Raw genomic sequence first — 57,671 nt, 5'->3', positions numbered from 1 at the left:
TTTACCATCCAGATAAAGAAATTTTTCTTGTTTTGGAGTTAGGTTTCCTTCCAGTACATTAAAGAAGATTAAAATACCGTTTAAATTGTATTTAAACTGCCATATATCGCCCGACTGCATTTTGACGGTGTAGGTTCTAACAAGGCTCATTTTTATATAATTTCTTCTAAATTGTAGTAGATCTGAATACCCATTTCTTTAGCTGTTTTAAGCTCTATTTTTGCTCCTTTGCTTTCAATATAACACGGCAGCATAAAAATAGCATCACAAGATTCTAAAGCTTGCAAACACATTTCCATAGCAGTGTGCCAATTCTCATTAACATTATTCACTACTTCTATTGGATTCACAACATCGAAACCTTTTCCTTCTAGTTCGATTTGCTTTTTTTTAAATTTATCTGTTGTTGGTTCTGGCAACTCTCCGGTTACTTTTCCGGCAATGTATATGGTTTGATTCATTATGCTAATTTTTGATTTATTAAGTCAATTGTGTTTTGAATTTGAAGCCTTATATATTTATCTTCAACATATTTAATCTGATCCAGTAATATGATTTCTAACATATCGGCTTCGTGATGTTTGAATGTTATTTTTAATTTCTTTTTACTATCAAACAAGGTGGATTGTTTTTTAAGAAATCCTGTTTTTGAATCCATTTTATTAGTAATATCTAAAGCAATTGAAAACATTGATTTCTCCCTTCTTGTTATAGGTTTGGTGCTGTAAACAGGCTGTAGGGTTGCCGCTATTATTGCAAATGTTTCTGGTAGAAGTTTTAGATCTATTTGCATTTTAGCATTCGGTTTTAGGTTCTGTTAATTCTTTTTCGCAATCACAGCAAACAATTACTGTTGTTTCGCAGCCGCATACAGCATCTAATACTTTGATTTTCTTTTCTCTGTGAGAACAATTTATTTGCTGAATATCCATTTTACTGCTTGGTTAAGTGCGTGAATAACTTTACTGGTTTCTTCGTAGTTCATTTTCTTTAATGGCTTTTTAACAGGCGATTTTGTTTTTAAAAAATGATCTAAAACGTCAAGATCTGCAACCTCTTTTCCGTTCACTTTTTTAGTCCATTGTGCTGTCCTTAGAATTGCTAAAATTGACATGTGCTGGGCATTTTTTTTGTCAAATTTTGACCATAGATCTTTTACATGTTCTTTTAAACCAAGCTGTTTTAAAATCCTATTCGCCTGGTCGAAAGTCAAATCATTTGTAGAGGTCCTTTTTTCATCTGCAGTAGCCCATTGCACCCATTCTTCCTTTGTATCTTTATTAGGTGTGTGTATGGCAATTAATCGTTTTTGGTCTGATGTTGCCATTGTAACAATTGGAGTGGTTGAAGTTTCCATAATATGACTGATTTGTGTAATAGTTAAGATTATTACTGATTATGGTAATATTGATACCGGATACAAAACGTTTGATCATATCCGGTAAACTGAACTACTTGCCGAAATTCTGTTTAAAAAGTGTTTTAATCCTAAATTGCAGCCATTCGTTAAAAGTGGCTATTTCCTTTCGGTTGGTTATGATGAGTACAATAACCAATACTATAATTGTACTAAGATTTGACTGGTTCATTGTAAAAATTGAATTTGTAATTTTTTGTAAAATCAACAGCACTTAATGAAAGCGGTACTGCTGTTTTTGTTCCGTCATCATTTATCACAGCAGCTTCACAAAACCAAACTGATTTTTTAGGTTTATAGGCTTTGGAAATTATATCAACACCATCTGTAAATTCTTCGTTATTAAAGTCTTTCGTTAATTTTTGAAGCTCTAAAACACGGTTACTTTTTAAATTACCTTTTGCATCTTTTTTCAATAAATTGAATACCATTCTTACCAATGCAGCCGTTTCTTTGTCTTTTGCTAATGATGAAATGAATTTTTCAACTTTGGCAATTCCGGCATTTACAGTATCGTCCCAGGCATCATTAATTCGATAGCCAATGGTAATCTCTCCTTTTTCATAAGAAAAAGTATGTGTCATTTGTTTCTCCTTTACACCGTATACATCAGCTTTAAGTTTTAAAACATTTTCGAAGTATTTAAAAGCTTCTGTTTTAGCTATTGAAAGAAGATCTGAAGCTTGTAACAATAGACTAACAGCTTTCGGTACTGTTTGCTCCACTATTTCCTTATAGGCTGTACGGTCTTCTTCTTTCCTTGATTCTGCTTTGGCAAGTGCAGCTCTTAACTGTTCCGGGCTATAATTAGATAAATCCAATAGGTTTAAATTTTGATTTGATAATGTTTGAGTATTCATAATGCTATATTTTTTAATGATTAATAGTATTGTCTTTTAAAGGTTTTTAGCCAGTTGGTTTGCTTGATAATAATTACACAGGTATTTATTTTATCTTCGATTTTATCCGAAACCTTATAATTTCGAACTTGCTTTTTATCAATCTCACCTTTTTTATATGAAAGGAAATCCCTTATTGCAGCTCGTTCCTGACTTATGCAAATTTTTTCACCATCTTTGAGGATCTCACGTTTTCGGTATTGGATTTCGCCTTTAATCTTTACGGGGACATCCTCAAACAAAAATGAATTTATGATGTCTAAAAAATCTAAGCGTGCTTTGGCTTCTTGTTCGCTAATGTTTGAGTTTATCATTTTTCTTTTTCTAAGAGTTTGTTAATAACATTGTTTAAATCTGATTGAATCTTTATCCTGTCTGGATGGTTAGGATTGTCGGTTAACCATTGTTCTAATTCAGCCTTTTTGTTTTTTAATTGGTTTTTAGTTCGCATAATAAGTAGGTAGTGTTTTAGTAATTTTAATTTCTTCTTTTTGTACACTTACTGAAATAGCATCTATTAAAGGTTTTGGATAAATCGTATTCATTTGATTGATAAAACCGAAATAGTGATATTCTAAACTATTGGTGTGTAGCGGCAAATGAGGCATTGCTTCAATAAACTTTGCTTCTAATTTTTCATACTCAGCATACCACCATTTAGCAATGCCATGATTGGCTAATAACTGTTGTGAATGATTTATAGTTTTGCCAAATTTTTGACACCAACACCAAAATATTTGAAATAATCTTTCATCATATTCCGCTGATGTTAACTGTAAATGATCGATAATTTTGTTTTTGTTATTCATGTTTTTTTGACGTTTAAATAATTTCTCTCCAGTATTTTGCTGCTCTCTCCGGAAAAATGGCAAAATCTTCACCACCACCGTTTAACCTTCCATCAGGGAATAACTTAAATCCCTCAACCCATAATTTCAAATCAACATCATATCTTATATCGTCTGCCAAGGCACCTTTAGGCTCTTTTCCCTTTGCCTGCGAAATCCAAACAATACCTTTTCCTTTCTTTAACATCAGTTCTTTTAGTTGATAATACTGTACTTTGTTAATCCTTGTGTATTGAACCGAATCGACAAAAAGAAAGTCTGGTGATTTTGGTTTACTCATTCTGATGATCAATTCATCAAAGGGCTCACGATCTAATAAGACAAAAGAGTTTCCGCAAGTATCCATGTGATTTCTGACAAGTGCGTTTTGAATTGTTGCAGATAATCCTTGCTCTAAAGAATCATAGGCAACTTTGCCAAAATTGGTCAGATACTTTGCGAATTTTATTGCAGCTTCTGTTTTACCCTGACCAGAACCGCCAAATATGATTGCCGAAAAAGCTTTATCGGGTGTTCCTAATGTATTTTTCCATTCGCCAGTAAATTCTAAGGGATTGAATTTTTTTGAAAGAACGTTTGATACCGAGTAGGCTCTATTGATTTTCTTTGTCATGCTTTTCTATATTTCTCAAAATAGTTACACCATCTACATTGAACTTGCGGTCTATTTGGGTTTTGGATTTTCCTGCTTGTAACAATGCAATGATTTCGGGAATGTCCTCATGTTTTAACTTCTGTTTCCAATTACCCACACCACTTGAAGCACCTTCTTTCCATTCTAAATTTGAATAATGATTGTCAGAAAGCTGATTTATTTTGCTTACTCTTTGGCCTGAATGCTCTCTCAAACCATTCCATGCCTCACAAACCAATTTTGCTACTGAATGGGCTTTATTGAGAAAATTCACCTTTAGTGTTGGGTTTTTCCTGCTTTTATCGTTTTCAAAAGGTTTTAATAAAACATCATTGTAATATATCTCTGTACCATTTTCACTGATTTTGAGATTTTCTATTATAGGGTGATAGCGAAAATCCATTATGATGATCTTTTGTGTGCATAAATCAATCTTCTAACTCGTCTAACATCGCCTTCGCAGTCTTTTGATATGGTTCGAATTATTAAAGTATCCTCTAAACCATTTGCAACACATATATTTTGAACATCGCTGTAGTTTGTGTTTTCAAGTTCAATAAATCTTAGCCCAACACGGCTGTAGATTTCCCGATACCCTTTCTTTTCTGTTGCTATACCTCTTCTAATTCTTTTTTCAAGGAAGTGTGTTGCCATAAGGACAATGCCACAATGATTTTCAAGCTCGTTATAAAGAGTAATGAAAAACAAAAGCACATTATCAGCCAGTTTATCAGCTTCATCTAAAATGATCATTGGAGATTCTAAAGATTTTAAATGCAAAACCACTTTATACATCATTTCCGGCATTGTTGAACCAGCATACTCTTTACCCATTTTTCCCAACAATTCACGCAAAAACCAGCGTTTGTCCCAATATTCGTTACAAGACAATAAAAAGGTGTTTTTATTGTCTGATTCGTATTTTTTGGCCGTTTCTGTTTTTCCCGATCCTGCTTTACCTGTGATAGCCATTACCATTGAAAACTGTTGACTTTCGCTAAAGAATTGTAACAAATCTTTCGAATTACGAGTTTCTGCATAATTCCACTCATTAGCAGAAAGGCCAACATATTTGGCAACTTTTCGCCACATTTCAGCAGCAATTAAATCCCAATTGTGATTTCTCATTTGTGATAATGTAGCAGGTGATACTCCCGGCATGTCGGCAGCAACTTTATTTGCTGAACCTTTTTGTATAATAAATTTTTCTAATACTTCTACGATTTGAATTTTGTCCTGATGTGTCATTTTTATAGGTTTAATAAGAGTTTAAATATTATTTAAAGAGTTTAAAATCTGGAATAAAAGCCGTTTGAATCAGTTGCCATTTGTTCTTCTTTTGGTAAGTGCCCCTGAAACTTAACCATCAATTGCTGTTCTTCGATTAGGCTTTCTCTGTTAATACCTGTACGCTGAATTAATCTTTCGTATGCCTCGTGATCTCGTTTTAATTCCTGATCCCGAACAGAAACATCCTGGAGTAATAATGCCTTTGAATTACCTTTCATTAGAACCGGAATTGATTCATGCATTCGTTTTGATTGCGCATAGGCTACAAATCTTTTTTCTCCTGAAGGTGTCAATTCATACAATCCGACAAACTCATCCAGTCGTTCAGGGTCATATCGAACAATTAAACTTTCCCCAACATATTTCTGTCTAAAATTCAAATCAACATTATTGGTTTCATCATACACTTCGTAGAGATAGTCTTTACCTTCAACCGTAAGAGGCATTCCGTGAGCATAGTATTTTTTAACTTTCGTTTCATCAATCCAAAACATTGAAAGCTGATCCATAATGTTGATTTCTTCACGGTGTTCAGTTTCCTGATTATACATTTCAGTTCGGCTGTATTCCCAATCTTCTTGTTTTCCTGCATTCCATTTATTAATTAATGCTGTGAATATTTTATTGAATTCGTCAACGGTTGGCAATGCATTCTTGTACTCTACAATAAAGTCAGTGTTAGGCTTATTGGTTGCTGTTCTTACTTTGATGCTTTGTTTGTCCGAAAACCACATTTTAGATATAACTTGCTGTTGTAACCTGTTAAAGATTTGTTCTGCCGGGCTTGACTTTCTGCCTGCTTTATGGCTATAATGTGCACCACCTTTCGCAGGAAGCTTATCGTATAAATTCTGCATGCGGTTCGAAGTGTGACCGGATTGTTTATCATAAGTGAACAAAAACGGACGACAACCTGATTCATTAACAGCCATTTTAATAGCTCTAAAGTGCGATGCATGATTTTCAGAATAGGCTATATCCCACCCAATAATTTTTTCGCTATACACATCAAAAACAACATTTATTTTTAATTCGGCAGCCATTCTTTGCTTGTTGTTGGCAAAATGAACCAAATCCAGTTTAGTACCGTCAATCGCCCACCATGCATTTGGAAACCATTCTGAACGTTTACGTGTAACTGTATGACCAAAATGTTTCATATACTCATCCTTGCCGTCACGAGCCAACATCCAAATACGTTTTTGCTCTGTTTTATCGAGCCATGCACCGATTGCTCTTTCTGATAAAGTTTTCCATCCTTTAGATTCGCGAACTGATTCGTAAATTTTCAAAACCTCACTAATTGTATACTTTACAGGAAGGCAATACTGCGAAAGGATAAAATCGGCTACATCCTCGACAATTTTAGAAGGATTTGAGTTTAACCATTTCCCCGAAACGATAGCCCCATAACCATCATGTTCATATTTTTGAATAGCACGTTTAAATGAAACCACGTTTTTATAACGGGTATGCATCCACGTTTCAGGCAAATTGCTAATTGCTTCTAACATTCTTTCCCACATTTGTTTTTTACCTCCAAAACGTTTTTGAACTACTACATTTGTTGCAATATGTTTGACAGCATTGAACATAATTGCCTGATGGGTGTACTCTTTCTGTTTTTCCTCAGGCAAATGCAAACCATTATCTAAAAGATAATCTCTAAAGTATTGTTCAGCTTTATGATCCCATTCCATATAATCACCAAAGACAATGTTTTTTACTGATGCGTAAGGATCAATACCTTTTTCACGAATTATCTTTTTAAAACGGTCAGGAATAGATTCATAAGCGACCAATGCCTTGCGACCATTACCACCAATGGTTACTTTTTTCATTTTTCCGGCTGAACACAAGTATTTGTAGTTCGACTCGGTCATTATTCCCTCAGAATAAAGCCATGAGCTTACTACACATAACTTGTTGTGTTGATACTCAAACATAGAATCCGAATTATTTCTTTTTTTGTAAATCCTTAACTAATTCTTCTCGGGAGGTGATTATTTTATCCAATGCCAAAAACGCTTCGATATTTCCACGTTTGAATCTTTTTTTACCCGTATCAGGAGTACAACTAAGTGCTAATCCGAGAGTTGTATAATCTCCGTATTGCAATCTTTCTTCTAATAGGCTAATTTCTTCTTGAGTTTTTTGTCCGTTTGTTAGGACATTACTATTTTTCTCCATAGTTTTGTCTTATTGTCGCGACAAAGATAGTTAAAATAATAACTAATTTACACTTAATGGATAGAATAATAACTCCAATTAAAGAAAGAATATTGCAATACGCTGAATACAAAGGACTTGTAAAGGAAAAATTTATTGAAGATTTGGGTATGACCTATGGAAATTTCAAAGGCAAGCACAAATACACTACAGTAAATTCTGATTTTTTAGATACTCTTTTGTCTACCTACCCAGATATTAATATAGAATGGGTGATTACTGGAGAAGGTGACATGGAAAAAAACACTGATCTTCATCCATCTGACACAGATTTAAATATTCAGACTAATGACACTAATTTATTTCTAAATGAAGCAAAGCTTTTCGATGATTCTCAAGAACCTGAAGTCCTATTTAATTCCAACGGAAATAAATATTATATCTATTCAGATGGCACAATTAGAATTGAGGTCATCAAAGTTCCTTTTAACGCATATGCCTCATATGTAGAATCTTACCATGACGAAGTTGTCTTAAAAGAAGAATTTTCTACAATGGCATTTAAGGTTGACCACATTGGCCGGGGCAATTATGTTGGCTTTGAATCTATTGGTGACAGCATGTGGAATAATGGCGGATTCGACACTCCCTCTGGCGCCGACATATTAGGGAGGGAAGTAGGAAAACATTTATGGTTAAACGGATTTCACAAAACACGATACGGATTTGTAATCATCTCAAAGAAAGGAATTTGGCATAAAGATATTACCGAATTAAAGGACAACGGAAAAATCACTTTATCTTCAAGAAATCCTCTTTCCAAACCTTTTGACTGCTCACTTAATGATATAATACAGATATTTCATGTGATAAAGCGATCATTTTAAACACAACAATATAAAAATCAACAACATAACTTCATTTTTACTTTTATCATTTTGGTATTATCCCTACATACATAGATACTTTAATAACCATAACTTGTCTGTTTTTTGGAATACATGGCATTTTATGTGTGTTTTTTTATCTTTTTATCTAACTGCAACACTAACCCCAAAACTAACCGCAATTTTTTTTTGTTCGTATTTCAATAAGTTTTGATCTGGTTACTTTGAGGCATAAAAAAACCGTTTAAAAGATGTTTTAAACGGTATTAAGAGTAATCAAAATCGTTGTTTTTAAGGCTTTTCAGGTAGTTTTTGGAAGCACCAATCTAACAGAATAGTATTAGCATTTAAAGCCTTTAATAAATGACATTTGAAAGACCTTTAATAAACACTTAATTACTTTTCGATTGTAGTTGCATTCAGGATGCCCCTCCTCAAGTAGCTGATTTTATTGGGGTTTTCAGGGTTTTTTTGATTAGTGTATTAATACTTTTGGTTATACGTGTTATAATCGGAGTCCACAACCATAAAGCAAACCAATAAGAATGCGGTGTTTGAGCAATTTTGCGTTTTGGAGCATTGCCCAGACTTCTTCTTTACTCAAAACAACGGGCAGTTTTTTCTCGTGTTTTATAGACGGCAATCGAAGAAACTCATAAGTCAATCCTTCAGATTTTAGTAAAAACCGAAGGCCATACACGCAATGCTTGAAATAGGTCTGTGAGGGGGTTTTGGACTTTTTTTGCAAATAAAACAAATAGTCCTGAACTTGTTCGGGATCGAACTCAGTGGGGATTTTACCAAAATACAAAGAGATACAAGCAACATGTCGCGAGTAATTATTAAAAGTACTTTGGATCCTGCCTAAAACCCAAACCGTACGCTCAAAACGATTGATGAGTTCATCAAAACCCGGAACTTCTCGTTTAGCCTGGTTGAGAATTTTGCTTTCTCTTAATTCTTCTACATTCTTTTTTTTGTAGTCATATCTTACAGATTTTAATTATATTCGTAAGGTACAAAATCAAACAATGTGCTAACGAAAGTTTAGTTCAACAGCCGTTAGTAGCCATTATACCCAAAACCTCAAAAAAATAATGACTTAATGCAGAATTTTATAAAATCATTTTTAATAATTATAATTTCATTTACAGCAATATGTTGTAAAAATGAAATTTCTCCAAAGACAATTAAAATTATTGAACCTTTAAAAAACTACACATCTTTTTATGCTTTAGATTCATTACCAAAAGTAATTTCTCAAGAGTTGGAAAATAAAGCTACAATAAATGAACTTAACTTGTTAATTGAAAATTATAAAAATCCTTACGTTAAAGCAATTGCTATAGATGTATTAATTAATAAAGACGACGAAAATGCATTTGAATTATTTGATAAATACATAAATTCAAAAGATAGTATTGTTTTTAGAACAGAATGCTTAAGAGAAAGTATTCTATTACCAAATTATATTTTTAACTCTACAATTTTTTCAGACAAACAAAAACTAAAAGAACAGAAAGAAAATAATAAAGATAAATTTTTTAAAATATTATTTAATCAAGAAAATCTAAATGTAGATTTAGTAGATGAAATGTATTTGTGGCTACCAAAATCTGATGAATATTATAAAATCATTAGAGAAAATATCGTGAAAAATAAATCCAAAAAATTATTACGCGCTTTAAGTGTATTTAAAAACAAAAATGATATTGGTTTAATTAAAAGTTTTGGCAAAGATTCTTTTATTGCAATTGCAAATTTTAAAGATGATGCTTTTTTGGAAATGTTTGAGAAATACATCAGTATTAATGATAATTGGGAATATAAATTTGCATTAAATCAATATCCAAAAAGTAAAACCAAAATGATGTATTTGAAAATAGAAAACTACAATAAAGTTAATAAATAACGGCTACTAACAGCTTGTAGCAACTTTAAATGAAAATCGAGAAAATAGCATATCTTTTTTTAATAGTAATAATTATAATGTTAGGTTGGAAAGCATACGATTTCTTTAATCCAAATCTTGAGAAAAAATTTGATCAAAATATTTCCAAACTTAACGACAAAAGAAAAGAACTCAATGAAATTGTTCGGTTGGCAACATTGGAAATTTCAGGTAAAAATATCCCTAATAAAGCAATGGACTTAGACGATGTATCTGATGAGTTAAGTGAAAAAATGGAAGATTTAGGATTTAGAAGTTTCCGTTTTGAATCTAGTAATAATTGTAATGAAAAGTATCGCTTTTCCTTTATAGCTTGGGAAGATTGGAATACAGATAATTTGAACTATGTTGAAATAATTTATTCGCCTTGTGATTCGGAAACTAAAAAAGGATTTCACAGTTTTGATGGTGGTCATATAGATGTTTTTGGAGCTGGTGGCGATTGGAAAATATTATCTGACACTGACTTTATATAAAAGCTGCTGCTAACAGCTTGGCAAGATTTGGGTTTTAATCTTAATTTAAAGTTGGTTTTGTGTTTCGAAAATTAGTCCTAAACCGAAAATAAATCTTAATTTAGTCCCAAACCTCGCCAAACCGGCTGGACGTTGGGGGGAAGCATAAGATGAAACAATACACAAACATATCCTCAGTTGACTATATAAATACTTTGACATTTGACTATGTTGAGATGTATTCATTTCAGCGAGGAACGGAGTTTGAAGAAAGCAATAAGATAAGTCGACCAGAATATGAGAAGTTAAAGATTAGAAAAGAAAAGCGTAACGATTTGACAGTCCTCGAAAAAAAGCGATATTATGAGTTGCACCAACTTTTTGGATTTACACAATATTTAATCGATGATAAAGGACAATTTCATCCTTCTAGCACAAAGACAAACACTTTTAAAGCGACTGACCCTCAAATAAACATACTGAAAAACATCTTGCGGACTGAAATTGTTGACGTACCATCTTGGATGTGTGCCCCTATTTATCGTGATGCAATAGTTTTTTATGACAAATTGAACCGAATCATATCTACTTTAAATATCTGTTTAAGTTGTGAATATATGGAAACGAAAATGTTTTGTCACATAAATGGAGACAATAAAACTTATGACTTGCTAAGGCAATTTTTTATTGAACTGGGACACAAAATTGAAGATAGATAAATACCAGCTGGTAACAGCTACAACGGATTTGGGCAGTTGGCTTAATGGAAAAAAAGTTTTGTATTTGGGATGATTTGGCAAATCCGAAAATAGAGTTTAATTTAGTCTAAAAACCACTGATTACCAGAACGTTGTTGGTAATTATAAATCAACAATTGTTTTTATGAATGACAAAAAAAATATACTAATAATTTTGCTTCTTATTTCTTCTTTCTGTTTTTCACAATCCTTAGATAGAAAAACAATTTCAAAAAAACATGAGATAAATCGTTCTATTGAACCTGAAGTGCGAGGAATTGAAGTTAAAAATATTATTTATTATATCGAAAATGACCTTCAGACTCTTAAAGCTTTTGAGAAGGGAAAAGTGAAATGGGAAACAAACGTAATTAAGATTCTAGGAAAACCAAAAATTGGAAAACCCGAAATTAGAGCTCTTCAATACAATAATCTAACAATTACAATTTCGTACGGAAAACATGACTTTGCAGTAGTCAATATTGAAACGGGAGAAATTAAATTTCACGGAGCAGACTAATAACAACTAGCGCCAGCAGTGGTAATATCTGCCAACGAAGGTGAATTCAATAACTTAATATAACAAATGATTAAATTAAAAATTATTACTCGCTCATTTATATACTTTACTTCAGTTTTGCTTTTATCAGCTTATACTGTTGGAATAACGGATAATCAAATAATTATAAAAGAAAAAAAACAAAGCATCTCAATTGTTCCGGGAATATATGAGTTTCAGACGAGTTGGCTTCAATCAACTGCTAATTTTAAATCCGATGGAACTTTTGAAATGAGTTACACATTAAGTGACAAACACGAAACTTCTGGAACTTGGACTATTAAGAAAGACATATTGATTCTAAAAAACGATGATAAATTCCCTGCCAATAAAAAATGGCTCATTAGGGATGAAAAACTTTATCCAATATTAAAATCATCAAAAGAATATGATATGAATTATTACTACATTTTACAAAAACAACCTACCGAAAAAGTAAATTATTCCTCATTGAAGAATTGTAAATTGAAATATTCTGATATTGATGATAATTCAACTTACATAATTATTAAAGACAATATACATACTGAGTTTCCAAATGGTGGCAAAAACTATATTAAATCAAAACTGGAATGGATAAATGATTTTGAATACAATGCAACAGTAATCGAATTAACAGCTAGCGATTTATCTTTTAAAGTTGGTGATAAGATAAATGTGAAATTTGATAAAATTGATAATGAAACTTTTTATTACACAGCGAGTTTTGAGGGTAATATAGTAACAGGGAAATTCAAAATCACTAATTAATTACTCTTCAAGGTATTTGGCAAAATCACTCTGACTCAATTACATTTGTTTAAAATGGCACAAAGTCAGTCCCGAAGGCTTTCGGGATTGCGCAACGTAAAGAAGAATACTTCGGAGAGTGGAGTTTTCAGGTTCTTTTTGATTAGTGTATTAATACTTTTGGTTATACGTGTTATAGTATGTAAGAAATAATTTTATTTTTGTATTGCAATAAAACGCAAAAACACAAACCAAAACATGCGTATAACATAAACATTCAGAGTAAAACGGCTTAAATTTATTCGCATATAAACGATTTGGTGGCAAGCACTTTGAAAATATTGCGCCCAAAAAGAGATATCTAAATGAAGCTAAAAAAAATAATACTGATTCTTATAATTTTAATGACATTCTCATGTGATTATGGTTATAAAGTATATGTTCCGATTGTTTTAAATAGAGATGAATTTTTGGAAGCTCCAAAAATGATGACAAAAAAGCATCAGGAAAATGTAATAACTGTCTTAAAACATTACGGCGAGAAATGGAAAATCGAAAACGGGAAACTATTGATTTCCGACAAAATTGATACTGAAATTTTATGGAATTATACCTCGAAAGCAAACAATCCAATTTGGTTACGTGAAAACAAAACAAAGTAGCGAGCCAGCCACCAACAGCTACAACGGATTTGGGATGATTTGGCAAATCCGAAGAATGGGCTTAATTTAGTCCAAAACCCGCTGTAGTACCAGAACGTTGTAGGGCATAACTAAAAAAACGTAAATGAATATATTTCCAATAAAACATTATGAAATAGAATTATTAAGTGACAGTTCGAAAGCACTAGCGGAATTGAAAAAAAATACACTGATTACAAATTCTCTTACTTCAGAATGGACTAAAAAAGCGTTTATTGGACAAGTAAATGAAAGCGGATTCAAAATAATCTCATCAATACCTGGACGTGGAGCATTTTGTGTTTTAAACGGTAAATTAGAATCAAAAAAAGGATTTGTTGAAATTACTATCAATAAAGCTTTCCGCATATTGTTATCAATCATATTTCTATTTCCAATTATTGGATTTATAATATCATTTTTTATAAAGGAAATTGAAGTTTCAATTTCACTAATCATTCCAACATTAATGTCTATTGTGGTTTTTAGATTTATATTAACTGAAATAGCGTTTAGAATTATTTCTAAAAACAGTTTGAAAAAACTAACTGAAATAATCGGAATTACGAATCTAAAACAAGCAGAGATTAAATAGAAATAGTAAAAGTTTGCACATATTGTTACGCCCTACAACAGCTACAACGGATTTAGGCAATAGGCTTAATGAAAAAATGGTTTGTATTTGGTATGACTTGGCAAATCCGAAGAATGGGCTTAATTTAGTCCCAAACCCGCTGTAGTGCCAGAACGTTGGCAGAGATTTTAGAACAAAAGAGGAGAATTCAACAATAAATAAAAATGAAAATAAGCATCTCTAGAATATCCATTTACATAATATTATTTTTATATGTAATTGTCTTAATTTTTTTGGTTTCTGAAAGTGAATTAAATACTACAACCGTAAAAGACATTTCAATTTTTACTAGTTCAATTTTTACTTTAATTATTGCTTTACTCCTTTTTGATAGATTTGATTACAGAAAAAAGATATTCGATAAAAAATTACAAGTAGTTCTTGAACTAATTGAATTTCTTAAAAAAACAAGACTCGGAATTTCTCAAAAGACTGAAGTAATTCGTTTTGTTGGTGGTTTATTAATAGATAGAAAGGCTATTTCAAATTTCAAAAAAAGTGAATTAGATTTTAATTCAAAAATTATATTTGATATAAATGAAGTGAGTTCATATTTTCAACAAATTGAGATGTATAGAATAAATCCTTTTATGCCAAAGTCAATCGCTGAAAGTTTAAAATTTATTGGAGAACAAGCATTTTATGGTAAACCCGAAATAGAAGAAAAATATATAAATAATTACACAAAAATATCAATCAATAATAAGCACGGGATTTTAAAAATAGAAGGGTGTTCAAGACCCGAAAATGAAATGAGTTTTAATGATTTTTTGGATTTATATCTCAATGCACTTAAAGAAATTGAATCTTGGATAAATCAACATTCTAATTTTAAATCTGAATTAAACCTCTAAAAAAACCTCTGCCAACAGCTACAACGGATTTGGGCAATTGGCTTAATGGAAAGATGGTTTTACATTTGGGATGAATTTGGCAAATCCGAGAATAGGGCTTAATTTAGTCTCAAACCCGCTGAGTACCAAAACAAAAAAAAGAGACAAAAGTCTCTTTTTAGAATTAATATATCTTTATAATTACTTATTAATCAATTTCTCAAGCCTCGCCATCATTTCATCTTTCTCTTTCAACATACGCTCATATAACGCAATTTTTTCTTCGTGCAATTTTAGTACTTGCTCTACAGGATTAAAAGTAGGGTTATCATTTTTTTGATATCCAATACTATTATCGCCAAAAGTATTAGAAATAACATTCACCGCCTGTTCTTCATCAAAATTCTGAAAAGCTTCAACCGGAATTTTTAATACAGCTGAAATTTGTTTCAACAGGCTGTCTTCAATTACATCTTTTTGCTCCAGTAAAGAAATTTTCTTTTGGTTCCAGTCTTCTCCCAGATCATAAGCTAATGCTTCCTGCTTTATGTTAAGCATTTCTCTGAAACGTTTTACGTTTCTTCCCTGATGTATTTTCTGTTCCATAACGAATATCAATTTTTCTAAAAGCTCAAAGATAAAGCCATTTGGATTAAAAATCCTGAATTTCAAAGATAAAAAAATATCCCGTAAAACATCCTTTTGTCAGATATTATACCAGTTATATTTATATTTTACTCCAATGTTTTCTGGTATAAATTATTGAAGCATGAGATATTAAACAATCTGAAATTATCTTTTTAGCCCTCCCTGCTTAATTTTTAAAGATAGTGTCTAATATATATTGACATACGGAGTTGCTCTCTATTTTCGCGGAAAGATTTTTTTTACTGATAAATACTGGTTTATCCTGCTCTTTTTCAGGAATACATCCATGGGAACCGTTAACCAATTTAGCATCAAGCGGAATCACATTCATAAGAGTACGAAATCCCAGTTTCTTTTTAATTAATTTTAAAATAATGCGTGGTAAAATAAATTTCTTTTTAGGATCCAAAAACAATTCTACAGGATCATAACCTGTTTTTTTATGAATTTCTACCGTTCGGGCAAAATCGGGTGCTTTACTATCATCCAGCCAATAATAATACGTAAACCAACTATCTTGTTCTGCCACAAGTATAAGATCGCCTGCGCGTTCGTGATTGAGGTGATACCCTGTTTTTCCTGCATCATCTAATACTTTTGCTACTCCTGATATTTTTTCCAGTAGTTTTTTGAGCTCAGGAATATCATTTTTATTTTTTATATATACGTGAGCTATCTGATGATCTGCCAATGCAAAAGCGCGACACTCACCAGTATCTAATAATTCTAATCCTCTTTCTTCTCTAATTTCCAGATAACCATGGACGCGTAAAAACCTATTGATATGTACTGGATTTGTCACCTTGGTAATCCCATACTCAGATAAAACAATAACTTCTACGCCATTGCCTTCAAAATATTCAATTAAATCCTTACATACCTGGTCAATGGCTTTGACTTCTGTTTCAATTTTTGATGATTCAGGCTTAAATTTTTGACAGCAATAATCTAAATGAGGCAGATAAATTAAGGTAAGTGTGGGATTGTGCCATTCATAAACCAGTTTTGATGCTTCGGCAATCCATTCACTGGAACGGATGGTTGTTTTTGGCCCCCAAAAATCAAAGAGCGGAAATACTCCTAATTGGTCTTGTAAGCGATCCCGTAAATTGGCAGGTTTTGAATACGAATCCGGTTTTTTCTGTCCATCAGCCCAATATTGTGGACGAGGTGTTACCGTAAAATCCGCGTCTGAATACATATTGTACCACCAAAACAAATTGGCACAAGTAAAGGCTGGATCAATCTTTTTTGCTAAATCCCATATTCTTGGAGATTGTATCAACTTGTTCGACTGTTTCCACATTTTTACTTCGGCATCAGTTCTATCGTACCATCCATTACCAACAATTCCGTGTTCTGAGGGCCATTTCCCTGTTAAATAAGTGGTTTGAGCTGAACAGGTAAGAGCAGGAAGTACAGGTTCAATGATACTTAAATGTCCCTTTTTTTTTAGCCATTGGTTCAAAAAAAGATCTGGATTTTGAAGTAAAGTAGTTGTTAGCCCAACTACATTAATAACGACTGTTTGCTGCATTGTTTTGGTTTTACTATTTTTTAAAGTGCACTTACATTTATAGTTTGCTCTTTTACATTATCGGTTACCCTATTCATGACCCATTTTAATTCTCTCTCGATAGATTTAGCCAAATCCGTTTGTAAATGAGCTGGCAGAACTTGCCATGTATAGGTCTCAACTTCTAAATGTTTGGTAAATTCTTTTTTGCGCCAGCTTTGTAAAATAGTTATAATATCATTTTGGGTAGATTGCAATAGTTGGTAATCCTCAACAAATATCGGGACATGAAAATGCGTGCGAAGCTCCTTAAAATCGGAACGTTTCATGGCTTCTATTCCATTTTTTAAGTCATTAAATTTAAGTAACTCCCCATTTATTGTTTTAATTACTGCCTGATGCAAATAAGTAGGTTCGTCAAAAGTACGCAGACATTCCTGTAGTTCTCCAATCGATGCATTTACCGAAGCTGTACATTTGAGAGCGGCACTAATTTGTAATTTTCCAATCTTTAAACCATGCTTTTCCATTTTTTGAATTACTTCTTCACTTTCTTCAAATCCAATGGCAAAATGACAAACATCGTAACAAAGCTGTATATGGTTTCGCATATATTCCTGTGCCTGCAATAAGCTGCAATCAAGAGTTGAAGCTAATGATACAGCGCCTTCACTGAGTAAATGATCTTCAAAAAAAGCAATATATTCATCGCTGTTTTCAATTATACCATCGGGCTCCGGTTCTATATCCAGATGCATCATTATCCCTTTACTCTCATAAAATTCTACTAACTGAGTAACTACTGCCACTAATTGTTTTACAGCAAGTTGTTTGGCCTTAATTAAATCAGCTTCGGTAGTGTGCCAATGCTTATAAGAGAGTGGTGAGGTCGAAATACCTCCTTCTGTACCAGATGGCAAAAGTTGGGATAAAATGGTAAAAAGTAACCGGGTATAGTTTAGTCTATCGTTGCTTGTCCAGTCCGGTAAATGGACTTTATCCTTGACCGGCTCGTTATGAAAATTTCCATACGGAAACCCATTCATCGTAAATACGTACATTTCATTTTGCGACAACCACTCTTTAAACATCGATAGATTGTTACCCAGTACTAATTCAGTAGCAGCCTGATATGAAAGACGTAAGCCAATTCCAAAAGGTTTATCTGGTGATACTTCTTTCTTGAGAGGAATACAATAAGTTTCTATGCTTTTAAAAACAGCTTCCCATGACTCGCCTGCGTGAATGTTGGTACAATAACTTAAATGACCACTTGGACTTATTAACATACTTCGGTATTTAATTGACAAAATGAATATAGATATCGAATAGATTCGGCAATTAATGTATTGTTGAGCGAATGCACTTCTTCGCCTGTTCCAATGTCACTTAATAACATAATGGTAAGCTGGCCTCCAAGATGTTCTCTAAACTCATCTAATCCTTTTATAACCTCATCAAGATGAGTATCAAGAATAGGGTGAGTTATGGCAAAACCTAAGGTTAAAAAACATTTTAAGATTCGATTCAGGCTGGGTTTGTCAATTTTATGTGCTAAAAAAGAATAAGTAACATCAAGTGCTATCCCTATTGCCACAGCTTCTCCGTGTGTCATTTCATAATTAGTAAGCTGCTCCATTTTATGTGCTGCCCAATGTCCAAAATCTAAAGGACGCGAAGAACCTTTCTCAAAAGGATCTCCTTTTTTAGAAATGTGATCGGTGTGTAAAGCTGCACAACGAATAATAAGTGTTTCCATAACCGGAATATCTCTATTGTTGAGTGCTTGTGCGTTTTGTTCTATCCAGTCAAAAAAAGAGGAATCTTTAATAAGAGCCACTTTTATGGCTTCGGATATTCCGGAACGCCAATTACGTTCACTTAAAGTCTTCAAAAAATCAGAATCATTAAGTACTGCGTATGGTGGCGCAAATGTGCCCAGAAAGTTCTTTTTACCAAAATAATTCATGCTGTTCTTCACTCCGACACCCGAATCATTTTGAGATAAAACTGTTGTAGGTATTCGGACCAGGCGTACACCACGATGTGCAATCGCTGCAGCATATCCCACAGCATCGAGTACTGCTCCTCCTCCTATTGCTATAAGAAAAGAATGTCTGTCTATTTTGTTATTGTTTATTAATTGCAGTATTGCTTCGATATGATCCGGACTATTCTTAACGGCTTCACCTCCCTGAACTACAAGTATATTAGTTTCGGTAATTTCAAATTGATAATAATTAAAATAGTTGATAACCTTTGTAATAAATTGGTTTGTACAATCGACAACCCCTTTATCAATTACAATTGTTACTTTGGGTTGTTGGAAACCCGGCTCTTTTTTAATCACATCAATAAGCGATGAATTGCTAACATCGAATAATGAACGGCTAAAAATAATGTCATAATTAAATGTGACCTGAAAATTTTGCTGAAGTATATATTGGTGTTTCATTTTTTGTAAGATATAATCAAGTAACTGCAAATTTTTTGGATAACAGAATGGATAATGGCAATAAAGCCAAAACAAATAACGCATAAAACAATCCTGCTGAACCTGCTACATAACTCGCATTAAGCGGAATTAATGACAATACTCCTGTTTTTACAGCTTTTTGTATAGTCGCTGGTTGGTTGTAAATGAAGGCTTTATATTTTGCAAAAAAATTAATTCCGTACCAAAAAAGAAGAAAGGGCAATAAAATCCAAAACCTAAACCCAAGTAAGTGTCCTACATAAACAAATAGAACTACTACAATGGCATCCAGCAGTAAAGCAACAAGTATAGCTGCTTTGTTATTACCGGATGCTTCTTTTTTGGCAGTAAGTGTAATAGCTGCAATAAATAAAATAGGAATAATACCGATATACCAATAATTAAAAACGGCATCGTTACTAATACTCATTCCTAAAAGCAAATTACCTCCCCGACAAAGTCCCATATTTAATGGACCTACAATAGGATAATGTTTACTTATCTTATCATAACTAAGTGCTAAAAGGCTAATAATAAATGCTAAAATACCACTAAGAACCGATACTATAAAAGCAAGTCCAACTCCCATTAACAACATTAGGCATCCTAGTAAAATTGCCTCATTTTTGCTAACTAAACCACGAGGAAGTATTCTTTCTGGACGGTTTATGGTGTCCGATTCCAAATCAAAAATATCATTAAATACAATCCCTCCTCCATATAAACCAATGGTAGAAAATAACAGTAACAGCAAATCAAGCATAAAATGACTGCTGTTGGTATTAAAAACTAAAACTCCCGAAATTGCAATACCCGCAAGAATATCAGTGATGGCTGTAATGATATTTGCGGGACGCAGTAAGGTTAGTAAATAAAATGGCTTGCCTGACATTTAGTTTTCTATAATAATATTAGGATATACAATTTCTTTGGCTTCCTGCCCTCTAAGAACACTACTTCCTTCAAAGAGTGTATCCTGCGTAATTACCATTTCATTTTTCCAGTCTTCTTCATGCATTTGCCCGCTTTGAGAATAAGCTGTTAATGCATTTTTATAACACGTTAAATGAACGTCTTCTTTGGCAATTCCTCTTTCCAGCATTAAAGCTGCTGTTTTAGGAACAGATAAAGGGTCGCTTACACCCCAATCGGCAGAACTGTCTACAATAATACGCTCTGAGCCATATTGTTTTACAACTTCAACCATACGTTCATTACCCATTTTGGTATTAGGATAAATTGTAAAAGCCGCCCAGTATCCCCTATCCAGAACATGTTTGGCAGTTTCTTCATTATTGTGGTCAATAACTACCATATGAGGAGCAATTCCGTGTTCTTCCAACACATCCATACTTCTAATAGTTCCGTTTTTTTTATCTCTGTGCGGTGTATGAACCATTACCGGCAAATTAAATTTTAGTGCAAGTTCAATTTGCAGTCTGAAATATTTATCCTCGGCCGCAGTCTGATCATCATATCCAATTTCACCAATAGCCACAACTCCCTCTTTTGCAGCAAATAAAGGCAATAAGTCCATTACTTTTTCTGCCAGCGCTTCATTGTTTGCTTCTTTTGAATTTAAACCAATCGTACAGTAATGTTTAATTCCGAATTGCGAAGCCCTAAATCTTTCCCAGCCAACCAAAGTGCTAAAATAATCTTTGAAAGAAGAAGCTTCTGTTCGGGCTTGACCTAGCCAAAAAGCCGGCTCAATAACAGCTACAATACCTGCGGCGCGCATAGCCTGGTAATCATCAGTCGTTCTGGATACCATATGAATGTGTGGATCTATATAATACATATGTTAAGATTTTAAGTGTGAATAATATTGCGTCCCTATTTCGTCCCATGTAACTAAACTGTCAGCCAGTGTCTCGTTGGGAATTTCATTCTCATTATAAAATGAGCTTTCTTTTAATGCTTTTATAACTGCTTGTTTTGTTAGTGCATCTCCCGTATGCATAGCATTTACTAAATCAGCTGCTATTTCCTGATTTACATAACCGACAACTAATCTCCATATTTCGGGTGATACTAATCTGCCTGCAGACCATCGTTCGTGAATATAATCATGTATGATTAAGGCTAATTTTTCGTTTTTACGTAGATCCAGATCAATAATTTGATATAGCGGACGTCCCATAAAAAGAGCTTTTAAAACCAATTGATTCCAGGCATCAACCGGCAGGCATTTTGCTGCAAAAGGATTCGCTAAAGCTATAGCATCAAACACAGCGACCATATTGGTTCTAATTCCTTCCTGAACCGTCAAAATAAAATCGGCTGCATTTTTTAAGAAAAAAAGGCTCTTATACAAACCAACCAATTCTTTTATATCTGCCATCTCTGCGAGGTTCTTTATTATTTCAACATTTTGATGCACCGGAAGCTGTGTCATTAGCAAACCACGACTAAGCTGTTGTAAATCCCAATGACTCTGTGTAAAACCGGGATATACTTCCTCCAGTAAGACGGTTTCCTCTGTCGTCCATTCGGGAATTTCCAGCGAAATTTTTCTGGCAATTAAGCCAAACGTCTGAAAAAACTGTGCGCTATTTTCAAACCTGATATTGTTTCCAAACCAATCTGCTTCAGCTTTTGAAAGTCTGCGTTGAATGATGGTTTGTATGATCTCTTCTGAGCCGGTTTTTAGTGCTATTGCTGTCATGTGGCTTTTTATTTTACAAACATTTCTCTGCCTAATTACTTCAGAATATTCTCCCGTACAACGAGTGAATTATTATCCGGATCTCTGAAAAAGAAAAAATGGTCCATATAACCTTCGTCTGAGCTATTAGTATTGATTATGACACCGTCTATTACATCAATTACAACCTCACTGGCTCTGAAATAATTAAGCGTTGCCTGAATGTCATCTACAATAAAACTGGGTACAGTTCCTGTTTCGGGCAACGGATTAAAAGGAGTCTCAATATCTTTGTACAATCCCAGCATAAAACTTTTTTCATCTTTATCCCCAAGATATAATTGTATATAAGATTCTGTCCCATAATCCCCATCAGAGTTGAGCGTATATCTGTCATCTGTTTTAAAATTGAGGATTTCCTCATAGAATTTTTTAGATTTAAGAATATCACTCACTGATAATTTTATCACTACTGCTTTTGACCTGAATTTCATAAATGGATAAATTGTTTATGGCCGGTCATTGTGTCCGGCCAAGTTATTTTAATAGTGATTTTAATTTTTTAAGGAGTAACCGAATGGGCTCCTACCTTTACAAATTCGTATGAAGGCCCAATGGTGTATCCTTCTACACCAGGAAATGGTGTTTCTGCCAATTTTTGACAAATTAGCCTAAGATCAAACATCACTCCGATAGTATTATTAAGGTAACCAGGCTCTCCATTGAAGGTGCGGTGCAAACCGTATAATAAATCGCTGTAGGACTGATTGAACAAATCTACTTGTCTTCTTTCCTGAGAACCTGCAGGCAGCATACTGGCTTTTGTATTAGGAAACATAGGCAGTACGTTACTTTCATCAAAAGGAATTTCCGGTCCGCTAAAAGAGTAACCGTGTGGCGCTGTTGGATCTTTAACCAGTTCTTTGCCCACATATATTTCCTGAAATCTGTAATAATGTGCTATTTCTCCCTCTTCGTCTACCGGTGAAGTTGAAGTTCCTTCTCCCTGCTCAATAATAATATTAATAGCATTGATCGCATCTTCTTTTGTCAAGATAGGGTATAACTGGTCTGAAGGAAAAAATTCTGAGGTTACCTGTTTTGCAGGATCACCCGGCAATATCTCAGGAGCTATATCGTTTATTTTTGCCTGCAAAGCCATATAAAATTCTCCAATTGTTTTGAATGTTGTTATTTCATTGGCTGCAAACGTCTTTTTAAGATCTAAAGGCTCTTCAGGCTCTTCAATTTCCATAAAGACATTCTTCACCAAATCACGCGAAAATTTCTCGATAGGCACAATTAAACTTCCTCCAATCCCCATTGGCAAATGTGTTGGATATTCGGGTACAAAATTCGGATTGGCAATGTCGGGTTTCCCGCCCAGTGCATTCAGTATATTTGCTGCTATACTCATGTGCAGCATTTCTTCGATTACAATAGAATGGATAATACTTCTAATAGCTGTTTCCGTATTAGGTTTAAACGAAAACAAAGCTGTTAAATACGGAGGAATAGTGGCATGTTCTAATTCTATTGCATTTTGCAATAACGGATACAACTCCTCTAAACGTTCAGCATTAACTATAGCATTTACAAATTGTGGGCTTATCTTTAGCATAATATTTTATGTTTTAAAATTCAAACAGATTAGTAATTTCCGGGATATTGAAGTCTGCCCCATTTTTTGCTCTTACAGCATCTCTAAGTCGCAGTTGATTATTTGTTAAAGGAACAGTCTCCGTTACTGTGTCTTCCTGAATTAGATTTATTTCTCCTTTTGCTTTTTGTTGTGTTACAACGATCGCTTCTCCCTCAATAATTGGATTTCTAAGCCATTTTAGAATGGTCAGTCTCTTCGTTTCGGATAAATCACGGGTAACCGGCATGTATATCGGGTCCTTAATATCCCTGTCAAAAGCAAAAATCAGAAGTTCTTTTTTGGCGATAAGTGCGTTCGGATCACTAAAATCAATAAAGAATTTGCTCATAATTGGATATAGATTGGCAAATTGTACCATTGTAGGCTGAATATCAGCCCAAACTGGTGTTTCCGGAATTTCGAAATAATCTCTTAAGTGTATGGCAATAAAATTCTGCGGCATTACAGAACCAGATGCAGGATCTGTATTAACACCTGCCAAATCATAATCTAAAGTATATATCTGACCGTCGAGATACCCTCTTGGGCTATCAATACTGTTTCCTGTTAATTTTAACACCCCTACACCATTTACGTCGGTAGTAATTACAGCATCGAAAGTCAAACCGTCTGCCGGATAATTATTCCCTGGCACGTCACAAATCGGAGGTGTATTTTGGAGTTTTGGAGTCATTGGAGTAGGTGGCTCCAAAGTAATGTATATAGCATGATTTGGCAACGGCAATCCATACTGAGAAGCATAAAAACTAATTTCATTGGTTTGATTCGTGTCCAGACGCTGTACAAATTCGTCAGCCCTCAAGACGATACCATCAACAGCTTCTCTGGCAATAACTACAAACTGATCTGCTTTTGAAGAAGCTCCAAGCAACAATAACTGGTTGTCTTTTAATGCTGAAAGAACTTCATGTGACAAATTATTAAAATCAACAATACCACTCGTACTGTTAAGCCACCCTGTTCCGTTTTGATATTCTAGTTTTCCTACAAATAGTACACCATCAGGAGAAACCATATAAGGTGTTGCGCCGGGAGGAGGTCCTATTGCAGTTTTGCTAACAGCAAGAAATAATTCAGTATTAAGAGCAATAGTACCTATTGAATCTGATACCGGAAATGAACTTCCAAAGTCAATAGAAAGTCTTGCATTTTCTTTGTCCAATATAAAATTAGAAGCTGCAAAGAAAACATTATTGTTATTTGAAACAATCCCATACAGTCTTCTGGCCGGTGGAAAAAGTTTTGGTTCACCCGAAAACCAGGGTCCCAGACTTCCTAATATACGTCCCAGCGAAAATCTGCCATCTGTAGCATGAGCATAATAATACCCAAAACCATTTAAATTAATACTAAGTCTGTTTTCCTGTGTTTTACTTTTTAAGCTCATCAAAAAAAGTGATTGATATGCAAGATCTCCCCAGACAACATCTTCAAGAACTGAAGTCCAGGTGCCTCCTAAAGGCTGCCCGTTAACTCTGGCTCCTGTTTGCTGGCGCATTTGCAAATCTCTAAAACCAGTAGGTTCAATTTTTCCTTCAAGCAACAATTCGTTCGTAGCCGTAAGAATTCTGAAGGTCACGCCCCAAAGCTGTGAAACCATCTGCTGCTGTGGATCTAAATCCACCATTTTTCCTGAATTTCTTCCTTCAGCACCACATACAATCTGACCTATAATACCATCCAGTAAAGGATCTGAACTAGTATTTCCTTCTTCGTCTGTAATTTGTTTTACATGACAATCCTGAAAGCCAAAAGTAGCACCACCCTCAGGATTCCACCATCCGTTGTTTGATCCTGTGCCAAATTCCTGGAAAGATTTTTTAAAAGTGTTGTTGTTATAATGTTGTGGATCATTATTCACAGTGGAGACATCCGAAATGAAATCTCCCGAAAATGTAAGACGAGGGACGTTTAAGTATGACATATGTTTTATGTTTTGATTAAATAAGTTTTATATTTTAACTATTAATGGGAAATAAATCTGCTGGATACCCTTCTCTGGTAAATTTATTTTATCATAAACCTTTGTTACGATAAAATGTCATGAGGAAGCTTTTTTTATGCACAGAACGGATAAAATAGTCTATCCGTTTTTGGATAAAAAAGTATAAAATGTCGATACTTAAAATTAGGTATCTGTACATTTTGATATGCCATATTTCTGACACATTACCTGCGAAAAAGAAGTATTTATTATAAAAAGGAAGACGAACAAAAAAAGTAGTTTTGCTTTCATAAGCTGTTACGACGTTTAGTTATATCAAGTAAAAATATATACTTTTCTTACAAAAAAAACAAGTATTTCTACCTATTTTTTTATAACTTCTAATTTTTTAATTAACACATAAGCAAAGTATAAAAACCTGTTTTATGCATTTGAGATCATGCCAGGACACTAATTATAAAGCCCAATTTTTAAAGGAATTGGGCTTTATTAAGCATACATCTGTTTAAATACCCTTTTCTTTCATTTCTTTAGATATGAATATTTTCGCTTTTTACTTTATGCTCCTTAGGTATTTCAATTTTTTTACTCTTTATGATAAGGGCATCCTGAAGCAGATGCATTTTTTTTAGCACTAAAAAACTGCTCTTCGATTAAGCGTCTCTGATCATCAGAAACATCTTCAATTTTTCGAAGTGTATTTACCTGAATATGCGGCCAGCTAGTAGTACCTCCGTCATCTCCAAAATCAAATTCGAAGAATATAATTTGTTCGTATTGCAACTGAAGGATTTCTTTTCCGTCTTCAACAACAGTTTCAATCCACATGTTCGTATTCATTTCGACTGTAGGAACAAAACGATTTACAAACGGAATATTTAATATTCCTCCTTGCGCTCCGGTTTTATTTTTGGATGACATTTGGATAAAAACATAATTGATGATGTTACTGTCTTTATTAGAATCACGAAGACGTAAATCCGGCCTTACGGAATAAGGATATAAAGGATCTGCAAGTATGCGCTGTGTGTAGATTTTATTTTCTCCGCGATCATTAACATCATTAAGGTTTTCAAATACCCAGGCAGGTGGTGGTGCGTCAAGATTAATAGGATCACTTTCGCTTGCACCGGCTCCTCCCATGGTTCTTGAAATTGAAAGATGATCGTATTTCCATGCAGCATCACCCTCCGGAAATGGTGGCGGACCTATGAATAAGAATTTTTTGTCATCTTCAACTTCATCTGCATTATTTCGAACCAAATCTCCTAATAAAGTTATAGTGCTTCCGTGCGGAATTACGCCGCTTCTGGAAATAGAGTAATCCGGTATAAAATATTGCCCCGTTTGACCAGCTCCAACTTTAAGCTCTTTGGCTGCGATAATTTCATAATATTTTCGGCCATTTAAATTTTCCTGCGTTACATATTCTTTTTGCCCCAAATCATTTACAATCAAAAACAGCGTTTCATCCTGATAGCCGCTTTTATATAAATCTTTGTTGGGATTAAGCGGTGATACCGGGTGTATACCGCGATCTTCACTAATCGTTTTTTCAGTCGCCGCATAATTAAATACATCGCTCAACCATAAATACATACCGGTTTCTTCGTGAATTGGTGTATATTGCAAAGCATCCTGACCTTCAACAGTAGTTACGCTTTTAATGCTTTGGTCGTATTTTACAGCTCCGCAAAATTGTTCGTTTGCTCCACCTCGATTACGAACTCCTCCAGGAACCAGATCAAATGTTAGTTTTTCTATATACTCCTGACAGTCAAAACTATATTTTCCCGGAATTGTTCCTGCATTTGTGCCAGGCGAAGGCATGATGGTAGTATGTATACCGCTCCCAATCATTTTTCTATCTTTGTCACTATTGTAGCTGACCCAAGTACCCTGTAATACTTCTAAAACGCCATAATCTACATTGTTTACTATCTTTTGCAAATCATTTTCATGAAAAGCCCTAATGGGATCTTCAATTTGAAGTTTTGTATAGCCTTTCATCAAAGAAGCTAATACACCTTCGTTAGCTTCCTGAACAGCTCCCAGGAAGACTTTATTTTTGTTTTCATCTGAATTGACCTGAGATAAATTTATCTCATCTTCAGCGCTTTTACGTTTTAACATGATATCGTTTTTAAAATTAATAATTTGTGCATAACAGGGTTGGCAGCATCACTTTTTTTAAGAAGCAGCTTCATTTTACCATCCCAAATAATAATCTTTAGGCAACCAGAACGGACGATCGAGACCAAAATACTCCTGTAACATTTTTTCTGCTTCACAGAAAGCCCCTTCAACCCAGCCTTGCTGATCAGAATAGGCTTCTCCGCAAATATGGATTTGCTCGTCAGCTACCGGTTTTCTCATGTACGGCATTACATTTTCAACAGAAAATCCTGCTTTCCATGCATGATATCCTGCGCCAAAAGGTTCGTCTGTCCAGTCTTTAAAATAAGTTACATAAGGTTCCGGTATCGTTACATCCGGACCGTGCAGTTCGCGAAGCTGGTTCATTAACTCGCCTACCATCATTTTAGTCGCCTGAACATCATTTAGTTGATGAAGTTCTTTTAATGATGCTGATTTGGCCGCTTTTACTTCAAAAAGTACTTTATCATCCGAAAGTGCTTTCCAGAAGGTTTCTGTTTCCATATCTCCATAACTTCCCAGCAACATCGAATTATCATTTTCGGCATCTGTACCAAAATAATAACACTGTCTCATTGGTAAATCGGTGATGGAATGCCCTGAATCAATTCCTAATTCTTTCCACCAGGGATGTGGAAAGCCCATTAATATCTTAAAAGCCGGTTCCATAATTACGGATCGGATATTGTTATTTAAAACCGAATTTTCGTTAATGTTGAAAAAGAAATTATTCTGATCTAAAAGTTCCAGAGATTTTCTCGGCATGGCAAGAACTAAAGTATTGGCATACACTTTCCATTCGGTATTGGTTTTAAGATTTAGAAAAGTCAGTTCGTATTTATGTGTATCTTTTGAAGGATGCTCTTTTGTGAAAGTAAGTAGTTTATTTTCAGACCAAATGCAGGCACCTTCATGATCCATATATGAATTGGCTATTGCATAAGCGATACTGTCATAACCCTCTTCAATGGTTTTATAAATTGTTCCTGCTGAGAAATCTCCAACCATATAAGGAAAAGCTTCTGCTGAATTCCAATTGATGGTATTTGAATAATATCCGCCGGCATTGGCTAAAAATTCATATCCTTCCTGTGAAACCTGATCTTTGATTAAATTCCAGAATCCTAAATCGTTTACTTTACGTTTGTTGTAAGGAGAATTGGGGAAATTGTATACCAGTTTAGGTTTTATATCATCCCAATCTCTACTGGTTAATTCAAATGCATAATCATAGATTGAAGGACCTTGTTTAATTTTTTTTCCATAAGTCGCAGCAACCCAAGAATCTGCCATTAAAACATCATAAATGATTTTATTGAACAATTGATCTGAACTGAAACCAAAATCATTATTATTCAGGTAATATCGGGTTGGTAATTTCTGATTTTGTCCCTGAGCAACCGTCCAGGCATCTTGTTTAAAACGCTCTTTTCTAAGATACATTAATAGTTTTGAAGATTCACCCATAGGAAACGGAACAGGCGTCATTTTGTCTTTCAAAACAGGAATACGTATGTTCGGATTATCCGAAGGTATATAACCTTCAATTAATGTTGTTACGATTTCCTGAGACGTCAGGTAACGCATTCCTCCAAGTTCACCCCAGAAATTCATTCCCGGCATAATAACAGATTCGAGTCTTCCGCCGAGTTTACTGTTCATATCAAAAATTTGTACTTCGCCGGCTGTAAACTTTTTATCTGTTACCAGACGATATGCAGTGTACAACCCTGAAGTTCCGGCACCAATAATAGCTACTTCTGTTTTTAAATCAGGATGCAGTCCTGTGTTTAGATAAGTATTTTTATTCATAATAATATATATTTAAAATGCTTTAAAGAATTTGTGCCCTAATTGAAATGGCGTAATATCAAAATCTGTATGTCCGTCTAATACAAGGTCAGACATGATTTTTCCTAAAAAAGGAGTGAATTTTGCTGCCCATCCTGTGGCGTATAGCACAATATTTTCATGATTGGGTACATAACTTGGTGCAAAATCAATCAGTAATTCTTTATTAGGTATTGTGCTCAGGGCGATAAGACATGTTGAAGTATATTCAGGCTCTGCGCTTAATCCTGTCATGTGTTCTTTTACCCAATCAGAAGTGTAGCCCAGTTCTTGTCGATTAGGGATTAATGTTCTGTCGCTGGGTTCTTCTAAAGGTTCTATTACAAAATCAGGCGCTACACGAATATATTCCGGATGATCCCAATCGACTTCGGGAAAACCATAAAACTGATTGCCGTTTTCGCCTATTGGATTTTGAAATACAAACCAGGTTGGGTATTGTATAGTCGGATCGGTTTTTTTAAAATAAGCTGAAGACATATTCCAATAAACAGCATCAATTTTAAAATCAAGTAAGTTGATTACACTATTAATGTACGGACCAGGAACGATAGCTAGTTTTTTAGTAATATAAGATCCGTTTGGCGTAATAATTTCAAAAAGTTTACCAACATGATTGATTTTAAGTACTGGTGAATTTTCTTCTAAATGAACCGTTTCTTCTTTGGTACACAAATTTAAAAGCGCTTCATTTGTTGCTTTAAAATTAATGCTGGCACCATCGGCCTGAAACAATCCGGTATAGGTATCAGGCAGATTTTTAAAATGGTATTTTGCTTCAATTTCTTTTGCTGTTAAAGTGGTATACGGAACGTTTAACGCTTTTAGTGCTTCTTCGGCCTCTGCTATATTTCCTTCTGTAGAATGCACTTCCGGGTCTCCAAACCAAAGTGTACCTACTTTATCCAATAATTTTGTATCGGTTTCTTTTTCCAGTTCATCCCAGTAAGGTTGTGCGTCTAAAGCCATTTGCACCATATATTCATCCGGATATGGAATTCTAAACTGGCGCGAAACTCCGGCAGAACTGCCTAATTGGTTTACAAACGTAAATTGTTCCAATACCAATGTTTTTGCTTTTCGCTTACCAAGATGGTATGCCGTAGCCAGACCTATTGGCCCTCCACCAATAACAATTACATCATAATTTTCTGTGTTCATAGTTTTCTCTTTATAGCAGATTTTGGACATGCATTTAGAACAATACACCAGTATTGTCATGGGTCTAAATTACTGGAGATACAAAATCAATTAGAAAAAAATGATACAAAGCGGAGATTATAGGTCACAAGACTAAATATATGAGAAGCGAGATACACAAAAACATAAAAAAATGCGCAAAATCCGTAGACATTTGCACATTTTTATATGATACTTCAAATTACATTACCACTTTTTTCAACTTACTTTTGCAACGAAAGACGATACTGTTTTGGTATCAGCACTATTTTCGACTACATAAATACCTAATATGCTATTTCTATATACTGTATTAGCACTTGTTACGCTTGAATCCGGAAAATCAATATCAACCCAATTTGCTTCTCCAAATGATCCGTCAGCATTTCTGTTTACAGAAACAAAAGATGCTCCGTTTTTTTCTCCATTTATAGAAATCCAATCCGATGGCATATTATAGCCATTATCTTTAGAAACAGTAATACCTTCAAAATGAGTAATTATAGATAAAGCCGTTTCATTCTGGTAACTAAATGATTTTAAATTACTGGTTTCCTTGGTTTTAGAATTGTAATCTACCAGAAAGGCCTGGCTTATTTTCCCTAATTTAGGACTGGTGTATCCTCCGGCCATTGTATAACTGTCTCCACCATTATGCCAAATACCATATAAAGTAGTAGTTAATGAATCCGGCACTTTAAACTCGGTACATTCTTTACTGGATGTATTGTATAAAAATGCATATCCGTTCTTATCATTTTCAACATCATAATTTCCAACAGCTATACCACCCATTACACTGTGAACAAATACATTATTGGTATTTCCTCCATTTGGTGCTACCTGAACCCATGTTCCGGAACCATCAATAGCACCTTCGTAATAAAATCCGAGATTCCCACTTGGAGCTTTACCAGTAGAAGCGGCTATTTTATAAGATCCAACAATTTGTATTGTGCCATGAGGTCCGTTATTAGGTCCGTAACAAGAGGTGTTAACCACCGCTGCTGTTGGTGTACTCGGAAAATTAACAACATACCATTTTCCTTCATTCCCATTTGTTTTAAGTGTTCCTTCGTAAATTAATCCCTGAACAAGATTGTTCTCACTTAATAAACTGCCTGCAATATATACATTTTCAGACTCTGAAACTCCTCTTATTCCCTGTATGGTGGTTTGTCCAGCAGGATTATTAAAATCTGTATAACTTACTGTATTTACTTTAGAATTTATATTTTGTGACATGATTTGTGTTTTTTAATTAGTTGAATGTTGTGGTACTATAAACATCTTTTGGCATATTGACCCAGAGTTTTTCTATCTCAAGCTGATGCAATTGCTCTTCTAAATCTCTTCTAATTTCACTGTATGCGGGATCGTAAGCAAGATTTGTAATTTCTAATGGATCATTCACTAAATCATACAGTTCATATTGCCTGAAATAAGCTGTTGATGCATCAAAATAATAATCGAATTTCCATTTTTCTGTCCTGATACAACGAATACGATTAGCAGCTTTTACAATTGTCCAGTTACTATTAGAACCAGCCTTAATATCGTCATAAGTAAATAAGATACTATGCTGAACAGGCGTATTATTCTCCATTATTGGAAGTAAACTTGTACCTGCAAGTCCTGTAGGCGGATTTGATACATTTGCTATGTCGATAAAAGTCGGCATAATATCCGCCAATGTCGCTAATGCCATTGATTGCTTTATGCTGTGATCTTTAAATAGTATTGGATTTGAAATTACAAGTGGTACTCTTAATGCTTCTTCATAGGCGACAAAAGTTTTCTGACGCAAACCGCCGTGAGCCAACCCCATTTCTCCATGATCTGAGGTTAAAGTAACAATTGCAGAATCTGCCAATTTATTTCCATTCTCATCTTCTTTATATAGTTCCTTAATTAAGTAACCAATTTCCTGATCAACATGACTTAATAAATAACCATAAAAATTAATATAGTTCAGTTTATCCTCCGGAGTAGCTATTTCACCCAGACTTAATGCCATATTGAGTAAAATTTGTTCCTGAGCCATAGGTTTTTTATTTTCAAGTAAATTTTCATTGACAGTCGCCGGAAGTCCAATTTCCCTGCCCGACCAGGTATCTGTATGGTATCCCGATGTACCAGCCGTTTTTGGATATGCTAAAACATCATGCGGATTAACTAGTGAAAGAATAAGACAGTAAGGTTTATGATTTCCTTCGGCTCTTTGAGCTTTTACTTCTTTTAGGTATTGTATAGCCTGGGCTGTATATTTCGCATCATGATTCGCATATCCGCCACCAAAATTAAGCGGATTAACATCTTCACCTGCATCTGGAGCAACCCAGCCCATTGCACCATATAACGAAATATCTGCTGCGGTTAAATCTTCGTAATTTGTTTTAGTGCCATTAGGAGCAACTCCTTTACTCATATGCCATTTACCTCTGTATTGCACATCATAGCCATCTGCCCAAAGTACATTCATGATATTAGGCAGCGCATTACTGAGTGTGGGTTCTTGAGGAGATAAAAGACCTCCTTCGGTTAAAGTTTGGCTGACTCCATGTTTGGCAGGATAGGTTCCTGTAAATAACGTTGCACGACTAGGAGAACACATGCAGGTATTACAAAAAGCTCTGTCAAAACTAAATCCATTCTGTTTTAGAAATGTAAGAGTTGGAAGGTTTTTTTCTTCCCATCCCGGAGGGAAATGCTGTGTTGCACGTTGCTCATCAGTAATAATAAGAATCATGTCCGGTTTTTGGCCAATTTGATTAATTTTTTCTTTTAAGTCCATTACGTATTAATTAAATTATTAAATAAAAATATAATTCATAGATGTATCAATATTTTGTCATAACATTAATTTTAGATAACCTGAAAATATTTTCTTTAAAATTAAAACAATGAAAATGAACTAATTAAAAAGATATTCAATACAGTTAAACAGACCTAAAACTGAGTAAATATGATAACTTTTATACACATTACAATAATTGTAAAATCCAGCAATTAAATTAACAAGAATAAAATTATATTAATAAAACAGCCTCACACAACGTATAAACACCTGTTTTACAAAAAAATCGAAATGAATTAAAAAACAATTCAGAAATTATTATAATTAACCCGTTGGGTGAAATTGATTAAAAAAATTGATTTGATTATAAAAAAGTATAAAATCCGGAGTAAAACATCATTTATAACTTAAGGAATTGATGTCATCCTGAGCGGAGTCGAAAGCTTTTGAATACGAAAGGGCTTCGACTAAGTTTATCCTGAGCGAAGACGAATGGGCTCAGCCTGGCACTTATTTTTAATTTCACCAACGGTTTTTTATTATAAAAATAAGGATGTAAGCTTCAAGACAATAAAATATTACTTTAAACTTACATCCTTTTTAATAAACATTTCAAAACAAAATCAGATTAGAAAAACTACTCAATTGAAATAATTACAAACTCACTTCTTCTATTTGATTGGTGCTCTTTCTCTGTACAATCTATATCATCTAAGCATTTATTAATCAATTTGCTTTCACCATATGCTTTACCAGTTAATCTGTTTACTGCAACTCCTGTTTTTACAAACCATTCACTAGTTGCTTTGACCCTTCTGTTGGATAACAGCATATTGTATTTTTTTATCAAAACCATATTCCGTTATAACGATAGCTTCACATTCCAAGTCTAATTTAACGTCGGTAGTTACCTTTGTTTCTATAAGGTAAAAACTCGAAGAAATCGTTAAAATTTAATAAAACAGAAACTATTCTCTGGGATTCATCTGATTAAAAATACCTTCCAATGTTTCCTTTCCTGCATTACTCATTGCTATACTAAAACCATGAGATACACTTTTTTTACCTTCTTTTAACTGCTCAAAAATAGAATCAATAAAAGTATCTACCGAATCCCACATGTCATGGATTCCTTTACCTCCAAGATCAGTATTCAATGCCGGAGGAATAACCTCTATTACCTCTATCGCACGATCTTCAAGCAGGCGACCAAGGGAAAGAGTAAAGGAGTGAAAAAAGGCTTTAGTAGCACAGTAAACAGGAGCTTTAATAAGAGGAACAAAAGCAAGTCCTGAAGTTACATTTATTATTGTTTTTAATGACTTAAGCTCTTTGAACAAAACAGTTAGATGCAATGGCGCTTCAACATTAATGGTAATCTCTTTTTTGGCTTTGTTAAAAAACTCAGGATCCTCAAGTGACATCCAGTTTTGTATACCTGCATTGTTTACCAAAACACTTAAATCGCTATGCTCTTTCTCAATCCAATGATAGAGTGCCTCACGTTCGCTTTCCAATTCAAGGTCACATTGTTTTATTATAAGTGAAGGAAGTTTTGAAACAGCTTCTTCAAGTACATCCAGTCGTCTTCCACAAATAATCACAGTATTTCCTTCTTTGATAAAACGCTCTGCCATTCCAAATCCAATACCTGTAGCACCGCCGGTAATCAAAATTTTATTGTTACTAAGTTCCATATAATTTTATTTAATTTAATAGTAGTCAAAGGTCGAAATCATATAACCGTTACGCATATACAATACAAACCGACTTTTAGACAAATCAAACTATTTTTTATATCTGACGGAAAGAAAGCGGCGTTAAGCCACTGTGTTTTTTGAAGAACTTAGAAAAATGAGAGACCTCATCAAAGCCAAGACAGAATGCAATTTGCGCAATACTCCAGTCACTATGCTTCAAAAGAATTTTGCCTTCGCGAGCAGTTCTTTCACCTAATAATTCACTGGTAGATTTTCCGGTAATTTCTTTTAGGTTTTTGTTGAGGTAATTGACATGTACACAAAGTTTTTCAGCATATTCTTTTGGTGTGCGTACTTGTACCCTATCGGCAGGAGAGTTGATAGAAAACTGCTGTTCCAAAAGATCAAAGAACTTTTCAGCAATTCTCTGGGGAGCGTTACGCAATTCATTTCTGCTTACATTAGGTATTAATTTCTGTCCATAATGAATAAGTTCTGCAACATAAGCTCTTATAAGATCATATCTATAAGCATAATCACCATTTATTTCACTACATATCTTTTCAAAAATAATACTCAGTTCTTTCTTTTGTTCGAATGAAATATTGAATACAGGGTAATGATCCGTTTTAAAAATAGGAAGGGCATCGGGTAGTATTTCACTTTTTTTATTAAAAAGAAAATCAGCAGTAAAAATACAGAAATAACCTCCATCCTGAAGATCCTGATCAATGTATTGGTAAGGAACGCCGGGATCAGCAAACAAAAGCCCATTTTCTTCTACATCGATGGTAGTATCTGCATACTTAACTTTGGTACTGCCAACAAGCAATGCAATCTTAAAAAAAGATTTACGGTTATAGAACATCGCGGCATCGGCAGGTTTCAGTCTATTGAGATCTTTTACCCTAAACACATTAAAATGCCCCGACTGAGCAGGAATGTCATCAGGAGAACCCGAAAGAGTGTGTTTATAAAAATCTTGTAATGATGTGGGCTTCATTTATACTATTTAGACTTTAATTATGTATTTACACGATATTGCAGCGGCGTAAGTCCTGTCTTCTGCTTAAATAACCGGGTAAAATGCTGCTGATATTTAAAGCCTAATTCATAAGCAATATCGCTCACAGATTTTTCGTGATCGAATAATATTGTCTTTGCTTCATCAATTAATTTTGACTGAATATAATCTAAAGCGGTACTTCCGGTTTCTTTTTTTATAAGGTCTCCAAAGTAATTAGCAGAAAGAAATAATTGCTCAGCACAATAAGCTACTGAAGGTAGCCCTAAAGTTTTAGACTTACCCGAAGTAAAATAATCCTTAAGGAGATTTTCAAAACGAACCAGAATATCTTTATTGACATGTGTTCTTGTGATAAACTGCCTGTCATAATAACGCATGCAGTAATTTAATAAAAGTTCAATATTAGAAACAATAAGTGTCTTACTATGCTTGTCTATATTCTGATCAATTTCGGTCAGGATTTTTTCAAAACAATCGTTGATCGCTTTTCTTTCTTTTTTAGACAAATGCAATGCTTCATTTACTTCATAAGAAAAAAATGAATACTCTTTTATTTGTCTGGAAAGACTTGTTCCGGCAAGCAGATCAGGGTGAAAAACCAGCGCTTTTCCCCACGGCTTTATAATCTGATTTCTGCCATCAATCCCGTAAATCTGACCCGGTGAAACAAAAACCAGAGTGCCATCTTCATAATCATAAGACTGGCATCCGTAACGCATATCGCCACATTTAATATATTTCAAAAAAACGGCATAAACTCCCATATATCTTTTAAAATACTGGTATGTTGGTATTTCATCAAAATTGACAACGCTTACAAGCGGATGCAAAGTCTCTGCTCCTACTGAATCATTGTATTGCTTAACGGTTTCAATCCTATCAATTTGTTCCATAACCAAATGTTTTATACAAATTTAGCAAACAGAGTCATGTAACTGACGATTCCAATTCAAAATCAGTAAAAATGGTAAATACATCTGTATTATGTATAAAATCAGCTCCTTTACAATTCCGAAATTTGTAATAGCATAAAAGTAGTTTTATACAATACTTATTTTTAAGACACTCTTTTAACTGAAATTCTTCAACTATTAATCTTTAAATCCGTATCAATATGATCCATAAAAAAATTCGAAACTACATACACCTATTCACTTTTTTCATAATTCTCAATACAATGACTGCACAAGAAAAAGACACAAAAAATCAGGCATTAAATACACATCAGCAAAGCATGGCTGCTATTGCCGCACTTACCGCCACAGGAAATTTAGAACAATTAAAACCAGCTATAAATATTGGTCTTGACGCTGGCCTCACCATAAATGAAATAAAAGAAGCTCAGGTACAGCTTTATGCCTATTGCGGATTTCCCCGAAGCTTAAATGCTGTCAATACGCTAATGGCAGTTGTCGAAGAAAGAAAATCTCAAGGTAAAAAAGACATTGAAGGAAAAGAGGCTTCAAAAACAGCTGTAACTGACAAATACAAATCAGGAAAAGAGAATCTTCAAAAATTAACGGGTAAAGAAGAAACTGGTCCAAAAACAGGTGCCGCCGCTTTTGCTCCTGTAATAGATACTTTTTTAAAAGAACATTTGTTTGCCGATATTTTTAATCGCGATGTGTTGAATTTTCGCCAGCGAGAGTTTGTAACGATCTCTGCACTTGCGGCAATGTCCGGAGTTGAGCCGCAGCTGCAAGCACATTTGTTTATGGGTAAAAATACCGGAATTACCGATGCACAGCTTTTGGAACTCGCTGCTATTATCGAAAAAATAGCAGGAAAAACACAAGCCAATGTTTTAAGAAGTGCTATTGGTGAACCTGTTAAGCCAATTATCGAACCTGATATGATGGTAAGAATTTCTGAAATCGAAATTATTCCGGAATATTTAGACGAATACAAAGCTATATTGGACAAAGAATCTTCAGAATCAGTAAAACTGGAAGCTGGAGTGATTGCCATTTATCCTATGTTTCAAAAAGAAAATCCTTTACAGATCAGGATAGTAGAAATATACGCCAATCAAAAAGCTTATAAATCTCATTTGCAGACACCCCATTTTCAGCATTATAAAACAACTACTTTAAAAATGGTAAAGTCATTAAAATTAGTAGACATGACTGCCTTAGATCCCGAAATGATGTCGCTTATTTTTGAAAAAACCGGAAAGTAATTCTAATACAAAACAAGTCAATGGATGCGAATGATTTTAGAGCATTTAAAATTGAAAATCTGGATACTTATATGCCCTCTTTTGGCAGAAAAGATCTTTATCGAATATGTTTAGTCGATGGAAAAAGTACAGTACATTTTAGAGATAAAAGTATTACCATAAATGGGATTTATCTTTTTTTTGGCAATATAAATACGCCCTATTCATGGGAAACAGAATCTGAACAAAGTGGCTACAGCTGTCTTTTTACGGAAAATTTCCTGAAGGTCGCCGGATATTTAGATAACACGGAATTGCTTTCTATTTTCAACATAGAAAAAATTCCTGTATATGAAGTTGTTGGAGATAAGGAAAAAGCTAATATTCAGTTTATTTTCGAAAGAATTCTGGAAGAAAGCAACGGACAGTATCTAAAAAGAAAAGACATGATTCGAAATTTCATCAGTATATTGATTCACGAAGCATTAAAACTGAATAGTAACGGAGATAATCCTGCTGCCTTCACTAGTAAAAAAGCCTCCGAAAGAATCTCTTCCAAATTCTTAAATCTGCTTAATGAACAATTTCCCATAGAGGATAAAAATCGCATTCTTCCTTTTAAAACAGCTGCTGAATTTGCGCTCCAGTTGAATGTTCATCCCAATTACCTAAATCGTCTGGTAAAAAGGGAAACCGGAAGAACAATTTTAAAAATCATCAATGAAAGAATTGTAACAGAAGCCAAAATTTTACTGCTGCATACAGATTGGACCATTACAGAAATAGCGTGCACACTCGGATTTGAATATACCTCTTATTTTGATAATGTTTTTAAAAAGACAACAGGTTTGAGTCCAAAATTATTTCGGAAAACAAACTAAAATTTCATCAGTAGTAAAACTATATTTTAAATAAAATGGTTTGAAATTCATAAATATCGGTATAAATATTCTTAACAAATTACTTCTGACGCACTATAATTTTGCTGTATAAATAAATACGAAAAATATGAATACAATATTAGTAAACACTGTTTTAGGCAAAGTCGAAAACATTGATGAGATTTTACCTCAGGAATTCGCTGTTGTGGCAGCCTTGAAAGAAGAAGGAGTTTTAGCGCATCTTTTTATTAAAGAAGCTATGGGTGGTGCTGTTCTTGTTTTTAATGAGACAGATCAGGATAAAGTTCAGAAACTGCTTGCCCGATTGCCACTTTATAAATATTTCGAAAAAATAGAGTACACGCTGTTAAACCAACAATTTTAATCATGAAAAAAGTATTATTCGTAGTTACAAGTTGTAATGAAAAAGGTGAAAAAAAGCTTCCAACCGGATTTAATTTAGCCGAAGTTACCCATCCGTTAGAGATTTTAGAAAATGACGGAATTCATGTAGATATCGCTTCTATAAAAGGAGGAGCTGCTCCGCTTGACGGATTAGAAGATTTTAGCGATCCTGTTATTGCCAAATATTGGGAAGATATGAATTTTAGAAACAAAATTGATAACACCCTGAAACTGGAAGATGTAAATGTAAAACAATACGATGCGATATTTTTTGCAGGCGGGCATGGAACAATGTGGGATTTTCCAGATACACCAGCTGTTATAAATGCAATTCGTGAAATATATGAAGACGGCAAGATTGTATCAGCAGTATGTCACGGACCTGCAGCACTTGTAAATGCTATATTAACCGATGGTTCGCACTTAATTAGCGGAAAAAAAGTAGCCGCGTTTACAAACGACGAAGAGGAAGAGGTACAGTCTACTCATGTAGTTCCTTTTTTATTAGCCGATGCCTTAAAAATTAATGGAGCGTTTCATCAGCCTGCACCAAACTGGAGTGATAATACCATTGTTGATGGTCGTTTAATTACAGGTCAAAATCCGCAGTCTGCTGCCAGTGTTGGTAAAGCATTGTCTCAATTATTGTTAAACAAATAAAAAAGTTTAAAATGGATAATATCGAAAATAAAGTAATCGTAATTACAGGTGCAAGCAGCGGATTAGGCGAAGCTTCTGCAAAAGCATTATCTGCAAAAGGGGCAATTATTGTCTTAGCAGCAAGACGTTTAGAGCGTATTAATGCACTTGTCGAAGAGTTTTCTAAAAATGGAAAAAAAGCTCTTGCGGTACAAACCGATGTGACCAATTTTACACAGATGCAATCGTTGATAGAAGAAGCCGTAAAGAAATTCGGAAAAATAGATGTGCTGCTTAATAATGCCGGAATCATGCCCTCAACACCAATGATGGATTGTGATGTAACAACATGGAATCAGGTTATTAACGTGAACATAAACGGGGTTTTGAATGGTATTGCAGCAGTACTGCCCTACTTTAAAGAGCAAAAATCCGGGCATATTATAAATGTATCTTCGGTTGCGGCACACAAAATTGGCAAAGGATCAGGGATTTATTCTGCCACTAAAACCGCTGTAAGAGCCATTTCTGAAGGTTTAAGAATGGAAGCCAAAGATTACAACATTAGAACGACTATTATTTCTCCGGGAGTTATAGATACTGAATTGCCGAACGCAAGTGGTGTTCCGGATCAATTAACCAAACAATTTTACCAAGCTGTGGCAATTCCGGCAGATTCCTTTGCGCGCGTTATAGAATTTGCGATCAGTCAGCCAGAAGAAGTTGATATTAATGAAATTCTGTTTCGACCTACACGTCAGGAATATTAAACCTTAAACAATGAAAAAAATAACCTCTTTTAAAAATAAAGGCCTTAAGATGGCTGCTGAGTTACATCTTCCGGATAATTTTAGTGAAACAACTAAATATCCGGCCATAGTATGCATTCATCCTGCTGGCGGAGTTAAAGAACAAACAATTGGGCATTATGCATCAAGATTAGCCGAAAAAGGATTTATTGCTTTAACCTTCGATGCTTCTTATCAAGGCGAAAGCGAAGGACTTCCCCGTTATTTAGAAGATCCTACAGCCAGAGTTGAAGATGCCCGTGCCGGTGCAGATTATTTAGCAACTCTTCCGTACATTGATGCATACCGTCTGGGTGTATTTGGTATTTGTGCAGGCGGTGGTTATGCTATAAGCGTGGCGCAGACAGAGCATCGTTTTAAAGCAATTGCTGCTATAAGCGCTTCTCCAATGGGCGAAGGTTTTAGAAATTTCCTGGGATATGAAACTCCTGTTCCTGTTTTGTTAGACTTACTAAAAAATATAGGGATACAGCGAAATCTTGAAGCAAACGGAGCTGAACCAATGTATATGAATTGGGTTCCGGAAACTATAGAAGAAATTAATGAAAACACACCCGATTTATTAAGAGAAGGCCACGATTATTACAAAACTTCAAGAGCACAGCATCCTAATTCTGTAAATAAATATCTCTTTACCAGTACAGATCGAATTTTAGCTTTTTCTGCTTTTGATCAAATTCCTGCCTTTTTAACACAGCCTATATTATTAATTGCCGGAAGCAAAGCTGATACTAAAATTTTCAGCGATCAGGCTTTTGAACTTGCTCAGGGAGACAAGGAATTGTTTATTGTTGATGGAGCAACACATATCGCCATGTATGATATACCGGAATATGTTGATCAGGCAGTAGCTAAACTAACTGAATTTTACAGTGCTAAATTGTAATTTAAAGCAGTAAAAACTATTTATCATAATTGAATTACTTTAAAACAAGATCAAGATCCAATTATCATAAGATCCAAATTAAAAACTCGCACTATTGATGCGAGTTTTTAATCATTATTTGATATAATTTTGCCAGATATGAAACTTTAAAAAAACTTCTAATATTTAGAATTTACAGTAAGGTTCTTTTATATAATTATTTAAAACTTATTTTCAACTTCTGCGGCTTTCAGCATCAAATAATGCAAATCAGTATTTTTTACAAAAGGTTTTAAAAGTTCGCTTCCCGGACCAAACATTGCCAGTTCAACATAATCGGCCGAGTGATCCATGCTAATCCAGCCTACCGAATTTATTTTTCCCTGCATTTCTGCAAAAGCTTTATAAGGCAGTTTTTTGTAATTATACAAACCATCTTCTTTATGCAATCCGTCATAATATCCTAAGACTATTTTTGCTTCTTCATCAGAAACCGAATGACCATTTGCTTTTTCAATAATTTCTTTTACTTGCGAAACTGAAGATTCTGGTTTTATCTGATTCAGAATCCATTCGTTGGTCTGAGTATATTTTTGGATACTGTCAAAATTATCGTTGGCATCTTTACCGTAAATAATTCCAGGATTTGCATTTCCGTGATCTGTGGTTATAATAACCAAAGTTTCTTTGTCTTTCTCAGCAAAATCTATTGCAGCTTTTACAGCTTCATCAAATTCAATCTGATCCTGTATCAAACCTGCAATATCATTGCCGTGTGCTGCCCAATCCACTTTTCCGCTTTCAATCTGCAAAACAAAACCCTCCTTATGATTTTTCATTCTGTCAATTGCCTTTTGGGCCATTTCAGCAAGACTTGGAATCGTCTTTTTTAAATTTTCATCACTATTTCTATCCACATAATACGGAAGCCCGTCATCTGCAAATACGCCCAAAATAGGCTGCGTACTTAAAGCTGAATTCATTTCAGATCGCGTTTTCACAACCTGATATCCCTTTGATTTAAAAGCAGAGAACATGTCTTTTTTATCTTTCCTTAATGCAGGGCTAAAATAGTTTGCACCACCTCCCATCATAACATCAAAGCCAAGTTCTAAATACTGTTCGGCAATATCCTCCTGTGCATTCCTGCTTTTACTGCTTATGCAAAAGCCCGCTGGAGTAGCGTGTGTTATAGGAACGGTGGTCACACAGCCTGCCATTTTTCCTGCCTTTTTAAATTTTTGCCAAATAGGTAAATGAGGTTCTCCATTCGGACTTATATTCAGTACACCATTATTGACTCTAAAACCACCTCCCCACGAAGAGCTTGCTGCAGATGAATCTGTTACAATAGAACTCGCAGAGGCTGTATCCATTAAAGCTCTTGAAACCCTGTTATCTTTGTATAACTGAATCCAGTTTGAGCCTTTGCCCGTTTTTCTGTTTAGAAATAAATCGGTCATGTTTAATGTTCCCGTGCTCATCCCGTCACTAACCAATAAAATAATATTTTTTGCTTTCTTATTTTTATTAGTAGTTTCTAAATCTAAAATATTGGCCGAACCCTGTAAAGGATTTATCATTACTGCCCCGATTGTAAATAAAGAGCCATTTTTAAAGAACTTTCTTCTGTTCATTATTATTTTATTTAAGTATTTCAAAGATAATTAATAACCCGTAAATCAAAAGCACTATAAGGATAGTACGGTAAACATAACTTTTTTTTAATCTACAAAGTTACCTGCAGTTCTGGGAATTGGAAAAGGATCATTCTCAGAGAAAAAACCATCCTGCAGGTCCTTAATTTCGTCAGCCGTGCAAAGACTGTTTTCTAATTGTTTTCGCACTTCATTTTCATTGATAGAAAATCCAATAAATACTAATTCGTTAAGTCTGTCACCAAAATCAAGTGTCCATCGTTCTTCTATAATATCCTGGTTTTCGGCAAAGCTTTGATAATTCATTCGCTCTGCCAATGGCATACTTGCCCACCAAACACCTGCGCTTTCCGCTTTTATAGAACCTCCAGCCTGACTCCAGTTTATGGCTTGTTCGGGACGGGATGCCACCCAGAACAAACCTTTACTCCGAATAATAGAGGATGGAAAATCCTTCGAAATAAAATCCCAAAATCGATACGGATGAAAAGGTTTTTCGTTTCTAAAAACAAACGAACTAATGCCATACTCTTCGGTTTCAGGTGTATGGATGCCTTCCAGTTCGCGTATCCAGCCTGCTGAATTTTCAGCTTCTTCGTAATTAAATAATCCTGTATTGATAATTTCGTTTGGATTGACTTTCCCTAATTCAGAAGAAATAATTCTGGCTACAGGATTCAGTTTTTTAATAGCCGCTTTTAGGGCTTTTAATTGGCTTGGGGTAACAAGATCGGTTTTATTGAGGATAATTACATTGGCAAATTCTACCTGATCCACCAAAAGATTTACAATCCTTCGATTATCATTTTCGATGTTGGTTGCCTGAATATCTTCCAATGTTTGGGCAGAACCAAAATCTTTAAAAAAATTCAGAGAATCTACCACCGTTACCATAGTGTCTATGTAGCTAAAACGGGATAAATCAATATTCTCATCCTCGTTTACAAAAGTAAAAGTCTGGGCCACAGGAATAGGTTCACTGATGCCGGTACTTTCGATTAACAGATAATCAAATCGGTTTTCTTTGGCCAGTTTCTCTACCTCAACCATCAAATCTTCCCGAAGCGTGCAGCAGATACAGCCGTTGCTCATTTCTACCAGTTTTTCTTCGGTACGGGAAAGTGTATTTTCTGCTTTTACCAAATTCGCATCAATATTTACTTCGCTCATATCGTTTACGATTACGGCAACTTTTAATCCTTCTTTGTTATGCAGAATATGGTTAAGCAGGGTTGTTTTTCCGGCTCCCAGGAATCCTGATAATACAGTTACAGGTAATTTTTTCATGTATTTTGGTATTAATTTTAGTGTAGATTTTAGCGTGCGTTTTTTTGAATTTGGCAACACTTTAAAATAAATCGTTTTGGAATCTATTTTGAAACTATCATAAAAATACTAATAGAGATTCTGGCTTCACTTCCAAACCGTAACTAGATCTCACTATGATGTTATTCTAAAGTTGTTACCTTCCTTGTCAGGCAATGCTTTTTCGTTCTTAACATAATATCATAGCGTAACAGTACTGTAATTGTATAAAGAATCGCTGCTGTTAATTTTTGACCGAAAAGCTAATGAGTGAAAGGCGTACTATTTGCCAGACAGAATGAGCCAGAAAAAAAGATTTTTCTTTGAGATTATATAATCTTGAATATTGGAGGCCCCCGAAGAGAGAAAAGGCTTCCTTTAAAAAAAGAGGAATGTTGGTAAAATAAAAATGAAGTTAATGTGTTTACTGCACTATTTTTATGAAAGTGTAAAACATAAAAATTAGTAATTGTAAACAAACTGAAGTTAAAATCACAAGTAAAACATTTTTCAGAAATACTATGACTATGGGTTACTTCTGCTTTACTTTTAGAATAATGAAAATGAAAATGTTTTTCTGCCAGTTGTTCAGAATGATGTTCATAAGAATGTATTGACTGAAACAGTATTGAAAACAATACAGCCATAGACAGAAACACATTGATTATGATAAATTTCTTTTTCATTGCTGAAATTTGAACCACAAATTAATAGCATTATAAGACAATTTCTTTATTTGTCTTTTGTAGTACCCTTAATTTAATGCAATAGTATTGCAAATATAGAAATCTTATTTTTAAATGCAATAAAGTTGCATTTAATTTTACAAACTATTTCTTCGTAATTTTTATAAATCCTTAATTTGATGAAACTAAAATTGAGCAATATTTCACAGCTTTATAAACTTTATAAAAAAGCATCAACAGAAGTATGGGATTATAGCCAGAAGAAAGTTTTCTTTCCTTTGACAATTATTACTTAACACTCAGATCGTATTGTGCCATTTTTATCAATTCTTCAGCTATATTTTTTATCCATAAATATGTTCTTAATTAAGATGGTTAAAAAAATTCATGCTCCCGAATTATTTACTCAACAGATGCAGGTCATACTGCTATGAAACCGCAATTTACATTATATAAAATCCGCTCGAAAGGTAAACATTACAATCGTCTCTCCCAAAAAGCAGCCGTTTTCCACCTGGTTTCCGCCTGATAAAAAATACTTTTGTGTTTTAGGTAATGGTGCCAAATGCGCTCCGTTTGTTCTGTATGTATTTTTTGAAGTGTTTCAGTAAATCCATACTGCAATAGTAACGTTTGCAGTTGCATGGCACTAGCCATTGCATTGTACATCCCTTGAGAAGACAAAGGGTCGAAACTTAGTGCTGCATCACCTAAAGCAACCCATTGTTCCCCCCCTACTTGCTCTAATTTTGTCGAATTAGCGGCAACTGAACCTTTAAAAGTAATAGCATTTTCATCTTCGTTTAGTAAAGATAAAATAACAGGATTTTCTTTTGCCAATTCTAAAAATGAGCCAGTAGTTTTAAGTTCGTTTTTAGCTACTAAATCAGCATCAGTATGAAAAACCACTACCCTTTTGCCACGAGGAACAACAGCACTATACCACCAGCCATTTTCACTAGCCGAAATAGTACTCATGGTATTTGTTAGAGTATTAGGTAAAGTAACCCAACAAGCAATCAGTTTATCTTCCACTTGTCGTTTAATGCCCAGGCTTTTTGCAAAATGCGATTGACGCCCACTAGCATCAATAACAAAAGATGCAGAAATCGTTGAAGTAGATAAAGAAGTATCACTAGCTCTTAATTGCACCTGCCAACGAGAATTTTCATAAGAACTATTATATAGTTTAGAACCCCATAAACAATGAACTCCACGAGTTTCTGCAACTCTTCTCAAATAGGTTTCAAAAGCTTGGCGATCCAAATTTTTAACAAAACCATCAGGATTTCTTAAATCATCTACAAGATGTACTTGATTGCTTCCCCAATAGGACTGCATACCTACGCTTTTTTGATACAAAGTCCCTATTTGGTTTTCAAAACCCTCTAATAAATCCAATTGTTTTAGAATACGTTGCGATGCAGGAGCCAAAGATTCTCCAATACGCTCAGAAGGATCAGGAAGTTTATCAACTAATGTTACCTGATAGGTATCTATCAAAGAAATGGCGGCAATGCAACCTGCAATACCGCCACCTATAATTAATATATCTGTTTTTTCTGTTGCCAAATCTAGTACTGTTTTGGAATAAAACGTTGAAAACGAACCAATTGTTCTGGAACTCCCACCTCTTTTCGAGGTTGTCTGGAATGAGGAACGGTTCTTGTTTTGGTGAATTTATGTGCTTTAGAAGCTAATAAATCAACTAGTTTTTGAACTTCGCTTGTTAAAGCCTCATCCTGAACCAATTCATCCTGAACCAATTCTAACAGTTGCTCGCGAGTGCTCTCTATTACAACTTGTTCAGTAAATAAACCTTCATTAGACAAATGTTCCAAAGTAGTATATAATAAAGATTCTTCTTTCTTGTCCAAGTGCTTGTTATCATTTAAGATTTTTCTTAATCGGGTTTCTGTCTCTTGTAACAACAGTTGGTTTTGTTCCTCATTAGGAACTACACCAATTTGCATTTCTGGTGGAAAATTAGGATTATCAGTTACACCTGGACGCTGCTGCACAATAGCTAACTTGTCAAAATACTTCACCATTGCATTAATCTGATTGGTTTGTGTTGGTGCTTCTCCATCTAAAGGCAAATCATCCAGCCAAAAATAACGATATGCAAAAGCTTCTCTACGGGTTTCTTCTGCTAATTGAGTATCTAAAGTTTCTTTGTAGCGTTCTTCACTCAAAATATTATTAGGAACTCTGGCTGGCCAAAATGTTGGCAGATAAGGATCATATGCAGTCGTATAACCATCTCTGCAGCTTGCTGTATCAGTCTGCCAGGGAATAGCCATCCATCTCGTCACACCGCCTGGTACCTGACCCCCTAATAAAGGACCAGCAGGTAAAGTCAAGACATCACTATTCATAGTAGAACCATAATAATGGTAATCGGTTTTTGGTGTTTTAGGAGCGTGTTTCAATCGGAAAGGAGCCATATACATACCAGAAGTTCGCATAGGCCAGGTCATTTCACAACCCGGATGAAAAGCATCTGCCAGGCAGAAATCCATGGCAGCTTTGGTTAGCATATCGGGTTGTTCAGCAATAGGATAATCATCAATTTTTTTAACAGGTGGAATATAAGGACAGCCTGTTTTATCTACAAAATCAGCATCAAAATCACCTTCGACCCATTGATCTAAAAACTGCAATTGCAAATGTGATAAGGTGGAATGTTGACGCACAGAACCTTGTGTTGGAATGGCAACTGCATCACCATATAACCAGGGCCAGAGCTGTGGAGCTTCAGCACCAGATTGATCAAACCTACGGAAATTATTGGAAATAGTACGACGCATTTCTAAGTTGGCAGAAGAAGGATCATTTAGTTTTTTTACCCATGCTATACTGGTATAATTAAATTGTCCACCCCATCCAAAAGCAGCTGCAAATCCTGCATTTACCCATTGTAAATTGGTCATTCTTTCAAAAACAGGCAAAATGTCTTTACAGAAAGAAGGTCTTGCAGGTCTTACTAACATTCCTGATTCTACCGCAACACTACGCATTAAATCCCACATAGTACGAACCGATTTTTGCATAGGAGCATAATCAGGTGGAGCGCAAATCACCCAGGCAGGATCTACATTAAGAGTCACTCCTTCATATTCTACTGTGGCGGTAACAGGGCCATCTGACATATCATCATACCAACCTTCATTGTTGGCAAAGGTAATGGCTCGGCCACCATTGATGTTTTTCGATTTACCATGTCCGCCTAACATTACTAAGCGTCCTTTTTCGTCAGTGTGCATTTCTCCTAAATAAACCGTTTTGCCCATGAATTTCCCCGTGAATTTTTTTCCCGCAGTGACATTCGGTTTTGAAATACTTTCGCCCCCACCATCAATCAATAACTGGTTCCTGTCTTTTACATCAATATTTCGTAATAAGGAAGGTGGAACATTAGGAGCAGTTGCATCTGGAATATCTAAAGCAATTTGAAATTGGTACCAAGATGATTTTTGATTGGCCAAATGCGAATACCAGGTAATTTTAGCATTATCCATAGTCAACTCCTTAATAGCTTTTCCGGCAGCATTGAAACCATAAATGCGAAACTGTGCGGCCTGACGTTTTATTGCTCCAGTTTTATCGCGATAAGCATAAACATCCTCTTTTGCTTCTGGTTCGTCTACTAAAGGACCTATAAAATACTCTTCTTCACTGTTTCCCACACGCATCACACCAATAGGAGGATAAATACCCGCTCTAACAATACAATTGCTATCCTCGTCTGTATTGCCTCTAAAATGTGGATTTATGGTATTAGGCTCTTGTAGCTGTTGCCCGTTAGCTTGATGCCTGGCTTCAGCACTGGCAGCATAAACTGTTTTGCGAGCCTCTGCAATTGACCCTAAAGGTTTATGAGCTTCTAAAGTTCTCCAAATATTGAATGAAAGATTACTTCCAAATTCAGACTGACCAATCGCAGTTACATCTTGTTGAGGTAAATGCAACCTTGCAATACAGATGTACGGACTTTCCTCTGTACTCCAAACTGCTTGTGCATCATTAAGAGGCATGGTTGCTTCGTTAGTACGCAATTGGATTTCAAATCTGAAAGTAGCTGCTCCATTACGTAAACGTTTTTCTAAATCCAATCGTAAATAATTATCATCATCAAAAGGTGCCCCTTTATAGGTGTCATCCGGAACCAAACGGTATTTTACAATTTGAGTTTCTCCTAATTGAAAAGGTAAAATAGCCCAATAACTGGTACTTAACACACTTGCTTCTTCTTTCTGCATCGCTTGTAAAATACTAGCTAATTCAGGATGCTTATTGATATAAGAATCATAATCTCTATCAATAACACCAGCAGTTGTAAACGTACACATTTGCTGTGCATCACGGGCAAAAAAGCGATCGATATTCTGAAAAATGAAATCGGCAGTAGGGCCTTCTCCAAAAAGCTTTGGTCCTTCCACTCCAAACAATTTCAAACCTACTCCAATAGTGGAATGTAAGTCAGGTGAAGTAGTTCCTGTATCACTAGAGAAACGAACAGCACAATCATAAAGAGAGCCAGCAAAAATACCTTTTTTGAATTGTTCAGGAATATCCTCATTGATTACGAATTGTCCATAAGCAATACCATGTTGCTTTCTAAAAACAGCACGTTCGGCTGGGTTTTGCCCTTTTTCAATTCGGGTTTTTTGTCCCATTTCTACAAACATCTCTTTAAGACGCTGTGTTACCATTTCAGTACTGCCACTACTGTCCCAACATTTTACGTTGTTTGCAGTAGGTTTTTCAATGATTCGTTTTTTGTTGTCCATATTTAGTAATTATTTGGTTTCTTAGGCTATTTAGTAGTAAATCGTAGATATTACGAATATTATGACAGCCCAAATAGCTCAATGGTTAGTTATATATTGATAGTATATCCTTACAAAACTAAAATTTCTCCTAGAAATGAGTATAGGTAGTTTTACCTGTTCTTTGCAGATTTCTTTAATTTTTATATCCACTTCTACTACTTATCGATTATGGAATTAAAATGGAATTTTCAGAGCGACTTTCAGTTTATCTTCCGTAATATTCGCTTCTATAGTATGATGTACAAAAGCTTACTCATTTTAGTTTAAAAAAAAGAATGGTTCCTAATTTTTAGATTCTTAATGATTCCTGTAACTTGTATGTGTTAGATAAACAGATGTAAAAGACCAAAGTGGAAAATATCAATTTGGAAGTTATAAAACCACTTTGCAAAATGACTTAAAACCTGAAGAAAATAAAAGCCGGTATTTCAAATTACAGGAATAGAATTCTGTTGACACAAAACAGGTTTATAATTTGTTAGCTAGTCGAGCAGTTCAAAAGAAAAATCCTGTATACAGCTAGATCTTAATGATAAAGACCCAAGTGGGAATCATCGTATAAAAGAATTTCATTCTGGATACGGCTATGATCTTGAAAAGGCAGTGCAGCAGCTTCCTTTAAAGGAATTATTAATATAGATTCCGAATTTATAGCCGAAAAGCTTTTGATTGTATCTGAAATAGACAAACCAAGGCTTAGAAAGATCATCGTATTTGACAACCTTTTGGAGTGGTGTAAATTGATTTCATTTTAATTTGTTTTAAAATTAAAATGCTTGCGGAAGTTTTAAATCAATTGTTTATAAATCTGTTCTATTTTTTATTGATTACTCATGTAAACCCCTGTTTTTACAGGGGTTTTTAGTGGAGTGGATGGGGCTACAATCGAACACCTTATTCCCGTTTTAACGTTTCTTGATAGCTTGAAATTATGATTTTATATGTTATTTAATTTTGTAGTCCGAATACAAACAGTGTAAGCTTTATAATAAACCCATCGAGTGTCACAGCATGTATTGTTCTTTAAAAACCTAAATTCATGATACATTCTTATCATTTTTATTTCTAATTATGTAGCATTAGTATTCTAAAAAATTTCTTCAAATTCACATTACATGAAAAACTTTGAATTTTCGTCTGCACTATCATAAAGACTAAAAAATACTAACGAAATATTTTTTATTATAAAAATAAGGATGTAAGCTTCAAGACAATAAAATATTACTTTAAACTTACATCCTTTTTAATAAACATTTCAAAAACAAAATCAGATTAGAAAAACTACTCCATTGAAATAATTACAAACTCACTTCTTCTATTTAATTGGTGCTCTTCCTCTGTACAATTTATATCATCTAAGCATTTATTAATCAATTTGCTTTCACCATATCCTTTACCAGTTAATCTGTTTATTGCAACTCCTCTTTTTACAAACCATTCAATAGTTGCTTTGGCCCTTCTGTTGGATAATAGCATATTGTATTTTTTGGTTTGTCTACTATCTGTATGAGAACGAACATCTATTTTCATACTTGGATACTGCTTCATAACAGCTATAATTTTCTCTAATTCAAAAGCAGCATCTGTACGAATAAATGATTGATCTAAATCAAAATAAATAATCGGAATATTTAAGGTCTTAGCTAAATCTGTTCCAACACCTATTTCCTTAACTTGTTTTTCTAATTTAACATCTAATTCTGATTTATCAGTTGAGGGCTGAATGGTGATAATACTTTCATTGGTTTCGTAATCTTTCTTTGCAACTCTTACATGATACGTTTTATTACACTTAACATCAAAATTGTAAGTACCATCTATCCCTGAAATCACTTCTGCAATTTGTTGAAACTTATCGTCAAGCAAAATTATTTTTGCCTCACTTAAAATTTCATTGGTATTAGAATCTATTACGGTTCCTATTAATTTCTTTTCGCAATCCAGTTTTCTTGTTTCTGTAAATTTATAAATATCATCATTTCCTTTTCCTCCTTCTTTATTAGATGAGAAAAAACCTTTTCCTGTACTGCTTTCAATTATAAAAGCAAAATCATCAAATTTAGTATTAACCGGTTCTCCGATATTTTGAACCTCATAAAAGCCAGAGTCCGCTTTAATCTTTGCAACGAATATATCCAAACCTCCCAATCCCGGACGTCCGTCACTGGCAAAGTAAAGCTCGTTATCTCCCGATATAAAAGGAAATGTTTCTCTTCCTTCTGTATTAATTCCTGTTCCCAAATTTTCGGGTTTCCCAAACGTACCATCCGAATTAATTACAACACTATACAGATCAGACTGCCCTAAACTTCCTGGCATATCTGATGCAAAATATAACTTCTTTTCGTCTTTACTCAAAGCCGGATGAGCTACACTAAACTGATCACTATTAAAAGGTAATTCTACAACATTTGCCCATTTATCATTTACAAAATCTGCTTTATACAATTTTAATAAAGTAATTCTTTTACTATCTTTTCCTTTTTTTCCACTCAAAAAGTTATTTCTTGTAAAATACATCGTTTTTCCGTCTTTGGTAAAAATAGGGGTTGATTCGTTTAGTTTTGAATTAATCTTTTTTTCAAATCGAACCGGATCTTCCAAATTTCCATCTGATTTTAATTCAGCCGCATATAAATTTGTAAAAGACTTATTGGTCCATTTAAATGTTTTTCGGGCAACATTTCCGGTATCTCTTGCAGAGGCGAATACTAGTTTATTATTAAAAATCGTACTGCCATAATCTGATTGTTTAGAATTAATGCCTATATCTGATATTTCGAATCTTCCAGAGTTTAATTTTATTTGCTCTAAATAGTTTTTATTGTTTTCAAACAAAACTCCCCTTGTATCTGTCTTCGTTTTTTGATTAAAAACGTCAAGCATTCGGTCTGATTTAGCATAATCTCCAATCGACTTGAGAGACTGTGCATATCTATAATAATATTCTGGTTCCTGTTCATTGTTTAAAGAAAACAATGCATCATACCACTTTACTGCTTTTGTAAGTTCTGCATTAAAATAATAAGCATTTCCTAATCTTTGAAACATTTTTTCATCCTTATACCCACTTTCGGCTACTTTCTCATAGATAGAAATTGCATCTACATAGGCATATTGATTGTAGTTTTTCTCTGCTCTGTTCAAAACTGTTTTTTGAGCCATTCCGTTAAAACAGATAAAAGGTAAAAATACAGTGTAAATTATTTTTTTAATTTTCATAATTAAAAGAATCTTGGTGAAGTTATTCGTCCATATTTGTTTAAGAATTCAAAGCGCAAAAATATCTCGTGTGATCCTGAATTATAATTGACCAATTTTGTTGTTTCACGATCGTAAGCATAACCTAAATACAAACCGTCAGTAATCTGAAATCCAGCCAATGCACTTACAGAGGCGCTCCATCTGTAAGCAACACCAATTACGAATTTGTCGTTAAACATAAAATTTGCAGAGGCATCAACCTGCAATGGTGAGCCCTCAACCATTTTAGTTAACAAAGCAGGTTTGAATTTTATGGTTTCATAATGGTCTAAATCAAATACATAACCCGCAATCAGGTAATAGTTTATCTGATCTTTGAAGATTGCAACTTCGTTGTCGTCATAACGATTGGTCTGAATGAAATTAGGTACTGATAAACCTATATAAGCTTTATCTGTATGCCAATAAATGCCAGCTCCAATATTTGGCGAAAATTTATTTTTGAAGTTCTGAAACTGTGAATCTCCCTGATTTTCAGGCTTCAGTTTACTAGGATCAAGGTTGAATAAATTTGCAGATCCTTTTATACCAAAAGAGAGTCTCGCAGTTGCCGATGTAGGTATAGAGTATGAAAAATCTGCTGATATGTTATTCTCATTTGTTGGACCTATTTTATCATTTACTAACGAAACTCCTAGCCCTACATTATTACCTAATGGAGTATTTACTGAAAAGCTACTGGTTTCTGGTGCTCCATCTAAACCAACCCATTGCGTACGGTACAATCCAAAAACACTCAAACTCCCCCTTGATCCGGCATACGCTGGATTTATATTAATGGTATTATACATGTATTGTGTAAACTGTGCATCCTGCTGAGCATAACCTGCAACCGAACAAAACAATAAAACTAAAAATATTTTTTTCATTTATTTTATTTTTAAATAATGGCTTAGCCTTAACTAAGCCATTTAAATTGTACAGAATATTATTTGGTTAGATATAAATACCCTGCTTTCTGATGTGGATTAGACTGCATGTCTTTATACTTAATGATATAATAATAAGTACCTTCAGGTAGTCCGTTTGAGTCTTTAATAGTAACACGTCCCTCTGAAACACCTCTAAAAGCGATGTCATTATTATTGTAATGCTGTCTCTCGTAAACTAAAACTCCCCAACGATTGTAAATCTGTACGGTATTATCGGGATAACATTCTATACCTTGTACATAGAATCTCTCATTCTTATTATCCCCATTTACAGAAACGGCATTAAAGATTTCGATTACACAACCACTTAATTCCAATACAGTTGGTTTCTCTCCATCAAGATCACTATAATCTGATTTGTCTAAAACAATGATTCCGCTTTTGGTTATTCCTGTTACTGTAGCCTGATTACTTATACTTGCGGCATTTACATCTGTTTGAGTTAAAGTATAAGTTCCGGTAATTGAATAACTATCATTTTGACCAACTCCCAAACTAATTGGATTTCCATTCATAACAATTCCTTGTAAAGGATCAGAAACCAGTATATTTTCAAGATCTACATTACCGCTATTTGTTATCGAAAAACTATACGTTAAAGTCTCTCCTGCCTCAGCATACCCATTTTTATTTGTATCATTTAGTACAACTGTTTTCACAATAGCAATTGCAGGGACTTCAACAAAAATCTTAACTGTTGCTGTACTGCAATTAGCTGAATTAGCTTTTTCACATATTTGATACGTTAAAACATGATTCCCTCCTTTTGTACCCGGCGCTACATCAATCGTTCCATCAGCATTCAGCGTAATACCTGCTGGAAGATTTAACCCTGTTACAATAACATCCGAAGCCTTAACAGGAACTCCGTTTAATTTATCATTATCCAGAACATTGATTACTTCTAATCCTCCATTAAGTCCGTTCGCGAGTGTTATATCATCCTCATTCTCTGCCTGAATCCCAAATGTTGGTTTAGCGTTACATCCAGATGTTGCTGCAGGGTAGTTAACAACTACAGATTTAGTAGGGTTTAATGTAAATTGCATTGTAACTGCCGGTCTTGTTAATTCAAAACCATCGTTCCCTTCTATCCATTGATCATTAATTAAAATCCATCCTGGCCAGTCTGTTGGCTTATCATTACTATCAACAATTGCTCCTGGCCATAATACATTACCGCTTAATGGCATATTGTTTTGAGTTGCTACAACATTATTAGCACTGTCTATCCAGTTAATTGTTAATAATCCTGTTGGAGTAAAATTATCTGCTGTCACATTATAAGAGACATAAGGTGCATTATTATTGCAATAACTATTGGCTGTTATTGTCATAGTTGGTGCAACGACTGTAACCGAAACAATAGCAGAGCTACAATTTACAGGATTTGCTTTTTCACAAATTTCGTATGTCAAATAATATGTTCCTACCGGTGCATCTGGAATCAACTCTACCAAACCATCCGATTTTAATGTTAATACTCCGTTTGGATCTGGTGTCACTACTTTTAAATTAACATCTGTTATCAATGCCGTACTATTATTTAAAGTATCATTATCTAGTACATTTAGGACTTTTACAACCTTATCAATCCCAACAACATCGTTTATTGGATCTGCAACTGCATTTATTTGCGTTTTCTCTATTACCATTTTTATTGTTGCAGGTGTAGTATCAATTGCCGCATTGTTATCTGTAGCTGTAAAAGTAAATACATCCTCACCTGAAAATGCTCCACTAGGATCATATGTAAGCATGCCTGCTTCTAAAGGAGTCAATACCTGATTTACAACTATTGGTATTCCTGATAATGCTAAGGTTCCATTAACTGGTAAACTTAAAATAGTATAACTCACAATTGTTCCGTCAGTATCTGTTGCAATTAAAGAATTAATTGGTGTTGCTCCTGCTCTTGAAGGAATACTTTTATTAGTATAATCATGAGCTATCGGCGCATTATTCGCAACTGGAATTATTATAACTGCATCTGATAAAGCTACAGCTCCGAGATCATCAGTTGCTGTAAATCTAAAGCTGTCACTACCTGTAAATGTTCCACTTGGATCATAAGTAAGCATTGCTGCTTCAGCTGGTGTTAAAATCTGATTTACTGTTACAGCAAATCCTGATAAAGCTAAAACTCCTTGAGATGGTAACGTTAAAACTGTATAACTGGCAATTGTTCCATCAACGTCTGTTGCTGTTAAAGCATTGATTTTCGTTGCTCCAGCTGTTGATGGGATAATATCATTAGTATCGTTTACTGCAACCGGAGCATCATTGACTGCCGTAACGGTAATCAGTTCGTTGGCTGTAGCTGTAGCGGTTCCGTCTGTAATCACATAAGGAATTTTTTTGCTGTAGCTGAGTTAAAGTTTGTATTTGGTGTAAAACTAATCACACCTGAAGCGGTAATGTTTACTGTTCCGCTGCTAACCGTGATGGTTTGGGTTGTACCGGTTAAAACAGTTCCGTTGATCGATGTAATGCTTAAGGTATCTCCGTCAACATCTGTATCAAGTGCCAAAGGATTTAAAGTAACCGTGCCATCTTCGGCAACGGTATAACTGTCGTTTACTGCAACCGGAGCATCATTGACTGCCGTAACGGTAATCAGTTCGTTGGCTGTAGCTGTAGCGGTTCCGTCTGTAATCACATAAGGAATGCTGATCGCTGTAGCTGAGTTAAAGTTTGTATTTGGTGTAAAACTAATCACACCTGAAGCGGTAATGTTTACTGTTCCGCTGCTAACCGTGATGGTTTGGGTTGTACCGGTTAAAACAGTTCCGTTGATCGATGTAATGGTTAAGGTATCTCCGTCAACATCTGTATCCAATGCTAAAGGATTTAAAGTAACTGTACCATCTTCGGAAACGGTATAACTGTCGTTTACTGCAACCGGA

Annotated in this window: 55 protein-coding genes (1 of these 55 running past the window's edge); 15 read left to right on the top strand and 40 right to left on the bottom strand. The window is 34.5% G+C overall.

Annotation, left to right across the window (positions count from 1 at the left end; all coding sequences use genetic code 11):
- The 12 genes from JE46_RS20120 to JE46_RS20065 form a co-directional block, all read right to left on the bottom strand.
- Window positions 1-150, bottom strand: the beginning of a protein-coding gene (locus JE46_RS20120; protein ID WP_031457083.1) for a hypothetical protein. The gene continues 285 nt to the left of window position 1, outside the view; the window shows 150 of its 435 coding nt (coding positions 1-150); it begins with the start codon at window positions 148-150; its stop codon lies off the left edge, out of view.
- A gap of 2 nt (window positions 151-152) precedes the next feature.
- Window positions 153-461: a DUF4406 domain-containing protein gene (locus JE46_RS20115; RefSeq protein ID WP_051872959.1), complete on the bottom strand. Its 309-nt coding sequence runs from the start codon at window positions 459-461 to the stop codon at window positions 153-155.
- Entirely contained in the window at window positions 461-793 is a 333-nt protein-coding gene (locus JE46_RS20110; protein WP_031457081.1) for a hypothetical protein, read from the bottom strand. The genes JE46_RS20115 and JE46_RS20110 overlap by 1 nt, the downstream gene beginning before the upstream one ends.
- Window positions 794-913: 120 nt before the next feature.
- On the bottom strand, window positions 914-1,357 hold the full coding sequence (locus JE46_RS20105) for a hypothetical protein (RefSeq protein WP_031457080.1): 444 nt from the start codon (window positions 1,355-1,357) through the stop codon (window positions 914-916).
- 212 nt (window positions 1,358-1,569) lie between these two features.
- The gene (locus JE46_RS20100; protein ID WP_051872958.1) at window positions 1,570-2,277 is read right to left on the bottom strand and encodes a DUF3164 family protein; all 708 of its coding nucleotides are present in this window, start codon (window positions 2,275-2,277) and stop codon (window positions 1,570-1,572) included.
- Between the two features lie 20 nt (window positions 2,278-2,297).
- Complete coding sequence (locus JE46_RS20095) at window positions 2,298-2,630, bottom strand: hypothetical protein (RefSeq protein WP_031457078.1); 333 nt, start codon at window positions 2,628-2,630, stop codon at window positions 2,298-2,300.
- Between the two features lie 126 nt (window positions 2,631-2,756).
- Window positions 2,757-3,125: a hypothetical protein gene (locus tag JE46_RS20090; protein WP_031457077.1), complete on the bottom strand. Its 369-nt coding sequence runs from the start codon at window positions 3,123-3,125 to the stop codon at window positions 2,757-2,759.
- Between the two features lie 13 nt (window positions 3,126-3,138).
- Window positions 3,139-3,777 (bottom strand): ATP-binding protein, encoded by a 639-nt coding sequence (locus JE46_RS20085; RefSeq protein ID WP_051872957.1) that lies wholly within the window; start codon window positions 3,775-3,777, stop codon window positions 3,139-3,141.
- Window positions 3,758-4,201 carry a helix-turn-helix domain-containing protein gene (locus JE46_RS20080; RefSeq protein ID WP_031457075.1) on the bottom strand — a complete coding sequence of 148 codons (444 nt, stop codon included), beginning with the start codon at window positions 4,199-4,201 and terminating at the stop codon, window positions 3,758-3,760. Before JE46_RS20080 ends, JE46_RS20085 begins: the two co-directional genes overlap by 20 nt.
- A complete protein-coding gene (locus JE46_RS20075; RefSeq protein ID WP_031457074.1) occupies window positions 4,201-5,046 on the bottom strand; it encodes an AAA family ATPase in 846 nt (281 codons plus the stop codon). The genes JE46_RS20080 and JE46_RS20075 overlap by 1 nt, the downstream gene beginning before the upstream one ends.
- A gap of 41 nt (window positions 5,047-5,087) precedes the next feature.
- Window positions 5,088-6,929 carry a hypothetical protein gene (locus JE46_RS20070; protein ID WP_157505956.1) on the bottom strand — a complete coding sequence of 614 codons (1,842 nt, stop codon included), beginning with the start codon at window positions 6,927-6,929 and terminating at the stop codon, window positions 5,088-5,090.
- A 115-nt stretch (window positions 6,930-7,044) separates the two neighbouring features.
- Complete coding sequence (locus JE46_RS20065; protein WP_031457072.1) at window positions 7,045-7,278, bottom strand: hypothetical protein; 234 nt, start codon at window positions 7,276-7,278, stop codon at window positions 7,045-7,047.
- Between the two features lie 56 nt (window positions 7,279-7,334).
- On the opposite strand from JE46_RS20065, the gene JE46_RS20060 reads away from it, so the two are divergent.
- Window positions 7,335-8,144, top strand: coding sequence for a hypothetical protein (locus JE46_RS20060; RefSeq protein ID WP_051872956.1), 810 nt, complete (start codon window positions 7,335-7,337; stop codon window positions 8,142-8,144).
- A gap of 505 nt (window positions 8,145-8,649) precedes the next feature.
- On the opposite strand, the gene JE46_RS24555 is transcribed toward JE46_RS20060, so the two are convergent.
- Window positions 8,650-8,808 (bottom strand): site-specific integrase, encoded by a 159-nt coding sequence (locus JE46_RS24555; protein WP_236010686.1) that lies wholly within the window; start codon window positions 8,806-8,808, stop codon window positions 8,650-8,652.
- 441 nt (window positions 8,809-9,249) lie between these two features.
- Here JE46_RS24555 and JE46_RS20050 point away from each other — a divergent pair, with 441 nt between their 5' ends.
- The 8 genes from JE46_RS20050 to JE46_RS20015 all read left to right on the top strand — a co-directional run bounded on the left by JE46_RS20050 (window position 9,250) and on the right by JE46_RS20015 (window position 14,743).
- On the top strand, window positions 9,250-10,056 hold the full coding sequence (locus tag JE46_RS20050) for a hypothetical protein (RefSeq protein WP_031457069.1): 807 nt from the start codon (window positions 9,250-9,252) through the stop codon (window positions 10,054-10,056).
- 29 nt (window positions 10,057-10,085) lie between these two features.
- Window positions 10,086-10,571 carry a hypothetical protein gene (locus JE46_RS20045; protein ID WP_157505955.1) on the top strand — a complete coding sequence of 162 codons (486 nt, stop codon included), beginning with the start codon at window positions 10,086-10,088 and terminating at the stop codon, window positions 10,569-10,571.
- Between the two features lie 149 nt (window positions 10,572-10,720).
- On the top strand, window positions 10,721-11,269 hold the full coding sequence (locus tag JE46_RS20040) for a hypothetical protein (RefSeq protein WP_031457067.1): 549 nt from the start codon (window positions 10,721-10,723) through the stop codon (window positions 11,267-11,269).
- Window positions 11,270-11,432: 163 nt separating this feature from the next.
- A complete protein-coding gene (locus JE46_RS20035; protein WP_031457066.1) occupies window positions 11,433-11,807 on the top strand; it encodes a hypothetical protein in 375 nt (124 codons plus the stop codon).
- Between the two features lie 66 nt (window positions 11,808-11,873).
- Window positions 11,874-12,596 (top strand): lipocalin family protein, encoded by a 723-nt coding sequence (locus tag JE46_RS20030; RefSeq protein ID WP_035136921.1) that lies wholly within the window; start codon window positions 11,874-11,876, stop codon window positions 12,594-12,596.
- A gap of 344 nt (window positions 12,597-12,940) precedes the next feature.
- Window positions 12,941-13,237, top strand: coding sequence for a hypothetical protein (locus tag JE46_RS20025; protein ID WP_031457065.1), 297 nt, complete (start codon window positions 12,941-12,943; stop codon window positions 13,235-13,237).
- Window positions 13,238-13,361: 124 nt separating this feature from the next.
- Window positions 13,362-13,850: a hypothetical protein gene (locus JE46_RS20020; protein WP_031457064.1), complete on the top strand. Its 489-nt coding sequence runs from the start codon at window positions 13,362-13,364 to the stop codon at window positions 13,848-13,850.
- 203 nt (window positions 13,851-14,053) lie between these two features.
- The gene (locus JE46_RS20015) at window positions 14,054-14,743 is read left to right on the top strand and encodes a hypothetical protein (RefSeq protein WP_157505954.1); all 690 of its coding nucleotides are present in this window, start codon (window positions 14,054-14,056) and stop codon (window positions 14,741-14,743) included.
- Between the two features lie 180 nt (window positions 14,744-14,923).
- Here JE46_RS20015 and JE46_RS20010 read toward each other — a convergent pair whose 3' ends face one another.
- The 19 genes from JE46_RS20010 to JE46_RS19920 all read right to left on the bottom strand — a co-directional run bounded on the left by JE46_RS20010 (window position 14,924) and on the right by JE46_RS19920 (window position 37,221).
- Complete coding sequence (locus tag JE46_RS20010; protein WP_031457062.1) at window positions 14,924-15,328, bottom strand: helix-turn-helix domain-containing protein; 405 nt, start codon at window positions 15,326-15,328, stop codon at window positions 14,924-14,926.
- Between the two features lie 208 nt (window positions 15,329-15,536).
- Window positions 15,537-16,907, bottom strand: a complete 1,371-nt coding sequence (locus JE46_RS20005; protein ID WP_031457061.1) for an alkaline phosphatase family protein — start codon at window positions 16,905-16,907, stop codon at window positions 15,537-15,539.
- Between the two features lie 20 nt (window positions 16,908-16,927).
- Entirely contained in the window at window positions 16,928-18,175 is a 1,248-nt protein-coding gene (gene eboE, locus JE46_RS20000) for a metabolite traffic protein EboE (protein ID WP_031457060.1), read from the bottom strand.
- On the bottom strand, window positions 18,169-19,341 hold the full coding sequence (locus tag JE46_RS19995) for a 3-dehydroquinate synthase (RefSeq protein WP_031457059.1): 1,173 nt from the start codon (window positions 19,339-19,341) through the stop codon (window positions 18,169-18,171). The genes eboE and JE46_RS19995 overlap by 7 nt, the downstream gene beginning before the upstream one ends.
- Before the next feature lie 16 nt (window positions 19,342-19,357).
- Window positions 19,358-20,254 (bottom strand): UbiA-like protein EboC, encoded by an 897-nt coding sequence (gene eboC / locus JE46_RS19990; protein ID WP_031457058.1) that lies wholly within the window; start codon window positions 20,252-20,254, stop codon window positions 19,358-19,360.
- On the bottom strand, window positions 20,255-21,163 hold the full coding sequence (locus JE46_RS19985) for a TatD family hydrolase (RefSeq protein ID WP_031457057.1): 909 nt from the start codon (window positions 21,161-21,163) through the stop codon (window positions 20,255-20,257).
- Between the two features lie 3 nt (window positions 21,164-21,166).
- Window positions 21,167-22,030: an EboA domain-containing protein gene (locus JE46_RS19980; protein WP_051872955.1), complete on the bottom strand. Its 864-nt coding sequence runs from the start codon at window positions 22,028-22,030 to the stop codon at window positions 21,167-21,169.
- Between the two features lie 35 nt (window positions 22,031-22,065).
- Window positions 22,066-22,503, bottom strand: coding sequence for a VOC family protein (locus JE46_RS19975; RefSeq protein ID WP_031457055.1), 438 nt, complete (start codon window positions 22,501-22,503; stop codon window positions 22,066-22,068).
- Window positions 22,504-22,571: 68 nt separating this feature from the next.
- Window positions 22,572-23,630, bottom strand: coding sequence for a ferritin-like domain-containing protein (locus JE46_RS19970; RefSeq protein ID WP_031457054.1), 1,059 nt, complete (start codon window positions 23,628-23,630; stop codon window positions 22,572-22,574).
- Window positions 23,631-23,643: 13 nt separating this feature from the next.
- Window positions 23,644-25,596: a hypothetical protein gene (locus JE46_RS19965; RefSeq protein WP_051872954.1), complete on the bottom strand. Its 1,953-nt coding sequence runs from the start codon at window positions 25,594-25,596 to the stop codon at window positions 23,644-23,646.
- Window positions 25,597-26,202: 606 nt separating this feature from the next.
- The gene (locus tag JE46_RS19960) at window positions 26,203-27,750 is read right to left on the bottom strand and encodes a peroxidase, FMP-type (protein WP_031457052.1); all 1,548 of its coding nucleotides are present in this window, start codon (window positions 27,748-27,750) and stop codon (window positions 26,203-26,205) included.
- 75 nt (window positions 27,751-27,825) lie between these two features.
- Complete coding sequence (locus tag JE46_RS19955; protein WP_031457051.1) at window positions 27,826-29,586, bottom strand: flavin monoamine oxidase family protein; 1,761 nt, start codon at window positions 29,584-29,586, stop codon at window positions 27,826-27,828.
- A 12-nt stretch (window positions 29,587-29,598) separates the two neighbouring features.
- Entirely contained in the window at window positions 29,599-30,786 is a 1,188-nt protein-coding gene (locus tag JE46_RS19950) for an FAD-dependent oxidoreductase (protein ID WP_031457050.1), read from the bottom strand.
- A 237-nt stretch (window positions 30,787-31,023) separates the two neighbouring features.
- Entirely contained in the window at window positions 31,024-32,049 is a 1,026-nt protein-coding gene (locus JE46_RS19945; RefSeq protein ID WP_031457049.1) for a hypothetical protein, read from the bottom strand.
- A 16-nt stretch (window positions 32,050-32,065) separates the two neighbouring features.
- A complete protein-coding gene (locus JE46_RS19940) occupies window positions 32,066-33,598 on the bottom strand; it encodes a sulfatase-like hydrolase/transferase (RefSeq protein WP_031457048.1) in 1,533 nt (510 codons plus the stop codon).
- 640 nt (window positions 33,599-34,238) lie between these two features.
- Window positions 34,239-34,433 carry an OmpA family protein gene (locus JE46_RS19935; protein ID WP_167343452.1) on the bottom strand — a complete coding sequence of 65 codons (195 nt, stop codon included), beginning with the start codon at window positions 34,431-34,433 and terminating at the stop codon, window positions 34,239-34,241.
- A gap of 136 nt (window positions 34,434-34,569) precedes the next feature.
- The gene (locus JE46_RS19930; protein ID WP_031457046.1) at window positions 34,570-35,298 is read right to left on the bottom strand and encodes an SDR family oxidoreductase; all 729 of its coding nucleotides are present in this window, start codon (window positions 35,296-35,298) and stop codon (window positions 34,570-34,572) included.
- 97 nt (window positions 35,299-35,395) lie between these two features.
- Window positions 35,396-36,304, bottom strand: coding sequence for a helix-turn-helix domain-containing protein (locus tag JE46_RS19925; RefSeq protein ID WP_031457045.1), 909 nt, complete (start codon window positions 36,302-36,304; stop codon window positions 35,396-35,398).
- 20 nt (window positions 36,305-36,324) lie between these two features.
- Window positions 36,325-37,221: a helix-turn-helix domain-containing protein gene (locus tag JE46_RS19920; protein ID WP_031457044.1), complete on the bottom strand. Its 897-nt coding sequence runs from the start codon at window positions 37,219-37,221 to the stop codon at window positions 36,325-36,327.
- Between the two features lie 284 nt (window positions 37,222-37,505).
- On the opposite strand from JE46_RS19920, the gene JE46_RS24410 reads away from it, so the two are divergent.
- The 6 genes from JE46_RS24410 (at window position 37,506) to JE46_RS19890 (ending at window position 42,106) form a co-directional block, all read left to right on the top strand.
- The gene (locus tag JE46_RS24410; protein ID WP_209445164.1) at window positions 37,506-38,507 is read left to right on the top strand and encodes a carboxymuconolactone decarboxylase family protein; all 1,002 of its coding nucleotides are present in this window, start codon (window positions 37,506-37,508) and stop codon (window positions 38,505-38,507) included.
- Window positions 38,508-38,527: 20 nt separating this feature from the next.
- On the top strand, window positions 38,528-39,367 hold the full coding sequence (locus tag JE46_RS19910) for a helix-turn-helix domain-containing protein (protein WP_051872953.1): 840 nt from the start codon (window positions 38,528-38,530) through the stop codon (window positions 39,365-39,367).
- Window positions 39,368-39,494: 127 nt separating this feature from the next.
- Window positions 39,495-39,752 (top strand): muconolactone Delta-isomerase family protein, encoded by a 258-nt coding sequence (locus tag JE46_RS19905; protein ID WP_031457041.1) that lies wholly within the window; start codon window positions 39,495-39,497, stop codon window positions 39,750-39,752.
- Window positions 39,753-39,754: 2 nt separating this feature from the next.
- On the top strand, window positions 39,755-40,432 hold the full coding sequence (locus JE46_RS19900) for a type 1 glutamine amidotransferase domain-containing protein (protein ID WP_031457040.1): 678 nt from the start codon (window positions 39,755-39,757) through the stop codon (window positions 40,430-40,432).
- An 11-nt stretch (window positions 40,433-40,443) separates the two neighbouring features.
- On the top strand, window positions 40,444-41,181 hold the full coding sequence (locus tag JE46_RS19895) for an SDR family oxidoreductase (RefSeq protein ID WP_031457039.1): 738 nt from the start codon (window positions 40,444-40,446) through the stop codon (window positions 41,179-41,181).
- 10 nt (window positions 41,182-41,191) lie between these two features.
- A complete protein-coding gene (locus JE46_RS19890; protein ID WP_031457038.1) occupies window positions 41,192-42,106 on the top strand; it encodes an alpha/beta hydrolase in 915 nt (304 codons plus the stop codon).
- 200 nt (window positions 42,107-42,306) lie between these two features.
- On the opposite strand, the gene JE46_RS19885 is transcribed toward JE46_RS19890, so the two are convergent.
- The 8 genes from JE46_RS19885 to JE46_RS24295 form a co-directional block, all read right to left on the bottom strand.
- Window positions 42,307-43,722 carry an alkaline phosphatase gene (locus JE46_RS19885; RefSeq protein ID WP_031457037.1) on the bottom strand — a complete coding sequence of 472 codons (1,416 nt, stop codon included), beginning with the start codon at window positions 43,720-43,722 and terminating at the stop codon, window positions 42,307-42,309.
- 87 nt (window positions 43,723-43,809) lie between these two features.
- Window positions 43,810-45,030, bottom strand: coding sequence for a GTP-binding protein (locus JE46_RS19880; RefSeq protein ID WP_031457036.1), 1,221 nt, complete (start codon window positions 45,028-45,030; stop codon window positions 43,810-43,812).
- 1,181 nt (window positions 45,031-46,211) lie between these two features.
- The gene (locus tag JE46_RS19875; protein WP_031457035.1) at window positions 46,212-47,306 is read right to left on the bottom strand and encodes an NAD(P)/FAD-dependent oxidoreductase; all 1,095 of its coding nucleotides are present in this window, start codon (window positions 47,304-47,306) and stop codon (window positions 46,212-46,214) included.
- A 2-nt stretch (window positions 47,307-47,308) separates the two neighbouring features.
- Window positions 47,309-50,527: a LodA/GoxA family CTQ-dependent oxidase gene (locus JE46_RS19870; protein ID WP_035136917.1), complete on the bottom strand. Its 3,219-nt coding sequence runs from the start codon at window positions 50,525-50,527 to the stop codon at window positions 47,309-47,311.
- 1,323 nt (window positions 50,528-51,850) lie between these two features.
- Window positions 51,851-53,791 carry an OmpA family protein gene (locus JE46_RS19860; RefSeq protein ID WP_031457032.1) on the bottom strand — a complete coding sequence of 647 codons (1,941 nt, stop codon included), beginning with the start codon at window positions 53,789-53,791 and terminating at the stop codon, window positions 51,851-51,853.
- Window positions 53,792-53,793: 2 nt separating this feature from the next.
- Window positions 53,794-54,702: a PorP/SprF family type IX secretion system membrane protein gene (locus tag JE46_RS19855; protein ID WP_031457031.1), complete on the bottom strand. Its 909-nt coding sequence runs from the start codon at window positions 54,700-54,702 to the stop codon at window positions 53,794-53,796.
- 59 nt (window positions 54,703-54,761) lie between these two features.
- Window positions 54,762-57,110, bottom strand: a complete 2,349-nt coding sequence (locus JE46_RS19850; protein WP_031457030.1) for a gliding motility-associated C-terminal domain-containing protein — start codon at window positions 57,108-57,110, stop codon at window positions 54,762-54,764.
- Window positions 57,107-57,671: Ig-like domain-containing protein (locus JE46_RS24295; RefSeq protein WP_035136914.1), on the bottom strand; the 565-nt coding region annotated here is incomplete at its 5' end. The genes JE46_RS19850 and JE46_RS24295, both read right to left, overlap by 4 nt.

This window comes from Flavobacterium chungangense LMG 26729, assembly GCF_000735715.2.
Lineage (GTDB): Bacteria > Bacteroidota > Bacteroidia > Flavobacteriales > Flavobacteriaceae > Flavobacterium > Flavobacterium chungangense.
This window is presented reverse-complemented; position numbering and strand designations above follow the sequence as displayed.

Bases quoted from the DNA above. Each gene is read 5' to 3' on its own strand.
- JE46_RS20020 (WP_031457064.1), top strand. From the start codon at position 13,362: ATGAATATATTTCCAATAAAACATTATGAAATAGAATTATTAAGTGAC.
- JE46_RS19945 (WP_031457049.1), bottom strand. From the start codon at position 32,049: ATGTCACAAAATATAAATTCTAAAGTAAATACAGTAAGTTATACAGAT.
- JE46_RS19960 (WP_031457052.1), bottom strand. From the start codon at position 27,750: ATGTTAAAACGTAAAAGCGCTGAAGATGAGATAAATTTATCTCAGGTC.
- JE46_RS19995 (WP_031457059.1), bottom strand. From the start codon at position 19,341: ATGAAACACCAATATATACTTCAGCAAAATTTTCAGGTCACATTTAAT.
- JE46_RS19880 (WP_031457036.1), bottom strand. From the start codon at position 45,030: ATGAAAAAATTACCTGTAACTGTATTATCAGGATTCCTGGGAGCCGGA.
- JE46_RS20045 (WP_157505955.1), top strand. From the start codon at position 10,086: ATGAAAATCGAGAAAATAGCATATCTTTTTTTAATAGTAATAATTATA.
- JE46_RS19965 (WP_051872954.1), bottom strand. From the start codon at position 25,596: ATGTCATACTTAAACGTCCCTCGTCTTACATTTTCGGGAGATTTCATT.
- JE46_RS19920 (WP_031457044.1), bottom strand. From the start codon at position 37,221: ATGGAACAAATTGATAGGATTGAAACCGTTAAGCAATACAATGATTCA.
- JE46_RS19975 (WP_031457055.1), bottom strand. From the start codon at position 22,503: ATGAAATTCAGGTCAAAAGCAGTAGTGATAAAATTATCAGTGAGTGAT.
- JE46_RS19860 (WP_031457032.1), bottom strand. From the start codon at position 53,791: ATGAAAATTAAAAAAATAATTTACACTGTATTTTTACCTTTTATCTGT.
- JE46_RS20040 (WP_031457067.1), top strand. From the start codon at position 10,721: ATGAAACAATACACAAACATATCCTCAGTTGACTATATAAATACTTTG.
- JE46_RS20075 (WP_031457074.1), bottom strand. From the start codon at position 5,046: ATGACACATCAGGACAAAATTCAAATCGTAGAAGTATTAGAAAAATTT.
- JE46_RS20080 (WP_031457075.1), bottom strand. From the start codon at position 4,201: ATGGATTTTCGCTATCACCCTATAATAGAAAATCTCAAAATCAGTGAA.
- JE46_RS19925 (WP_031457045.1), bottom strand. From the start codon at position 36,304: ATGAAGCCCACATCATTACAAGATTTTTATAAACACACTCTTTCGGGT.
- eboE (WP_031457060.1), bottom strand. From the start codon at position 18,175: ATGTTAATAAGTCCAAGTGGTCATTTAAGTTATTGTACCAACATTCAC.
- JE46_RS20095 (WP_031457078.1), bottom strand. From the start codon at position 2,630: ATGATAAACTCAAACATTAGCGAACAAGAAGCCAAAGCACGCTTAGAT.
- JE46_RS20015 (WP_157505954.1), top strand. From the start codon at position 14,054: ATGAAAATAAGCATCTCTAGAATATCCATTTACATAATATTATTTTTA.
- JE46_RS20035 (WP_031457066.1), top strand. From the start codon at position 11,433: ATGAATGACAAAAAAAATATACTAATAATTTTGCTTCTTATTTCTTCT.
- JE46_RS20085 (WP_051872957.1), bottom strand. From the start codon at position 3,777: ATGACAAAGAAAATCAATAGAGCCTACTCGGTATCAAACGTTCTTTCA.
- JE46_RS19885 (WP_031457037.1), bottom strand. From the start codon at position 43,722: ATGAACAGAAGAAAGTTCTTTAAAAATGGCTCTTTATTTACAATCGGG.
- JE46_RS20065 (WP_031457072.1), bottom strand. From the start codon at position 7,278: ATGGAGAAAAATAGTAATGTCCTAACAAACGGACAAAAAACTCAAGAA.
- JE46_RS20090 (WP_031457077.1), bottom strand. From the start codon at position 3,125: ATGAATAACAAAAACAAAATTATCGATCATTTACAGTTAACATCAGCG.
- JE46_RS19980 (WP_051872955.1), bottom strand. From the start codon at position 22,030: ATGACAGCAATAGCACTAAAAACCGGCTCAGAAGAGATCATACAAACC.
- JE46_RS19970 (WP_031457054.1), bottom strand. From the start codon at position 23,630: ATGCTAAAGATAAGCCCACAATTTGTAAATGCTATAGTTAATGCTGAA.
- JE46_RS19870 (WP_035136917.1), bottom strand. From the start codon at position 50,527: ATGGACAACAAAAAACGAATCATTGAAAAACCTACTGCAAACAACGTA.
- JE46_RS19985 (WP_031457057.1), bottom strand. From the start codon at position 21,163: ATGTATTATATAGATCCACACATTCATATGGTATCCAGAACGACTGAT.
- JE46_RS19905 (WP_031457041.1), top strand. From the start codon at position 39,495: ATGAATACAATATTAGTAAACACTGTTTTAGGCAAAGTCGAAAACATT.
- JE46_RS19955 (WP_031457051.1), bottom strand. From the start codon at position 29,586: ATGAATAAAAATACTTATCTAAACACAGGACTGCATCCTGATTTAAAA.
- JE46_RS20030 (WP_035136921.1), top strand. From the start codon at position 11,874: ATGATTAAATTAAAAATTATTACTCGCTCATTTATATACTTTACTTCA.
- JE46_RS20025 (WP_031457065.1), top strand. From the start codon at position 12,941: ATGAAGCTAAAAAAAATAATACTGATTCTTATAATTTTAATGACATTC.
- JE46_RS20010 (WP_031457062.1), bottom strand. From the start codon at position 15,328: ATGGAACAGAAAATACATCAGGGAAGAAACGTAAAACGTTTCAGAGAA.
- JE46_RS20100 (WP_051872958.1), bottom strand. From the start codon at position 2,277: ATGAATACTCAAACATTATCAAATCAAAATTTAAACCTATTGGATTTA.
- JE46_RS19940 (WP_031457048.1), bottom strand. From the start codon at position 33,598: ATGGACTTAAAAGAAAAAATTAATCAAATTGGCCAAAAACCGGACATG.
- JE46_RS19895 (WP_031457039.1), top strand. From the start codon at position 40,444: ATGGATAATATCGAAAATAAAGTAATCGTAATTACAGGTGCAAGCAGC.
- JE46_RS19950 (WP_031457050.1), bottom strand. From the start codon at position 30,786: ATGAACACAGAAAATTATGATGTAATTGTTATTGGTGGAGGGCCAATA.
- JE46_RS19930 (WP_031457046.1), bottom strand. From the start codon at position 35,298: ATGGAACTTAGTAACAATAAAATTTTGATTACCGGCGGTGCTACAGGT.
- JE46_RS19900 (WP_031457040.1), top strand. From the start codon at position 39,755: ATGAAAAAAGTATTATTCGTAGTTACAAGTTGTAATGAAAAAGGTGAA.
- JE46_RS19855 (WP_031457031.1), bottom strand. From the start codon at position 54,702: ATGAAAAAAATATTTTTAGTTTTATTGTTTTGTTCGGTTGCAGGTTAT.
- eboC (WP_031457058.1), bottom strand. From the start codon at position 20,254: ATGTCAGGCAAGCCATTTTATTTACTAACCTTACTGCGTCCCGCAAAT.
- JE46_RS19890 (WP_031457038.1), top strand. From the start codon at position 41,192: ATGAAAAAAATAACCTCTTTTAAAAATAAAGGCCTTAAGATGGCTGCT.
- JE46_RS19910 (WP_051872953.1), top strand. From the start codon at position 38,528: ATGGATGCGAATGATTTTAGAGCATTTAAAATTGAAAATCTGGATACT.
- JE46_RS20070 (WP_157505956.1), bottom strand. From the start codon at position 6,929: ATGAAAAAAGTAACCATTGGTGGTAATGGTCGCAAGGCATTGGTCGCT.
- JE46_RS20115 (WP_051872959.1), bottom strand. From the start codon at position 461: ATGAATCAAACCATATACATTGCCGGAAAAGTAACCGGAGAGTTGCCA.
- JE46_RS24410 (WP_209445164.1), top strand. From the start codon at position 37,506: ATGACTGCACAAGAAAAAGACACAAAAAATCAGGCATTAAATACACAT.
- JE46_RS19935 (WP_167343452.1), bottom strand. From the start codon at position 34,433: ATGCTGTTATCCAACAGAAGGGTCAAAGCAACTAGTGAATGGTTTGTA.
- JE46_RS20105 (WP_031457080.1), bottom strand. From the start codon at position 1,357: ATGGAAACTTCAACCACTCCAATTGTTACAATGGCAACATCAGACCAA.
- JE46_RS20005 (WP_031457061.1), bottom strand. From the start codon at position 16,907: ATGCAGCAAACAGTCGTTATTAATGTAGTTGGGCTAACAACTACTTTA.
- JE46_RS20060 (WP_051872956.1), top strand. From the start codon at position 7,335: ATGGATAGAATAATAACTCCAATTAAAGAAAGAATATTGCAATACGCT.
- JE46_RS20050 (WP_031457069.1), top strand. From the start codon at position 9,250: ATGCAGAATTTTATAAAATCATTTTTAATAATTATAATTTCATTTACA.
- JE46_RS20110 (WP_031457081.1), bottom strand. From the start codon at position 793: ATGCAAATAGATCTAAAACTTCTACCAGAAACATTTGCAATAATAGCG.